The organism is Rhizobium ecuadorense (assembly GCF_001187535.1).
In the GTDB taxonomy this organism is placed as follows: Bacteria; Pseudomonadota; Alphaproteobacteria; order Rhizobiales; family Rhizobiaceae; genus Rhizobium; species Rhizobium ecuadorense.
This window is the reverse complement of sequence record NZ_LFIO01001467.1, coordinates 1-56,039: the sequence shown is the minus strand read 5'-3', so window position 1 is coordinate 56,039 and position 56,039 is coordinate 1. Positions and strand designations below refer to the sequence as shown.

Annotated in this window: 58 protein-coding genes and 1 riboswitch (1 of these 59 running past the window's edge); of the genes, 35 read left to right on the top strand and 23 right to left on the bottom strand. The window is 61.9% G+C overall.

Features of this window, described 5'->3' with window-relative positions; translation table 11 throughout:
• Both AF337_RS30570 and AF337_RS30565 read right to left on the bottom strand, forming a co-directional pair.
• A protein-coding gene (locus tag AF337_RS30570; protein WP_049735099.1) for a copper chaperone PCu(A)C domain-containing protein crosses the window boundary here: on the bottom strand, positions 1-478 show its start. It extends 548 nt beyond the left edge of the window; only the first 478 of its 1,026 coding nucleotides appear in the window; it begins with the start codon at positions 476-478; the stop codon falls past the left edge of the window.
• A 72-nt stretch (positions 479-550) separates the two neighbouring features.
• Positions 551-931, bottom strand: coding sequence for a hypothetical protein (locus tag AF337_RS30565; RefSeq protein ID WP_049735098.1), 381 nt, complete (start codon positions 929-931; stop codon positions 551-553).
• A gap of 158 nt (positions 932-1,089) precedes the next feature.
• Positions 1,090-1,183: riboswitch (glycine riboswitch) on the top strand.
• Positions 1,184-1,341: 158 nt separating this feature from the next.
• On the opposite strand from AF337_RS30565, the gene gcvT reads away from it, so the two are divergent.
• From gcvT to AF337_RS30540, 5 genes are all read left to right on the top strand, one after another.
• Entirely contained in the window at positions 1,342-2,478 is a 1,137-nt protein-coding gene (gene gcvT, locus AF337_RS30560; protein ID WP_049735097.1) for a glycine cleavage system aminomethyltransferase GcvT, read from the top strand.
• A 23-nt stretch (positions 2,479-2,501) separates the two neighbouring features.
• Positions 2,502-2,864, top strand: a complete 363-nt coding sequence (gcvH, locus tag AF337_RS30555; protein WP_049735096.1) for a glycine cleavage system protein GcvH — start codon at positions 2,502-2,504, stop codon at positions 2,862-2,864.
• On the top strand, positions 2,864-5,728 hold the full coding sequence (gene gcvP / locus AF337_RS30550; RefSeq protein ID WP_049735095.1) for an aminomethyl-transferring glycine dehydrogenase: 2,865 nt from the start codon (positions 2,864-2,866) through the stop codon (positions 5,726-5,728). Before gcvH ends, gcvP begins: the two co-directional genes overlap by 1 nt.
• A 342-nt stretch (positions 5,729-6,070) precedes the next feature.
• Positions 6,071-7,108: a glycoside hydrolase family 25 protein gene (locus AF337_RS30545; RefSeq protein ID WP_049735115.1), complete on the top strand. Its 1,038-nt coding sequence runs from the start codon at positions 6,071-6,073 to the stop codon at positions 7,106-7,108.
• A 137-nt stretch (positions 7,109-7,245) separates the two neighbouring features.
• Positions 7,246-7,551, top strand: coding sequence for a flagellar basal body rod protein FlgC (locus AF337_RS30540; protein ID WP_049735094.1), 306 nt, complete (start codon positions 7,246-7,248; stop codon positions 7,549-7,551).
• Between the two features lie 96 nt (positions 7,552-7,647).
• On the opposite strand, the gene AF337_RS45780 is transcribed toward AF337_RS30540, so the two are convergent.
• From AF337_RS45780 to AF337_RS30495, 9 genes are all read right to left on the bottom strand, one after another.
• Positions 7,648-8,265: a MafI2 family immunity protein gene (locus AF337_RS45780; protein WP_244471344.1), complete on the bottom strand. Its 618-nt coding sequence runs from the start codon at positions 8,263-8,265 to the stop codon at positions 7,648-7,650.
• Positions 8,266-8,325: 60 nt separating this feature from the next.
• On the bottom strand, positions 8,326-8,718 hold the full coding sequence (gene sufA, locus AF337_RS30530) for a Fe-S cluster assembly scaffold SufA (protein WP_049735093.1): 393 nt from the start codon (positions 8,716-8,718) through the stop codon (positions 8,326-8,328).
• Positions 8,719-8,814: 96 nt separating this feature from the next.
• Positions 8,815-9,195 carry an SUF system Fe-S cluster assembly protein gene (locus tag AF337_RS30525; RefSeq protein ID WP_049735092.1) on the bottom strand — a complete coding sequence of 127 codons (381 nt, stop codon included), beginning with the start codon at positions 9,193-9,195 and terminating at the stop codon, positions 8,815-8,817.
• 12 nt (positions 9,196-9,207) lie between these two features.
• Complete coding sequence (locus AF337_RS30520; protein ID WP_049735091.1) at positions 9,208-10,449, bottom strand: cysteine desulfurase; 1,242 nt, start codon at positions 10,447-10,449, stop codon at positions 9,208-9,210.
• Between the two features lie 12 nt (positions 10,450-10,461).
• Positions 10,462-11,736 (bottom strand): Fe-S cluster assembly protein SufD, encoded by a 1,275-nt coding sequence (gene sufD, locus AF337_RS30515; RefSeq protein ID WP_049735090.1) that lies wholly within the window; start codon positions 11,734-11,736, stop codon positions 10,462-10,464.
• A gap of 24 nt (positions 11,737-11,760) precedes the next feature.
• Positions 11,761-12,516, bottom strand: a complete 756-nt coding sequence (gene sufC, locus AF337_RS30510; RefSeq protein ID WP_037073856.1) for a Fe-S cluster assembly ATPase SufC — start codon at positions 12,514-12,516, stop codon at positions 11,761-11,763.
• A gap of 103 nt (positions 12,517-12,619) precedes the next feature.
• The gene (locus AF337_RS30505) at positions 12,620-12,961 is read right to left on the bottom strand and encodes a GIY-YIG nuclease family protein (RefSeq protein ID WP_049735114.1); all 342 of its coding nucleotides are present in this window, start codon (positions 12,959-12,961) and stop codon (positions 12,620-12,622) included.
• Between the two features lie 58 nt (positions 12,962-13,019).
• The gene (gene sufB, locus AF337_RS30500) at positions 13,020-14,489 is read right to left on the bottom strand and encodes a Fe-S cluster assembly protein SufB (RefSeq protein WP_003568892.1); all 1,470 of its coding nucleotides are present in this window, start codon (positions 14,487-14,489) and stop codon (positions 13,020-13,022) included.
• Between the two features lie 167 nt (positions 14,490-14,656).
• The gene (locus AF337_RS30495) at positions 14,657-15,823 is read right to left on the bottom strand and encodes a cysteine desulfurase family protein (RefSeq protein ID WP_049735089.1); all 1,167 of its coding nucleotides are present in this window, start codon (positions 15,821-15,823) and stop codon (positions 14,657-14,659) included.
• A gap of 216 nt (positions 15,824-16,039) precedes the next feature.
• Here AF337_RS30495 and AF337_RS30490 point away from each other — a divergent pair, with 216 nt between their 5' ends.
• Positions 16,040-16,717 (top strand): alpha/beta hydrolase, encoded by a 678-nt coding sequence (locus tag AF337_RS30490; protein WP_003568896.1) that lies wholly within the window; start codon positions 16,040-16,042, stop codon positions 16,715-16,717.
• 141 nt (positions 16,718-16,858) lie between these two features.
• Positions 16,859-18,025 (top strand): acyltransferase family protein, encoded by a 1,167-nt coding sequence (locus AF337_RS30485; RefSeq protein ID WP_049735088.1) that lies wholly within the window; start codon positions 16,859-16,861, stop codon positions 18,023-18,025.
• Here the strand turns inward: AF337_RS30485 and AF337_RS30480 are convergent.
• Positions 18,022-18,546 (bottom strand): GNAT family N-acetyltransferase, encoded by a 525-nt coding sequence (locus tag AF337_RS30480; protein WP_049735087.1) that lies wholly within the window; start codon positions 18,544-18,546, stop codon positions 18,022-18,024. The two genes, AF337_RS30485 and AF337_RS30480, sit on opposite strands and share 4 nt — an antisense overlap.
• Positions 18,543-19,661: an anhydro-N-acetylmuramic acid kinase gene (locus AF337_RS30475; protein ID WP_049735086.1), complete on the bottom strand. Its 1,119-nt coding sequence runs from the start codon at positions 19,659-19,661 to the stop codon at positions 18,543-18,545. The genes AF337_RS30480 and AF337_RS30475 overlap by 4 nt, the downstream gene beginning before the upstream one ends.
• Positions 19,662-19,790: 129 nt before the next feature.
• Between AF337_RS30475 and tyrS the strand changes: the two genes are divergently transcribed.
• A complete protein-coding gene (tyrS, locus tag AF337_RS30470; protein ID WP_049735085.1) occupies positions 19,791-21,047 on the top strand; it encodes a tyrosine--tRNA ligase in 1,257 nt (418 codons plus the stop codon).
• Positions 21,048-21,128: 81 nt separating this feature from the next.
• On the opposite strand, the gene AF337_RS30465 is transcribed toward tyrS, so the two are convergent.
• Both AF337_RS30465 and AF337_RS30460 read right to left on the bottom strand, forming a co-directional pair.
• A complete protein-coding gene (locus AF337_RS30465) occupies positions 21,129-21,413 on the bottom strand; it encodes a hypothetical protein (RefSeq protein WP_049735084.1) in 285 nt (94 codons plus the stop codon).
• Between the two features lie 127 nt (positions 21,414-21,540).
• Complete coding sequence (locus tag AF337_RS30460) at positions 21,541-24,942, bottom strand: YhdP family protein (RefSeq protein WP_049735083.1); 3,402 nt, start codon at positions 24,940-24,942, stop codon at positions 21,541-21,543.
• Positions 24,943-25,067: 125 nt separating this feature from the next.
• Here AF337_RS30460 and AF337_RS30455 point away from each other — a divergent pair, with 125 nt between their 5' ends.
• The 5 genes from AF337_RS30455 (at position 25,068) to AF337_RS30435 (ending at position 29,936) form a co-directional block, all read left to right on the top strand.
• Positions 25,068-25,541 (top strand): peroxiredoxin, encoded by a 474-nt coding sequence (locus AF337_RS30455; RefSeq protein ID WP_049735082.1) that lies wholly within the window; start codon positions 25,068-25,070, stop codon positions 25,539-25,541.
• Entirely contained in the window at positions 25,538-26,365 is an 828-nt protein-coding gene (locus AF337_RS30450) for a ferritin-like domain-containing protein (RefSeq protein WP_049735081.1), read from the top strand. The genes AF337_RS30455 and AF337_RS30450 overlap by 4 nt, the downstream gene beginning before the upstream one ends.
• 106 nt (positions 26,366-26,471) lie before the next feature.
• Positions 26,472-27,806 (top strand): peptidoglycan DD-metalloendopeptidase family protein, encoded by a 1,335-nt coding sequence (locus tag AF337_RS30445; RefSeq protein WP_049735080.1) that lies wholly within the window; start codon positions 26,472-26,474, stop codon positions 27,804-27,806.
• Positions 27,807-27,963: 157 nt separating this feature from the next.
• Positions 27,964-29,481 carry a DEAD/DEAH box helicase gene (locus AF337_RS30440; RefSeq protein WP_049735079.1) on the top strand — a complete coding sequence of 506 codons (1,518 nt, stop codon included), beginning with the start codon at positions 27,964-27,966 and terminating at the stop codon, positions 29,479-29,481.
• A 5-nt stretch (positions 29,482-29,486) separates the two neighbouring features.
• On the top strand, positions 29,487-29,936 hold the full coding sequence (locus AF337_RS30435) for an NUDIX domain-containing protein (protein ID WP_049735078.1): 450 nt from the start codon (positions 29,487-29,489) through the stop codon (positions 29,934-29,936).
• Here AF337_RS30435 and AF337_RS30430 read toward each other — a convergent pair.
• Positions 29,906-30,226, bottom strand: a complete 321-nt coding sequence (locus tag AF337_RS30430) for a TfoX/Sxy family protein (RefSeq protein ID WP_049735077.1) — start codon at positions 30,224-30,226, stop codon at positions 29,906-29,908. The two genes, AF337_RS30435 and AF337_RS30430, sit on opposite strands and share 31 nt — an antisense overlap.
• Positions 30,227-30,252: 26 nt before the next feature.
• Positions 30,253-30,747, bottom strand: coding sequence for a flavin reductase (locus tag AF337_RS30425; protein ID WP_049735076.1), 495 nt, complete (start codon positions 30,745-30,747; stop codon positions 30,253-30,255).
• A 179-nt stretch (positions 30,748-30,926) separates the two neighbouring features.
• On the opposite strand from AF337_RS30425, the gene AF337_RS30420 reads away from it, so the two are divergent.
• The 5 genes from AF337_RS30420 (at position 30,927) to purB (ending at position 35,442) form a co-directional block, all read left to right on the top strand.
• Entirely contained in the window at positions 30,927-32,009 is a 1,083-nt protein-coding gene (locus AF337_RS30420; protein ID WP_049735075.1) for an ABC transporter substrate-binding protein, read from the top strand.
• 63 nt (positions 32,010-32,072) lie between these two features.
• Entirely contained in the window at positions 32,073-32,750 is a 678-nt protein-coding gene (rpe, locus tag AF337_RS30415) for a ribulose-phosphate 3-epimerase (protein WP_049735074.1), read from the top strand.
• Positions 32,747-33,463, top strand: coding sequence for a DUF2259 domain-containing protein (locus tag AF337_RS30410; protein ID WP_049735073.1), 717 nt, complete (start codon positions 32,747-32,749; stop codon positions 33,461-33,463). The genes rpe and AF337_RS30410 overlap by 4 nt, the downstream gene beginning before the upstream one ends.
• A gap of 62 nt (positions 33,464-33,525) precedes the next feature.
• The gene (locus AF337_RS30405) at positions 33,526-34,011 is read left to right on the top strand and encodes a hypothetical protein (RefSeq protein WP_190238025.1); all 486 of its coding nucleotides are present in this window, start codon (positions 33,526-33,528) and stop codon (positions 34,009-34,011) included.
• Positions 34,012-34,134: 123 nt separating this feature from the next.
• The gene (purB, locus tag AF337_RS30400) at positions 34,135-35,442 is read left to right on the top strand and encodes an adenylosuccinate lyase (RefSeq protein ID WP_049735071.1); all 1,308 of its coding nucleotides are present in this window, start codon (positions 34,135-34,137) and stop codon (positions 35,440-35,442) included.
• 75 nt (positions 35,443-35,517) lie between these two features.
• Here the strand turns inward: purB and AF337_RS30395 are convergent, their stop codons facing one another.
• Positions 35,518-35,988: a low affinity iron permease family protein gene (locus AF337_RS30395; protein WP_049735070.1), complete on the bottom strand. Its 471-nt coding sequence runs from the start codon at positions 35,986-35,988 to the stop codon at positions 35,518-35,520.
• Positions 35,989-36,115: 127 nt separating this feature from the next.
• Positions 36,116-36,919 (bottom strand): DUF2189 domain-containing protein, encoded by an 804-nt coding sequence (locus AF337_RS30390; protein ID WP_049735069.1) that lies wholly within the window; start codon positions 36,917-36,919, stop codon positions 36,116-36,118.
• 177 nt (positions 36,920-37,096) lie between these two features.
• Between AF337_RS30390 and AF337_RS30385 the strand changes: the two genes are divergently transcribed.
• The 7 genes from AF337_RS30385 (at position 37,097) to AF337_RS30355 (ending at position 43,013) form a co-directional block, all read left to right on the top strand.
• Positions 37,097-37,651 carry an RBBP9/YdeN family alpha/beta hydrolase gene (locus AF337_RS30385; protein WP_049735068.1) on the top strand — a complete coding sequence of 185 codons (555 nt, stop codon included), beginning with the start codon at positions 37,097-37,099 and terminating at the stop codon, positions 37,649-37,651.
• A 96-nt stretch (positions 37,652-37,747) separates the two neighbouring features.
• Positions 37,748-40,033 (top strand): putative bifunctional diguanylate cyclase/phosphodiesterase, encoded by a 2,286-nt coding sequence (locus tag AF337_RS30380; protein WP_049735067.1) that lies wholly within the window; start codon positions 37,748-37,750, stop codon positions 40,031-40,033.
• A 271-nt stretch (positions 40,034-40,304) separates the two neighbouring features.
• Positions 40,305-41,069, top strand: coding sequence for a phosphoribosylaminoimidazolesuccinocarboxamide synthase (gene purC / locus AF337_RS30375; RefSeq protein WP_003568927.1), 765 nt, complete (start codon positions 40,305-40,307; stop codon positions 41,067-41,069).
• 15 nt (positions 41,070-41,084) lie between these two features.
• Complete coding sequence (purS, locus tag AF337_RS30370; protein WP_049735066.1) at positions 41,085-41,327, top strand: phosphoribosylformylglycinamidine synthase subunit PurS; 243 nt, start codon at positions 41,085-41,087, stop codon at positions 41,325-41,327.
• A 44-nt stretch (positions 41,328-41,371) separates the two neighbouring features.
• Entirely contained in the window at positions 41,372-41,926 is a 555-nt protein-coding gene (locus AF337_RS30365) for an RNA 2'-phosphotransferase (RefSeq protein WP_049735065.1), read from the top strand.
• The gene (gene purQ / locus AF337_RS30360; RefSeq protein ID WP_049735064.1) at positions 41,923-42,594 is read left to right on the top strand and encodes a phosphoribosylformylglycinamidine synthase subunit PurQ; all 672 of its coding nucleotides are present in this window, start codon (positions 41,923-41,925) and stop codon (positions 42,592-42,594) included. Before AF337_RS30365 ends, purQ begins: the two co-directional genes overlap by 4 nt.
• Before the next feature lie 20 nt (positions 42,595-42,614).
• The gene (locus tag AF337_RS30355) at positions 42,615-43,013 is read left to right on the top strand and encodes a hypothetical protein (RefSeq protein ID WP_049735063.1); all 399 of its coding nucleotides are present in this window, start codon (positions 42,615-42,617) and stop codon (positions 43,011-43,013) included.
• A gap of 24 nt (positions 43,014-43,037) precedes the next feature.
• Here the strand turns inward: AF337_RS30355 and AF337_RS30350 are convergent, their stop codons facing one another.
• A complete protein-coding gene (locus AF337_RS30350) occupies positions 43,038-43,295 on the bottom strand; it encodes a DUF1127 domain-containing protein (RefSeq protein WP_049735062.1) in 258 nt (85 codons plus the stop codon).
• An 81-nt stretch (positions 43,296-43,376) separates the two neighbouring features.
• On the opposite strand from AF337_RS30350, the gene AF337_RS30345 reads away from it, so the two are divergent.
• The 4 genes from AF337_RS30345 (at position 43,377) to AF337_RS30330 (ending at position 48,151) form a co-directional block, all read left to right on the top strand.
• A complete protein-coding gene (locus tag AF337_RS30345; RefSeq protein WP_049735061.1) occupies positions 43,377-44,795 on the top strand; it encodes an aminotransferase-like domain-containing protein in 1,419 nt (472 codons plus the stop codon).
• Between the two features lie 122 nt (positions 44,796-44,917).
• Positions 44,918-45,496 (top strand): acyloxyacyl hydrolase, encoded by a 579-nt coding sequence (locus AF337_RS30340; RefSeq protein ID WP_049735060.1) that lies wholly within the window; start codon positions 44,918-44,920, stop codon positions 45,494-45,496.
• 170 nt (positions 45,497-45,666) lie between these two features.
• Positions 45,667-47,898, top strand: coding sequence for a phosphoribosylformylglycinamidine synthase subunit PurL (purL, locus tag AF337_RS30335; RefSeq protein ID WP_049735059.1), 2,232 nt, complete (start codon positions 45,667-45,669; stop codon positions 47,896-47,898).
• A 19-nt stretch (positions 47,899-47,917) separates the two neighbouring features.
• A complete protein-coding gene (locus AF337_RS30330) occupies positions 47,918-48,151 on the top strand; it encodes a BolA/IbaG family iron-sulfur metabolism protein (RefSeq protein WP_003540079.1) in 234 nt (77 codons plus the stop codon).
• 203 nt (positions 48,152-48,354) lie between these two features.
• Here AF337_RS30330 and AF337_RS30325 read toward each other — a convergent pair whose 3' ends face one another.
• The 3 genes from AF337_RS30325 to AF337_RS30315 all read right to left on the bottom strand — a co-directional run bounded on the left by AF337_RS30325 (position 48,355) and on the right by AF337_RS30315 (position 50,540).
• The gene (locus AF337_RS30325) at positions 48,355-48,825 is read right to left on the bottom strand and encodes an SRPBCC domain-containing protein (RefSeq protein WP_049735058.1); all 471 of its coding nucleotides are present in this window, start codon (positions 48,823-48,825) and stop codon (positions 48,355-48,357) included.
• 1 nt (position 48,826) lies between these two features.
• Positions 48,827-49,153: an ArsR/SmtB family transcription factor gene (locus AF337_RS30320; RefSeq protein WP_049735113.1), complete on the bottom strand. Its 327-nt coding sequence runs from the start codon at positions 49,151-49,153 to the stop codon at positions 48,827-48,829.
• A 163-nt stretch (positions 49,154-49,316) separates the two neighbouring features.
• Entirely contained in the window at positions 49,317-50,540 is a 1,224-nt protein-coding gene (locus AF337_RS30315; protein WP_049735057.1) for a hypothetical protein, read from the bottom strand.
• A gap of 165 nt (positions 50,541-50,705) precedes the next feature.
• Here AF337_RS30315 and AF337_RS30310 point away from each other — a divergent pair, with 165 nt between their 5' ends.
• From AF337_RS30310 to AF337_RS30285, 6 genes are all read left to right on the top strand, one after another.
• Positions 50,706-50,957, top strand: a complete 252-nt coding sequence (locus AF337_RS30310; protein ID WP_049735056.1) for a hypothetical protein — start codon at positions 50,706-50,708, stop codon at positions 50,955-50,957.
• 163 nt (positions 50,958-51,120) lie between these two features.
• The gene (locus AF337_RS30305; protein ID WP_049735055.1) at positions 51,121-51,942 is read left to right on the top strand and encodes a c-type cytochrome; all 822 of its coding nucleotides are present in this window, start codon (positions 51,121-51,123) and stop codon (positions 51,940-51,942) included.
• 143 nt (positions 51,943-52,085) lie between these two features.
• A complete protein-coding gene (grxD, locus tag AF337_RS30300) occupies positions 52,086-52,421 on the top strand; it encodes a Grx4 family monothiol glutaredoxin (protein WP_003586231.1) in 336 nt (111 codons plus the stop codon).
• A 138-nt stretch (positions 52,422-52,559) separates the two neighbouring features.
• On the top strand, positions 52,560-53,765 hold the full coding sequence (locus AF337_RS30295; RefSeq protein WP_049735112.1) for a multidrug effflux MFS transporter: 1,206 nt from the start codon (positions 52,560-52,562) through the stop codon (positions 53,763-53,765).
• Positions 53,766-53,800: 35 nt separating this feature from the next.
• Positions 53,801-55,081, top strand: coding sequence for a multidrug effflux MFS transporter (locus AF337_RS30290; RefSeq protein WP_049735054.1), 1,281 nt, complete (start codon positions 53,801-53,803; stop codon positions 55,079-55,081).
• Positions 55,082-55,105: 24 nt separating this feature from the next.
• A complete protein-coding gene (locus AF337_RS30285; protein ID WP_049735053.1) occupies positions 55,106-55,945 on the top strand; it encodes an acyl-CoA thioester hydrolase/BAAT C-terminal domain-containing protein in 840 nt (279 codons plus the stop codon).
• Positions 55,946-56,039: the final 94 nt, after the last annotated feature.

Genomic DNA, 56,039 nt, shown 5'->3' with positions numbered 1-56,039 from the left:
CACCGCCCTCCTTCGCCACCTGATCCCAGGCCTCGACCGTGTCGCCGCATATCTGCGTCACCGGAAAGGCGAGCGAGGTGCCGGCCTCGACGCCCGATACCTTACCCTGGATGACGAAGGTGTCGTAGAAATCGTCGGAGAGATTGCCGTTCTTCCAGCGGATCTCGACCGCGCCCGTCTTCACCTTGTCGCCGTGATTGTCGTAGCTCTTCTGGTAGTCGCCCTTGATCACCTCGAGCTCCCAGCCGGCCTTCGGCTGCGGCTTGGCGAAGACGAAACCTTCCGGCAGCTTGACCCGCACCTCAGTGGTCGCCTTGCCGTCGCAACCATGCGGCAGCTGCAGCGTGGCGAGAATAGTGGCCTCTGCAGTCGCCTCCTTGTCCAGGAAGGTCACATGCGCCTCGGCGCCGGCAATGGCGGTCGCGGAAAGAAGGGCGGCAAGCGCGAACGTCTTGCCATATGTCTTGCTAATCTTCATCGGATATCTCCTCGCCGGCCGCAAACTTCTCTCTGGCGGACCGGCATGCTGCATCATCGGTGCGAAGGCAGATCAGGCGAGGATGGGCGGCGCGCGGGAGTTCGGCCGGCTGACGGCAGAGGCGCCGGCAACGGCCGACGTTTCGACCGGCGAGTTGACGAGCGAGGCAAACTTGCCTTGGAGCCAAGCGCCCGCATCGGGCGTTGACAGAACGATAGAGGCCGACAGCCGGCAGGCTTCGCAATTCGGCTTGAAGACGACGCTCTTGCCGTCGGCGTCCTTCACCGTGACGCAAAGCGAGGCGAAGGTGCCGTCGGGCAGCACATAGGCGCTCGCATCGTAACCTGCGGCGGCAACAGCCTGTGGCGGCTGATGGGCAAGGCCGAGCAAAGCCAAGCTCAAGGCGCAAAGCATGCGCAGGAAGAGCGTCGCTTTCAATCCGGTCCGCCGCATGAGATCCCCTTCAACAGCAAGCCGCGATAGCCGGTTTCGTCCCCGAATGCAAAAGCAGATTTGCCGCAGTTCAAGGCCTGATCGGAATAAGACGACAAAAATTTGCTCGCCGACGACATTTGCCGCTTGCCAAGTGCCGCTGCCGCCGGATAATTGCGCCAACCTTGTTGGGAGAATCCGGTGCTTGTCACCACCGGTGCCGAAGGAGCAACCGCCCCGGAAACTCTCAGGCCAAAGGACCAGCAAGGGGCAGACGGAACTCTGGAGAGAAGCGTTCTCGAAACGCTCGCCGAAGGGATAACAATCTCAGGCGTCAAGGACAGAGGGGGCTCAGGAGAGAAGTGCGCAGCCGCGCCTTCAGATTTGAGCCCGCGCCTTCGTGAAGAAGGCGCAAACCCCGGAGGCGTCTTTTGGACGATACTGCTACCCTGAAGAAAACCCCGCTGCATGCCCTGCATCTCCAGCTCGGTGCCCGAATGGTGCCGTTTGCGGGTTACGACATGCCGGTGCAATATCCGGCAGGCGTGATGAAGGAGCACCTTCATACTCGCACCGAAGCCGGCGTCTTCGATGTCTCCCATATGGGCCAGGTCATCGTGAAGGCGAAATCCGGCAGCTACGAGGATGCCGCTCTGGCGCTCGAAAGCCTGGTGCCGGTCGATATCCTGGGCCTTGCCGAAGGCCGCCAGCGCTATGGCTTCTTCACCGACGACAGCGGCTGCATCCTCGACGATCTGATGATCACCCATCTCGACGACCATCTTTTCGTCGTCGTCAACGCCTCCTGCAAGGAGGCCGACCTCGCCCATCTGCAGGCCCATATCGGCGACACGTGCGACATCACCCTTCTCAACCGCGCACTGATCGCGCTGCAGGGACCGCGTGCCGTCGAGGTTCTCGCCGAGCTCTGGGCCGATGTTGCGGCGATGAAATTCATGGATGTGCGCCACTGCCGGCTGCACGATGTTTCCTGTCTTGTCTCGCGTTCCGGCTATAGCGGCGAGGACGGTTTCGAAATCTCGATCCCGGCTGATAAGGCCGTGGATGTCACCATGCGGTTGCTCGAGCATCCCGATGTCCAGGCAATCGGCCTCGGCGCCCGCGATTCGCTGCGCCTGGAAGCCGGTCTCTGCCTCTACGGCAACGATATCGACACCACCACCTCGCCGGTCGAGGCGGCGCTGGAATGGGCGATGCAGAAGGCGCGGCGCACGGGCGGCGCCCGCGCCGGCGGCTTCCCGGGCTCCGGCCGCATCCTTTCCGAACTCGAAAACGGCGCCGCCCGCCGCCGCGTCGGCCTGAAGCCTGAGGGAAAGGCGCCGGTGCGCGGCCATGCCAAGCTCTATGCCGATGCCGAGGGCAAGGTTGAAATCGGCGAAGTCACCTCGGGCGGCTTCGGCCCCAGCGTCGAAGGCCCCGTCGCCATGGGCTATGTGCCGATCTCCCATGCTGCGGCCGGCACGCTCGTCTATGCCGAGGTGCGCGGCAAACATCTGCCGATCACCGTCAGCGCCCTGCCCTTCGTCACACCGACCTACAAACGCTAAATCTTTTCCAGAGAGGACGAACAATGCTGAAATTTACCGAAGAACACGAATGGCTGCAGATCGAAGGCGGCGTTGCGACGGTTGGCATCACCAACTATGCCGTCGATCAACTCGGCGACCTGGTTTTCGTCGAACTGCCGGAAGTCGGCGCGACCTTCTCCAGGAACGGCAATGCCGCGACCGTCGAATCCGTCAAGGCGGCGTCCGACGTCTATTGTCCGCTTGACGGCGAGATCACCGAGGTCAATCCGGCCATCGTCGCGGATCCGTCGCTGGTCAACTCCGATCCTCAAGGGTCGGGCTGGTTCTTCAAGCTGAAGCTTGCCAATCCCGCGGATGCCGACGGCCTGCTCGACGAGGCCGCCTATAAGGAGCTCACCGCGTAATGACGACGCCGACCGAATTCCAGTTCACCGACTATCAGCCTTACGATTTTGCCAATCGCCGTCACATCGGCCCGTCGCCGGCCGAGATGACCGACATGCTGAAGGTGATCGGCTATAACAGCCTCGACGGGCTGATCGACGCGACGCTGCCGCCCGCCATTCGCCAGAGGGCGCCGCTCGTCTGGGGCGCGCCGATGACCGAGCGCGAGGCGCTCGACAAGCTGCGCGACACCGCCAACAAGAACAAGGTGCTGGTCTCGCTGATCGGCCAGGGTTACTACGGCACGATCACGCCCCCCGTCATCCAGCGCAACATCCTGGAGAACCCCGCCTGGTATACGGCCTATACGCCCTACCAGCCGGAGATCAGCCAGGGCCGCCTGGAAGCGCTGCTCAACTACCAGACCATGGTCTGCGATCTCACCGGCCTCGATGTCGCCAACGCCTCGCTGCTCGACGAGGCGACCGCCGCCGCCGAAGCCATGGCGATGGCCGAGCGGGTCTCCAAGTCGAAGGCAAAGGCCTTCTTCGTCGACGCCGACTGCCATCCGCAGACCATTGCCCTGATCCGCACCCGCGCCGAGCCGCTCGGCTGGCAGGTCATCGTCGGCAATCCCTTCACCGATCTCGATCCGGTCGACGTCTTCGGGGCGATCTTCCAGTATCCCGGCACGCACGGTCATGTGCATGACTATACCGGCCTAATCTCCCGCCTGCACCAGACGGGCGCGATCGCCGTCGTTGCCGCCGATATTCTTTCTCTGACGCTTCTGAAGTCGCCGGGCGAAATGGGCGCCGATATCGCCGTCGGCTCCTCGCAGCGCTTCGGCGTTCCCGTCGGCTATGGCGGCCCGCATGCGGCCTATATGGCGGTCAAGGATGCCGTCAAGCGCTCGATGCCCGGTCGCCTTGTCGGCGTTTCCGTCGATGCCCGCGGCAACCGCGCCTATCGCCTGTCGCTGCAGACCCGCGAGCAGCATATCCGCCGCGAGAAAGCGACGTCGAACATCTGCACCGCCCAGGTGCTGCTCGCCGTGATGGCCTCGATGTATGCGGTCTTCCACGGTCCTGATGGCATCAAGGCGATCGCCCAGCAGGTGCATCAGAAAGCCGTGCTGATGGCCAAGGGCCTGGAAAAGCTCGGCTATAAGGTTGAACCCGAAAGCTTCTTCGACACCATCACCGTCGATGTCGGCCACATGCAGGGGCTCATCCTGCGCGCCGCCGTCGCCGAAGGCGTCAATCTGCGAAAGGTCGGCGAGACGAAGATCGGCATGAGCCTCGACGAGCGCACGCGGCCGGCAACACTCGAAGCCGTCTGGCGCGCCTTTGGCGGCAATTTCACCATCGCCGATTTCGAGCCGTCCTACCGGCTGCCGAAGGGCCTGCTTCGGACCAGCGATTACCTCAGCCATCCGATCTTCCACATGAACCGCGCCGAAAGCGAGATGACGCGTTACATCCGCCGGCTCTCCGACCGCGATCTGGCGCTCGACCGCTCGATGATCCCGCTCGGCTCCTGCACGATGAAGCTCAATGCGACGGCGGAAATGTTGCCGATCACCTGGCCGGAATTTTCCGACATCCATCCCTTCGTGCCATCAGACCAGGCGCTCGGCTACCGCGAGATGATCGACGACCTGATCGAAAAGCTCTGCGCCGTCACCGGCTACGACGCCTTTTCCATGCAGCCGAATTCCGGTGCGCAAGGCGAATATGCCGGCCTGCTGACGATCCGCAACTTTCATATCGCCAATGGCGAGGGTCATCGGGACGTCTGCCTGATCCCGACCTCGGCGCATGGCACCAATCCGGCCTCGGCCCAGATGGTCGGCATGAAGGTGGTGGTCGTCAAGGTGCGCGAGAACGGCGATATCGATCTCGACGATTTCCGCGCCAAGGCCGAGGAACATGCGGCAAACCTCTCCTGCTGCATGATCACCTACCCCTCGACGCACGGCGTCTTCGAGGAGACCGTCAAGGAAATCTGCGATCTCGTGCACGCCAATGGCGGCCAGGTCTATCTCGACGGCGCCAATATGAACGCCATGGTCGGCCTGTCCCGCCCCGGTGACATCGGCTCCGACGTGTCCCACCTCAACCTGCATAAGACCTTCTGCATCCCGCATGGCGGCGGCGGTCCCGGCATGGGACCGATCGGCGTCAAGGCGCATCTGGCGCCCCACCTGCCCGGCCATCCCGAGACCGACGGCCGTCCCGGCGCGGTTTCGGCCGCAGCCTTCGGCTCCGCCTCGATCCTGCCGATCTCGTGGAGCTACTGCCTGATGATGGGCGGCGAAGGCCTGACGCAGGCGACCAAGGTGGCGATCCTCAACGCCAACTATATCGCCACCCGGCTGAAGGGCGCCTATGACGTGCTCTACAAGTCGAAGACCGGCCGCGTCGCACATGAATGCATCATCGACACCCGCCCGTTGGTCGACAGCGCAGGCGTCACCGTCGACGACGTCGCCAAGCGACTGATCGACTGCGGCTTCCATGCGCCCACAATGAGCTGGCCGGTGGCCGGCACGCTGATGATCGAGCCGACCGAGTCTGAGACCAAGGCCGAACTCGACCGCTTCTGTGAAGCGATGCTGGCGATCCGCGAGGAAGCCCGCGCCATCGAAAACGGCAGCATGGACAAGGTCAACAACCCGCTGAAGAACGCTCCGCACACGGTGGAAGACCTCGTCGGCGAATGGGATCGTCCCTATTCGCGCGAACAGGCCTGCTTCCCGCCCGGCGCCTTCCGCGTCGACAAATACTGGTCCCCGGTCAATCGCGTCGACAATGTCTACGGCGACCGCAACCTGATCTGCACCTGCCCGCCTGTGGAAAGTTATGCCGAGGCGGCGGAGTAACGGCGCCGCCCGCTGTCCGGTTCGCACCCAGTATCTGCCCCTCAGCCTAACCCTCTCCCCGTTTTACGGGGAGAGGGGATGTGCCCTGCGAGAGGTGGATGAGGGCCGAGAGGTTGCGGCATATCCCCTTCGCCCCGCGTGCGGGGAGAAGGTGCAGGCAGGCGGATGAGGGGCCGACCTCGCCGATTGGAAGCGTTGCGATAGCCGATCTCAAATGCCACTTTCAGGACAATAGGTTCAAATTTAACCTTTCTTAGCAAGTCTCTGTTAGCAATTGAAAATGGGCGGTTTTTCTCCAGCGGGAATATGGCCGTCGACCTCTTGTTTTGCGTGCAGGTTCTCATGCGTCCATCGGCTTTGCCAGCAATCCTCCTTGCCGCCCTGGTCCTGTCGGGATGCGCCGCCAGTTCCGGCGCCGAAGATGTGCTCACGCCTGTGCCTTCGGCGGAAACGACCAATGCGATCACCAAGCCGAATGGCCCGATACCGGCCGCCGCCGTCGGCGACACGGCACAGACAGGCGCGCCGCAGGAAGCGTTGAGCTGGACCGGGCCGGTTCCCGAACCACAGGCGCTCGTCCCCGCGGACAGGCCGGTCGGCATGCCGATGCCGACGGAAAGACCTGTGGCGATGCTGATGCCCGCCAACCCGGAAGCCGATCCCGATGCCGGCAGGAAATCACCGTCACGCGGCCAGATCTACGGCCACCGCTTCCGCGACGCCAAGCCGATCAACTTCGGCTCCACCTCACCGAGAAAGCTTGCCGTGCACGGCGTCGACGTATCGCGCTGGCAGGGTGAAATCGACTGGGATACCTTGCGCCGGCAAGGCGCAAACTTCGTCTACATCAAGGCGACGGACGGCGGCGATCACCTCGATCCGATGTTCAGAAAGAACTGGCGCCGGGCCAAGGAAGCCGGCCTGAAACACGGCGCCTATCATTTCTTCTACTGGTGCCGGACGGCCGGCGAACAAGCCGACTGGTTTATCCGCAACGTGCCGAGAGAAGCAAACGCGCTTCCGCCCGTCATCGACGTCGAATGGAACGGCGAATCGAGCTGCAAGCGGCGCATTTCCCCCGCCCGCGTCCGGGAAAAGATGCAGGTGTTCATGGACAAGCTGGAGCGCCATTACGGCCAGCGCCCGATCATCTACACGGCGCCGGATTTCTACCGCGACAATTTGAAGGGCCAGATGCTCGACTATCCCTTCTGGCTGCGTTCGGTCGCAGCACACCCCTCCAAGGTCTATCCGGGCCGCAAGTGGCTGTTCTGGCAATATTCCGGCTCCGGCCTTTCCGACGGTGTCGACGGCAAGATCGATCTCAACGTCTTCAACGGCAACGAAAGCGATTGGCACGACTGGGTAGCGTCGCGCTAGCGATGGTCTTTCGTGCCAATCCGGAACAGCCGGCACGGCAGGACGCACTCCTGTAGGTCTTTGCTAAGGCAACGCCTTCAGCATTCTCTAAATCCTTGCGGGTAAAAGACGATCATCCAGTTCTGGGGAAACGGCTGATGAGCATATCCGGCATTACGAATACTGCTCTTTCGGGAATGCGGGCGCAGACGATGCGGATCGGCGCGATCGCCAACAACCTCGCAAACAGCAGCACACCTGACTACGCCAGGCTGAACACCAGCCTCACTTCAGATGCATCAGGCGGCGTCCAGGCAACCGTCAGCCCGACGGCGTCGGATGTGGATCCGGCCACCGAACTGACCGACTTGCTCGAAGCCGAACAGAGCTACAAGGCGAACGCCGTGGTCTTCGAGACCGGCGCCGACATGTGGGAAATGCTGATGAGCATTAAGCGCGACTGATGCACTCGTAACCTGACGCGCCGCGCGAACTTCTTTCGAAGCGTTCCTTTCCCTTGCCGCCACAAGAATCTGGCTGCCACCCCTCGCGGAACGCGTTTAGTTCACCTCCGGCTCTGCGATGGCAAAGCTTCCGCCGACTGATAAAACCAATGCGCTTGGTCCATGGATTTTGATGTGCTGTGCCGCATGCTTCTTGCATTCAGGATTGTGATTGATCCGATAATTGCACAGTCGTCGCCATCCATTATGGGAAAGCGCAATCTTCTCGGCCGTCAAAATATCCACCCCGGCTGCAACTCTTATTTGCTTGATGAGTTCTGGCCACGACGCTTTCTCTTGAAAGAGCCTGTCGACAAGCGCGAGTATCCGCACTACGGAGTGCCACTCCACTTTTCGCTCAACTGACTTTCCGTTTGGCTGAAATCGCTTGTAAACCCACCATCGCTTAGCGACTGTAACCTTCGGCCTGTCGGAAGGTAATGATGTGAAGACACTCGTTATCGTTTCATCGGCGAAATCCGCGACGACCTCAGATGCGACAATTTCCATACACTCTTGATCTTCATCGCTGAAGTCCGAGTCAACCATGAATTCGAGGACAATTTCGTTCTCATTCCATCCGCATGAAACAGCGGCTAACGCCGATGAGACTTGCCCAAGCAACGCGTTTTGCACACTAAGTCGAAGTCTTATTTCTCGATCAGGTGCGGACATCAAACCCTCCGTCGTGGAGCGATGTTATCGCACTATCACCACAGACTTTGTCAACAGGATCTAGGAATGCGCCGGCTCGCTTTGGCGCTGCGCGGCAAGGGCCGCGAGATCGGCGGGCTTCAGTTCGACGGATTCGCCGCAGCCGCAGGCCGATGTCTGGTTCGGGTTGGTGAAGGTAAACCCGGAGCGCAGCGTCGTCTGCTCGAAGCCCATTTCAGTGCCGAGCAGATAGAGCACGGCCGATGGTTCAACCCAGACCATGGCGCCGTCACGCTCGATCAGATCGTCCTTGGCATTGGGCTCGGTCACCAGATCGATGGTATATTCCATTCCGGCGCAGCCGCCCTTCTTGATGCCGACGCGCACGCCCTTGGCCTCCGGCCCGGAATTTTCGACGATCGCCTTGACGCGGGCCGCAGCCCCGTCCGTCATGCTCATCACTGCAAAGCCCATGGGCTCGATCTCCTTCCACAACCGGGGCCAAGATCCGGCGCTTCGTGATTCAAATGTAGTCGTCGCACGTAAACGGATCAATACCACGGTACTGTATCAGTACCAGCCGACCGCGACCTGCGCCTCTTCGGACATGCGATCAGGCGTCCACGGCGGATCGAACGTCATTGCCACTTCGACGCCGGACACGCCTTCGACGGCGCCGACGGCATTTTCAACCCAGCCCGGCATCTCGCCGGCAACCGGGCAGCCGGGGGCGGTGAGCGTCATCATGATCTTCACCATCCTGTTGTCCTCGATGTCGATCTTGTAGATCAGGCCGAGTTCGAAGATATCGGCAGGAATTTCCGGATCGTAGACGGTCTTCAGCGCGCTGATGACGTCGTCGCTGAGCCGCGCCAGTTCATCGGCCGGAATGCTGGAATGCACGATGCCTTCGCGCACGTCGATCTTCTGTTCGCTTTCGTCCAGGCTCATCACGGACACTCCTCAAGCAAAGAACTTGCGCGCATATTCAAGCGCATCGGCCAGGGCATCGACCTCGGCGCGGGTATTGTACATGCCGAAGGATGCACGGCATGTGGAGGTGACGCCGAAGCGTTTCAAGAGCGGCATGGCGCAATGCGTGCCGGCCCGCACCGCAACGCCCTGCCGATCGATCACCATCGAGACGTCGTGCGCATGAATGCCGGCAAGCTCGAAGGAAAAGATGCTGCCCTTGTCGGGCGCCGTCCCGAAGACGCGCAGCGAATTGACCGATTTCAGCCGCTCGACGGCGTAAGAGGCAAGATCGGCCTCATGGCGTGCGATCGCCTCGCGGCCGACCTTCTCCATATAGTCAAGCGCATAACCGAGCCCGATCGCCTGGACGATCGGCGGCGTGCCGGCCTCGAAGCGGTGCGGCGGGTCATTATAGGTGACCGCATCCTCGGCGACTTCGAAAATCATCTCGCCGCCGCCCTGGAACGGGCGCATCTGGGAAAGCCGCTCCTTCTTGCCGTAGAGCACGCCGATGCCCGACGGCCCATAGAGCTTGTGGCCGGTCATCACATACCAGTCGCAATCGATGTCCTGCACATCCACAGGCAGATGTACGGCACCCTGGCTGCCGTCGATCAAAACCGGAATGCCGCGCTCATGCGCGATCCGGCAGACTTCCTTGACCGGAACGATCGTGCCGAGCGCGTTCGACATATGGGTGATGGCGACGAGTTTGGTGCGCTCCGTCAGGCTCTTTTCGAAATCCTCGATATGGAAGGCGCCCTCGTCATCGACGGGCACCCAGACGAGCTTGGCGCCCTGCCGCTCGCGGATGAAGTGCCAGGGCACGATATTGGAATGGTGCTCCATGATCGTCAGGACGATCTCGTCGCCTTCGCCGATCTCAGGCATGCCCCAGCCATAGGCGACGGTATTAATCGCCTCCGTCGAATTCTTGGTGAAGACGATGTCGTTGACCGAAGGGGCATTGAGGAAACGGCGCACCTTCTCGCGCGCTGCCTCGTAGGCATCCGTGGCCGCATTGGAGAGATAATGCAGGCCGCGATGCACATTGGCGTATTCATGGGCGTAGGTGTGCGAGATGGCGTCGATCACCACCTGCGGCTTCTGGGCCGAGGCGCCGTTATCGAGATAGACCAGCGGCTTGCCGTGCACCTTCTCCGCCAGGATCGGAAAATCCCGGCGGATGGCTTCGACATCGTATGGCGTGGCCGGCACGATCTTGTCCATTGTTATATCCGATCAGGCGTGCTTTTCGAGCCAGGCCGAAATCACGCCTTCCAGCGCCTCGACCAGGGCCTCGTCTTCCAGTTCCTCGACGATCTCGGCGACGAAAGCGTTGACGAGCATCGCCCGCGCCTTGTTCTCCGGAATGCCGCGCGCCATCATATAATAGAGATGGTTCGCGTCGATATCGGTCACCGTCGCGCCATGGCCGCACTGCACGTCGTCGGCGAAGATCTCAAGCTCGGGCTTGACCGAGAATTCGGCATCGTCGGACATCAATAGCGTGTTGCAGGCCATCTTGGCGTCGGTCTTCTGCGCATCGGGCGCCACCCGGATCATGCCCTGGAAGACACCCTTGGCACGGTCGAAGACAACGTTGCGGATCACTTCGGTCGAGCCGGTGTGGGGCACGTCGTGACCGAGCACCATCGTTACGTCCGTATGGCTGTCAGCCCCGAGCAGGTTGATGCCGCGCAACGTCAGGTCCGCACCCTCGCCCGTTACCTTGATATGCAGCTCCTGGCGCACCAATTTGCCGCCGGCATTGATGACGAACAGGCGAAGCTTGGCGTCAGCACCGAGATCGATGCGGATCTGGCCGAGATGCGTATCCTCGGCCCCCTGCTGCTGCAGGATGATCCAGGTCAGCTCGGCGCCCTCGCCGACTGTGATGTCACTGACATGGGACACCAGTGCCGCATCGCCGGTCACCGCACGGTGACGTTCGATGACGGTTGCCTTGACACCGGCGCCAAAGGCAACGGGAAGACGTGTATGCGCCTGCCCGCCGGCATGGAGGAACTGGATTTCGAGCGGAGCATCAAGCTCGGTCTCGGCGGGCACGTCGACGACATAGCCGTCGCGGACGAAGCTGCCGTTGATGCGGCCGACCGCGTCGTCGCTGCCGAGCGCATCGAGCCCCTCTGCGGCCGAGCCGTCGAGCAGCCGCTCTGAATAGGCTGCAATGCCAAGACCGTCGGCGGCAGCCTTCTGGTCGGCATGGCCTTGGATCACCGCCAGCGCCGTCGAGCCGGCAACCAGCGGCTCAAGCGCGTCGGAGCCGGCGTCACCGGCCTGCGGCGGCAAGGCGCGCAGCAGATTTTTCAGATCGGTGTAGTGCCAGGCCTCGATGCGGCGCGTCGGCAGGCCGGCCTTCTTCAGATCGTCGAGAAGCCGGTCGCGCAGCGCCGTCACCGCGCCATTGCCCGGCAGATCGCCGATCTGATGGTTGAAGGCCTCGATCAGCGCCGTTTCGGCCGCAGTCAGGCGGCTCGTCGTCTGCATGTTCATGGACGTCGTCCTTTCCACCTGAACTCAGGCCGCCGCGCCGATGATGTCGGCATAGCCGTTGGCCTCGAGCTCATGCGCCAGCGTCTTGTCGCCCGACTTGATCACCTGGCCCTTGTAGAGCACGTGGACGGTATCCGGCACGATATAGTCGAGCAGACGCTGGTAGTGGGTGATGACGACGACGGCGCGATCAGGCGAACGCAGCGCGTTGACGCCGTCGGCGACGATCTTCAGCGCGTCGATGTCGAGGCCGGAATCGGTTTCGTCAAGCACGCAGAGCTTCGGCTCCAGCAGCGCCATTTGCAGGATTTCGGCGCGCTTCTTTTCGCCGCCGGAGAAGCCGACATTGAGCGGCCGCTTCAGCATCTCGGTGTTGATCTGCAGTTTGCCGGCAGCATCCTTGACCCGGCGCATGAAATCCGGCGTCGTCAACTCGTCCTCGCCGCGCGCCTTGCGCTGCTCGTTCATCGCCACCTTCAGGAACTGCATGGTGGCGACACCCGGAATTTCCACAGGATACTGGAAGGCGAGGAAGACGCCCTTGGCGGCGCGTTCGGCCGGATCGAGCTCGAGAATGCTCTCACCATTGTAAAGAATGTCGCCCTCAGTGACTTCGTAGTCGCTGCGGCCGGACAGCACGTAGGAGAGCGTCGACTTGCCGGAGCCGTTCGGTCCCATGATCGCGGCAACTTCGCCGGCCTTCACCGTCAGGTTCAGGCCACGGATGATCTCGGTGCCGTCTTCGGCAATGCGGGCATGGAGGTTTCTGATTTCAAGCATCTTTGTCTTTCCTGTTATCCGGCGGATTTCAAGGACCCGCCCAATTGACCGTTCGCACCGGTCTAGAGCGTCATCCTCGGGCTTGTCCCGAGGATCTAAGCCCTCAATTGTAATCGCTCCACTCCCGCGTATTCGGATGCGGCCGATAGACATTCTCAATTTCATCAATCCGCTCGTAGAGGTCCATCCAGGTCGGATTGAGTTCCTCTATGAGCTTGATTTTCCATTCACGCAGGTAGCGCTTCAGAGACTTCTCTCGCTGGATCGCCAACACGATATTCGGATGGTACTCAAACCAGACGAGATTTTTTGCTTTGTACCTCTGCGTGAAACCCTTCTGGATTTCGTTGCGGTGCTCCCATATGCGACCGTGCAAATCACTGGTGACGCCGGTGTAGATCACGCCACGAGGCTTATCGGACATCATATAGACGAAACCAGTCATCCTTGTCCTCTGGCCGCAGCAGATCCTCGGGACAAGCCCGAGGATGACGGAGGTTGTGTTAGCCGACACTCCCCTCAAGCGAAATGCTGATCAGCTTCTGCGCCTCGACCGCGAATTCCATCGGCAGTTCCTGCAACACTTCCTTGACGAAGCCGTTGACGATCAGCGCGATCGCCGCTTCTGTCGGGATACCGCGCTGCAGGCAGTAGAACAGCTGGTCCTCGGAGATCTTCGAGGTCGTCGCTTCATGCTCGAACTGCGCCGTCGAGTTCTTCGCCTCGATATAAGGCACCGTATGGGCGCCGCACTTGTCGCCGATCAACAGCGAATCGCACTGGGTGAAGTTGCGCGCATTCGAGGCCTTGCGGTGGGCCGAGACCTGGCCGCGATAGGTGTTGTTGGAAACGCCGGCGGCGATGCCCTTGGAGACGATGCGGCTCGACGTGTTCTTGCCGAGATGGATCATCTTGGTGCCGCTGTCGATCTGCTGATGGCCGTTGGAGACGGCGATCGAATAGAACTCGCCTCTGGAGTCGTCGCCGCGCAGAATGCAGGACGGATATTTCCAGGTGATCGCCGAGCCGGTTTCGACCTGCGTCCACGAGATCTTCGACCGGTCGCCGCGGCAATCGCCGCGCTTGGTGACGAAGTTGTAGATGCCGCCCTTGCCTTCCTTATCACCAGGATACCAGTTCTGGACGGTGGAATATTTGATCTCGGCATCGTCGAGAGCCACGAGCTCGACCACGGCGGCATGCAGCTGGTTTTCGTCGCGCTGCGGCGCCGTGCAGCCTTCGAGGTAGGAGACGTAGGCGCCCTCTTCCGCGATGATCAGCGTGCGTTCGAACTGGCCGGTGCCCTTCTCGTTGATGCGGAAATAGGTGGAAAGCTCCATCGGGCAGCGAACGCCCTTCGGCACGAAGACGAAGGAGCCGTCGGTGAAGACCGCCGAATTCAGCGTCGCGTAATAATTGTCCGAGGTCGGCACGACCGAGCCGAGATATTTCCGCACGAGATCGGGATATTCACGGATCGCTTCCGAGATCGACATGAAGATCACGCCGGCCTTCTTCAGCTCGGCCTTGAAGGTGGTGACGACCGAGACACTGTCGAAGACGGCGTCGACGGCAATCTTCGGCTTCTCGACGCCGGCCAGGATCTCCTGCTCACGCAGCGGAATGCCGAGCTTCTCATAGACCTTCAACAGCTCCGGATCGACCTCGTCGAGCGACTTCGGACCCGGCGTGCTCTTCGGTGCCGCGTAATAATAGATGTCGTTGAAATCGATCTTCGGATAGTCGACGCGCGCCCAGGTCGGCTCTTCCAGCGTCAGCCAGCGGCGATAGGCCTCGAGACGCCATTCCAGCATCCATTCCGGCTCCTGCTTCTTGGCCGAAATGAAGCGGATGATGTCCTCGGACAGGCCTTTCGGCGCCTTGTCCATTTCGATGACGGTCTCGAAACCGTATTTGTACTGGTCGACATCGATCAGGCGGACCTGGTCGATCGTTTCCTGCACGGCAGCCATTTCGTTCTCCAATCTCGCCGGATACAAGGTCCGGCAGCTTGTAACGTACGGGCAATTTCTTGCCCTTGATGTCGGGCAAGCTCTTGCCCTTGATGTAAGAGGCCAAAAGGGACTTTTCAGCCCGGTTGGCAAGCAGAAATTTGCGTTTCCGCAAGTTTATGAGGCGATCAGGCCGCCTCGCCCGCCGACCTGCGCCGGCAGGCGATCTTCGCAAAAGCGGCAATCGCCCGGTCGATATCTTCTTCCGTCGTCGAAAAGCCGAGCGAGATGCGCAAGCCCCCGAGCTTGGCGTCGCGGCCCATCGCCGTCAGCACATGGCTTTCGCCGAGCCGGCCGGATGAGCAGGCCGAGCCAGCCGAAAGCGCCACGCCTTCGAGATCGAAGGCGATCTGTCCGGTCTCGGCCTTCAGCCCCGGCAGAGTGAAGAAGATCGTATTGGCGACCCGCTCGCCGCCCTCGCCATGGATCACGACATCGGCTGCCGCCTGACGCATGCCGGCTTCCAGCCGCTCGCGCAGCACAGCGATCGCCGCATTGCGCGCCTCGACTACGTCGGCCGCGACTTCCGCCGCCGCGCCGAAGCCGATCAGCGCCAGTGAATTCTGTGTCCCCGAGCGGTGACCCCGCTCCTGCCCGCCACCCTGGATCAGCGGCCGCGGCATCAGCGCTTCGCCGCGGGCAATCAGCGCCCCGGCGCCCTTCGGTCCGCCGATCTTGTGCGAGGAAACGATCATGAAATCGGCGCCGATCCTGCCGATATCGAGCCCGATACGGCCGGCCGCCTGAACGGCATCGACGACGAAGAGCCCGCCATGGGCGTGGACGATCTTTGCCGCCGCCTCCACAGGCTGGACGATGCCGGTCTCGTTGTTGACGAGCATGATGGCGACCATCGGCAGGCCGGCGGCCTTGTCATGCGTATCAAGCAACGTGCCCAGCGCATCGAGATCGACGATGCCGGCCGAAGTGACCGGAATCTCCGTCATCTTCTCCCTGGCAAAACGGCCGCCTTCGCGCACCGCCGGATGCTCGATGGCTGAGAAGTAGAGGCGGCCGAGCTGAAGCCGCGTGCGGCCCATGCGGAAATCCGGCGTCAGCACCAGATTGGCGGCCTCGGTTGCGCCGCTGGTAAAGATCACATTGCCGGCGTCGGTGCCGACCAGCGCCGCCACTTTGCGCCGTGCACATTCGATTGCGGCGCGGGCGGCACGGCCTTCGCCGTGAACGGAATTCGGATTGCCGAAAATGTCGATGGCGCGCATGATCGCCTCGCGGGCTGCGGGGTGCAGCGGCGCTGTGGCATTCCAGTCGAGATAAAGGCGTGGCGGCGCCATGATCTTCAGTCCTGCGCTTGACGAGCTTGCTTCAGCACCCGCGGCTCATTTTTCTTGAAATTTCGGCCGGGCTTGCCTTATGACACATTCACGATGCGTGGATCGCCATGCAAGTTTCGAATTGTTCTAAACTGCGTTTTAGAAAAGCTGACAACACTAGTCAAGTCATGTTGTCGTCCGACGCAGCGCGAACGCGAAATAAAACCCGGAGTACCAATGCCCGAAGTTATTTTCAACGGCCCAGCCGGCCGTCTTGAAGGCCGCTACCAGCCCTCCAAGGAAAAAAGCGCGCCCATCGCCCTGATTCTGCATCCGCATCCGCAGTTCGGCGGCACGATGAACAATCAGATCGTCTACCAGCTCTTCTACATGTTCCAGAAGCGCGGGTTCACGACGCTGCGCTTCAATTTCCGGGGCATCGGCCGCAGCCAGGGCGAATTCGACCACGGCGCCGGCGAACTTTCGGATGCCGCCTCGGCGCTCGACTGGGTGCAGAGCCTGCATCCTGATTCGAAGACCTGTTGGGTCGCCGGCTATTCCTTCGGCTCCTGGATCGGCATGCAGCTTCTGATGCGCCGGCCGGAGATCGAAGGCTTCATGTCGATCGCCCCGCAGCCGAATACCTACGACTTTTCCTTCCTGGCGCCCTGCCCCTCCTCCGGCCTGATCATCAACGGCGAGGCCGACAAGGTGGCGCCGGAAAAGGATGTCAACGGCCTGGTGGAGAAGCTGAAGACCCAGAAGGGCATTCTCATTACCCATCGCACCGTTTCCAACGCCAACCACTTCTTCAACGGCCAGGTGGAAACGCTGATGGGCGAATGCGAGGATTATCTCGACCGCCGCCTGAACGGCGAACTGGTGCCGGAACCGGCCGCCAAGCGAATTCGCTGACGCCATAGCGCTCCCATCTATCTCATGCGGCGCGATCCGGGCCGCATGGGTCGATTGTCCCGAAACAGATCATCTACCGTGTTGCAATACATATTGCAGTGCGGTAGGTTCCTCGCGATCCTAACTAAAGCGAGGTCCGCAATGACCAAGTCGTTCGGGGAAGTCCTGGATAAGTATAGGGGTATTGGTCCGGGGTTCGACTTTCTTCGAATTGGGCTCGCCTTTTCTATCGTATTGACCCATTCCTTTTTGCTGACAAGGAATGATGCCTTCATCAGGGGCTCGGTATTCTGGTTCACCGAATACGCTCTTGTTCCGATGTTTTTCGCGTTGAGCGGATTTCTGATCGCCGGCAGCGCCCAGCGCCTGAGTCTACGAAATTTCCTGATCAATCGCGGCTTGCGCATCGTCCCGGCACTGGCCGTCGATATCGTCGTTTGCTCGCTGATCATCGGGCCGATCGTCACGATCGTCTATCACGCCGACTATTTTACCGATCCGCGATTTTTCAAATACTTCCTGAATATCGTCGGCTGGATCCATTACGAGCTGCCTGGTGTTTTCCAGGACAATCCCAGCCAGCGTGTCAACGGCGCTCTCTGGACGGTTCCCTGGGAAATCTTCTGCTACATCATCATGTCGTTCCTGATGATCACCGCCATCGTGAAGACGCGCTACAAGCTGCTCGCCGTAACGGCCGCCTATATCGTCCTCGGCCTGATCGTGCAGAAGATGCCCTATCTGTTCCCGGGCTCGATCAAGCCGATCGCGCGCTTCCTGTTCATGAGCCGGGGCTCGCAGCTGATAACGGCGTTCATGATGGGCATCGTCGCCTTTCAGTTCAAAGCGGTCATTCCGCATTCCCGCTGGCTATTTTCCGCCGCCTGCCTGGTCTGCATCACCGCCATTATCACCCTCGACAGCCGCGCGGTGGAGTCGGTGATTAACCGGCCGATCGTCATCACTTCCCTTGTTTATATCACCGTCTTCATCGGCCTGTCGGAGGTGCCGATCCCAGCCTTCTTCAGGAAAGGCGATTATTCCTACGGCGTCTATCTGTACCACGATCCGTTCCTGCAGATCTGGATCAGCGCGTTCCCCTCGGTCTTTCTCTTTCCGAAATATGGGGCGCTGGCGCTCTATCTCGTCGGCCTGCCCTCGGCTCTCGCCGTCGCGGTGCTGTCCTGGCACTTCATCGAGAAGCCGATCCTCGGCCTTCGCAAGAAGTTCTCGTTCATCGCCCAGGTCAGAGGCGTCGAGGACGGCAATCAAGGCGGGCGCGTTCGGCCGCTTGCCGTCAAAAGTTAGGGATTCTCTGGCCGCATTTCAGCGGTCATCTCGAAAGCCATGTCGAACTCTCCATCGACAAGGATCGGCGCGCGTTCGCGCATGCCGATCTTCCTGAGAATGCGCTGCGAGGCGAGGTTTTCGGGGTGCGTAAAGGCAATGAAACCGGGCGCAAGTCTCCTTTTGAAGAACCAGCCGGCCAGGGCGCTTGCCGCTTCTGTTGCCAGGCCCTTGCCCCACGCCGCCTCGAGCAGCGAATAACCGAGCTCGAACTGCTCGCTCCTGAACCGCGAAACGCCGGCGCGGCCGACGAAGCTGCCGTCTTCGGCAAGGAGCTTGTATTTTGTCGTGCCGTCGCGTGCCTGCTCCTCGAACCAGCCCCGCAGCCGCTCCTCGGCTTTCTCAAGGCTCCACGGCGCATTGCCGGGAAGGTAAAGGGTCGTCGCCATCGTCGAATGCAGTTGCTGCACCAGCGGCGCATCGTCTTCGTTCCACATGACGAAGCTGAGCCGCGGCGTCTTCAGGATCGCCCTCTCGCTCATGGCCTTGCGAGCATTCCCCCGCTGACAGGAGCGCCGACCCCCGTCGTGCCGGGAAACGTCAATGGAAGCCCGTCCAGCGAGCGGACAGCGAGATAGGCCCAGGCCTCGGCCTCCATCGCGTCGCCGTCGAAGCCAGCCTGCTCGGCGGTCAATACCTTCGATCCCAGCGCTTCGGCCATGGCCGAAAACTCCGCCATCAAAGTGACGTTCAGCCGCCCGCCACCGCAGACGATATAGGTCGACGGGCTCTCGGGCAGAAAACCGGCGCATTTGACGATCGAGGCGGCGGCGACATGCGCCAGCGTCCGGGCGCCGTCTTCAAGGCTCGCCTCGCCCCGATGAAGCGGCGCAAAATCGCCGCGATCGAGCGAGCGGCGGACATTTCCGCGGAAGAATGGGTTATCAAGATAGCGCTCAGCCAGCGCGACCACGACCTTGCCGCGTCCGGCGATCTCGCCGCCGGGATCATAGGTTCTGCCGGTCTGCATCTCCACCCACTGGTCGATCAGCGTATTGCCCGGGCCGCTGTCGAAGGCCGATATCCGCCCGTCCGTGCCGATGAAGGTCAGATTGGAGATGCCGCCGATATTGACGAAACAGACAGCCTCCCCGGCCTGCTGGAATTTTCCGGCAAGTGCAGCATGATAGGCCGGCACCAGCGGCGCGCCCTGGCCGCCGTGGACCATATCGTTGGCGCGCATATCATAGACCACCGATATGCCGGTTCGGCGCGCCAACTCCCCGCCGTCGCCGATCTGAATCGTCAGCCCCTCATCGGGTCGATGCAGCACCGTCTGGCCATGGAAGCCGAGAACATCGACGGCATCGGCAGCAAGCCCGAAACGCTCCAGGAATGCCGTAACGGCAATTGCATGCCGTTGGGTCAACTCAAGCTCGATGTCGCGAAGTTCGGCGGGGCGGCCGTTCCTGTCGGTCAGCGGCCGCGCCAGTTCCAGCGCCCGTTTGAGCCGCCCACGGAAATCGGCGTCATAGGGCACGCCCATGAAAGGCCCGCGCTCGATGAAGCCGCGGCCGTCGGTCCTGATCAGCGCCACATCGATTCCGTCCATCGACGTGCCGCTCATCAGGCCGATCGCGGTTCTGATGACATCCATGCGGCTTGCCTCCCATGCGATTCCCGGATGCACTTTTATAAAAACAGTGCTAAACGCGCCGCGACAGATCAACAACAACGAACTTGCGTGAGGCCACCGGTCAAGCGCAGACACCAAGAGACGAAAGCCATGTCCGAGTTCAAGTCCGATTTCCTCCGCACACTGAAAGAGCGCGGCTTCATTCATCAGGTCTCTGATGAACGTGGCCTCGACGATATGTTCGCCAAGGAAACCGTGACGGCCTATATCGGCTACGACCCGACGGCATCCAGCCTCCATGTCGGCCATCTCACCCAGATCATGATGCTGCACTGGCTGCAGGCGACGGGCCACCGCCCGATTTCGCTGATGGGCGGCGGCACCGGCATGGTCGGCGACCCCTCCTTCAAGGAGGAGGCCCGCCAGCTGATGACGATCGACACGATCGAGCAGAATATCGCCTCGATCAAGAACTGCTTCTCGAACTATCTCGATTACGACAAATCAGGCAACGCCGCGCTGATGATCAACAATGCCGAATGGCTGCGCTCGTTGAATTACCTTGAATTCCTGCGCGATGTCGGCCGTCATTTCTCGGTCAACCGCATGCTGTCCTTCGACAGCGTGAAGACACGCCTTGACCGCGAACAGTCGCTGTCCTTCCTGGAATTCAATTACATGATCCTCCAGGCCTACGACTTCGTCGAGCTTGCCAAGCGCTACGACTGCCGTCTGCAGATGGGCGGTTCGGACCAGTGGGGCAATATCGTCAACGGCATCGATCTCGGTCACCGTATGGGGACACAGCAGCTCTACGCGCTGACCTCGCCGCTGCTGACGACGTCGTCCGGCGCCAAAATGGGCAAGTCGGCATCCGGCGCGGTCTGGCTGAATGCCGACCTGCTCCCCGTCTATGACTTCTGGCAATATTGGCGCAACACCGAGGATGCCGACGTGCCGCGCTTCCTCAAGCTCTTCACGACGCTGCCGATGGATGAAATCGCACGGCTTTCGGCGATCGGCGGTGCGGAGCTGAACGAGGTCAAGAAGATCCTGGCGACCGAAGTCACCGCGATCCTGCACGGCCGCCCGGCCGCCGAGCAGGCCGCGGAAACGGCGCGCAAGACCTTCGAAGAAGGCGGGCTCTCGGAAAACCTGCCTTCGGTCGATATCCCCGCCACCGAACTCGACGGCGGCATCGGCCTGCTCTCGCTGATGGTCCGCGCCGGCCTTGCCGGCTCGAACGGCGAAGCTCGCCGCCATGTTCAGGGCGGTGCGGTGCGCATCAATGACGAGGCGGTCAGCGACGAACGCCGCCTGATCGGCAGCAACGAAATCACCGCCGACGGCGTCATCAAGCTCTCGCTCGGCAAGAAGAAGCACATCCTGATCCGCCGCGCTGCGTAAGCGGATTCAATCTGAACGGATATCAAAGCCGGCGTCCGCGCCGGCTTTTCCTTGCCCAACTCCTGAGTTGGCGCGCAATCCTCACTCTACTCCGGGCCGCGATGTCGCATCCGTTCGTTCGGCCTCCCGGAAGACATAGGGTGGCGGATTGACGCCGGGTGCGCGCGTCACGCGTGACCACCAGCTGATCGAGAAAGTCGGCGGTGTCACTGTCGCGTCGAGGGGAACGAGGAGGATGTGGCCGGAGCGGATGTTCTCGGGCTGCTTCAGACGCTGACCTTTCTCCGCGGAATACGAAGCCTGATGGCCGATCGTGACGACGATCATGGCGGCCGATGCAAGAGAGACTGTCCGGGAGCACTGCATGGCATTCTCCGCCGGCCATTGTTTCCGGGCCGAATGCGAATACTACATCAGAACTCACTAAAATACGTCATGCGTCGATGACAAAAATTGCCTGCCGGGCGCAACCTGCGCAATGGCCTTGCCCGCCTCACTGGAATTCGAAGATCTGCCGGAAGACACCCGGCGCGATAATCGACAGCGGATTGATCTGCAGGTTCGGATGGTCGAACTTGCCTGTCAGCTTGAAAGTGATGCCGATCAGGCCGCGGTCGCTGCCATTGCCGAGGATGATGCCAATCAGCGGCAGTTCGGCAAACAGCCGGTTGAGGCCATAGGCCGGCATGAAGGTGCCGGTCATGTCCATGTTGCCCTTGCCGTCCCGCACTATGCCCTGGAATGTCGCGCCGATCTGGTCGCCGCGCAGCACGCCGTTTTCGATGCCGATCATGCCACCCCGCGAAACGACCCGGGCAAAGCCACGCTGAAAGCGCTGCGACGAGGTGTCGATGTCGCGCTTGACGGCTTCGTTGAGGCTGCGCTGTTCATTTCCGACAGGCGTCGATACGATCGATTGCAGCCGTTGCTCGTTGACGATCGAGAAACGGCGCACGTCGAGCGAGCCGTCCCAGCCGCCCTGCGCCGAAAGCCGGATCGCCAGATTGAGCAGGCCGCCCTGCATGTGCTGGTAGAGGTCGGCGAAACGCGAGACTGCGCCGGCATCGCCGCTGGTAATGTTGATGACGCCGCCGTCCTTCATCTGGCTGACCACGGCCTCGCCACTGTCGGTCACGGCCGAAAAGTTCAGCGCCTGCAGTTTGTCGCCGCGCAGTGACACCTGCGCCTGGAAATTGCCGATCTTCTCATCGTTGAAGCCGATGACGTTTTTCAGCCTGGCGCGCACCGATACGCCGGTGTCGCCGCCATCCCCGTCATCATCCCCATCGCCCGAGCCCGATTTCAACCGCGCGATCACCGGCCGCGCATCGGCGCTGTCGCCGGAAACCGAAACGTCGAAATTCCCCTTGCTGCGTTTCACCGACAGGGCGAAATCGTCAAGCGAGGAGAGTTTGACACTGTCGAAATCGGCGGAGATCAGCCCGCCTTTGCCGATGTTCATCGAACCGTTGGCGCCGAAACCGTCGCCCTTCAGCCGGAAGTTCTTGATCTGGGTATTTTCGGCCGGGCCGGAGGTTTCGAATTCGGCCGAAGCTGCAATGCCGCTGCCCTTCGACCAGCCGATCCACGGCAGGTCGAGTTGCGAGCGGGTGAGGTCGAGCTGGACGTCCTGCCGGTCGTCGTCGATCCGCGTCAGCACCATCTTGACGCTGCCGCCGACGATACCGGAAAGGCCAGGTATCAGCTTGTTGCGCTGCTCCTCGGAAAGCGTCGCGGTGATCACCCGCTGCCGCTTCGCGCTGTCGGACGCCTCGACCGGCTCTGTAAGATCGATATCGGCTGGGACGCCGTCGATCTGGGCCTTGGCGTCGAGGGTGATCTGTTTCGGATTGCCGTTCAGCGTCCCGTCGAGATTGCTGATCGTGCGGCCCGAAAACGGCTTGGCAAGATCGATATCGCTGAGCTTCATCGCCGCCGTCCACTCGGCCGGCGGCGGGTTCTGCGAGGAGAGCAGGCCGAAATGCGCCTTCACATTCGCCTCGATCCGCCCCTTGAAATCGTCGGGCGTAAAGCCGGCGCGCTGCAGCACCCGGATCGGCCGGTAGGTCAGAAGCTCGCCGACGGCGTCCGCTGTCCCTGAGATCGCCAGATCGATATCGGCCATCAGCGGCTTGTCGTAGGTTGCCGGTATGGCGAAGGTTCCCTGCCCGAGACCGACAGACCGGCCGGAGGGGAAAAACGACGTGCCGCTCTTGATCGCGATCGTCGCAGTGGGGCCGGTCAGGTCGAAATGGGCCGCCATGTCGCGAACCGGCGGAATGTCGCCGGCGACGTTCATCCGCGCGTCCGCAATGTCGAAGCCGATGCGGATCTGGTTGGCGTCGAGCTTCAATCCCTTGCCGCCTGCCGCCTCGTCCAGCCTGCCGAAGGGAATGAAGACGGAGATGGAGGCGTTGGTGACAGTGCCGCCGAAGAGGTTGCCGTGCACCCAGGTGCGCACCTTGGGCGCCATCCAGAATGGCCACAGCTGCTTGATCGCCGTTGTCTGCATCTGTGCCGACTGGCCGGCAAAGCTGATCTCCGGCGATTTGCCCCCGAGCTTGACGTGCAGTGCTCCGTAAAGCGCGCCGAGCGGGCTGGAGACGGTCATGTTGGGAAACAGGAACTCTCGCCCGGCAACCAGGTAGCGCCCGGTCGCCTGGATGTCGAAGGCGACCGGCTGCTCGCCGGAGCCGCCGGGGGCTGCCGTGCCGCCGCTGACCAGCAGGTCGATGCCGAAGCCCTTTCCGGCCTGCGGATCGAGCTTGTCGAGATCGATCAGCGCGCCGTTGATCGGAACGGTGGTGGCGCCGAACCGGGCGTTCGACCGGGCGATTTCGAGCGTCTGTTTGGCGAAATCATAGACGAGGTTGATCTGTCCGCCCGACAGTTCCTGCGGATCGCCGTCCGCATAGATCAGGCCGGGATCGATGTCGACGGTCGCCGCAAGCGCCGGCTGCACGCCATCGCGCGCCCTGGTGGCCGATACCGTCAGGTCGGCAAAGGCGCTGAGCCCCTGCCGGATCGCCCCCTGATCATTGCGTTTCAGCGCAAAGGGCGTGAGATCGGCATGCTTGAGCGTCGCCACGACCTTCGACACGTGGCCATCTTCCTTCTCGGCCAGCACCTCGAGCTCGGCCACCTCGCCGTTCAGCGCCACCTCGCCGGTCAATTGCAGCGAGGATGGGCCAGCATGGGCAAAGACGAGGTTGTCGATGACCAGCGACAGCGGGCCGTTGGCGGTGTCGGCAAGCTTGATGTTTAAGCCGGAGATGCGCACCGAACTGGTCGATCCGCGCGTCACAATACTGTCGAACATGTCCAACTGCGAAAAGATCTTCTCCATCGCCGGCGGCATGGCGTCGATGCGCAGATCGTCGAGCGTCACGGGATTGCCGGAGGGCAGAAGCGCGGTATCGAGCGCGATATCGTCGGCTTCGATGTCGCTGACGGCGATGCGTCCGCGGAAAAGCTGCAGCGGATCGAGCCCCAGGCGCACCGAACCCGTCGTAGACAGGTGCTGGCCGCTCTGCTCATCGATCATATTGACGTTGCGCGCTTCCAGCGCCAGCCGGAAATCCGAGGTGAAGCGGATGACGGTGGAGCCGACCTGGGCGCGGTAGCGCGGTCCAGCCACGCCGTTCAACGCCGCCTGCGCCTGCTGCGACAGCGGCTTGTCGAACATGCCGCTCTCGACGGTGAAGACGATCGCGGCGAGCACAAGGAGAATTACGCCCAGAAATCCTGCGGTCAGCTTCGCCGTACGCCGCACCGGCGAACGCGGCGGCGGGCAATGGACGATGATCGGATCCTCGGCCTGGGCGGACGGCAAGCGGTCCAGCGCAACGATATCCTTCTTGCGAAACGTGACCTTTTCGCCGCGGATGGCTGACATGCGCCTTCGGGCTCTCCCTTTAAGTGAAGAATTGAACCCGGCCATGCTGGACGGGTTACCGTCCACTATATAATTCGGGGAGAGAAAGTGTCATCCACAAACCCGGCAAAAGAAAGGTTTTCCCAATGGCGGTTCCCGGCATCGGCGCCACGGCTCCTGATTTCAACCTTCCCCGCGACGGCGGCGGCCGCGTCTCGCTGGCCGAATTCCAGGGCAGGCCGCTCGTGCTGTTCTTCTATCCCAAGGACGATACGACAGGCTGCACCGCCGAATCATTGGCTTTCACCGCGCTGGCAAGCGAGTTCGAGGCAGCGGGTGCGGCCGTCATCGGCATGTCGCCCGATTCGGCCGCCTGCCATGACAAGTTCATCAGGAAACACCGTCTCTCGGTGGCGCTGGCCTCGGACGAGGAAAAGACGACGCTGCAGGCCTACGGCGTCTGGAAGGAAAAGAGCATGTACGGCCGCAACTTCATGGGCGTCGAGCGCACCACCTTCCTGATCCGCCAGGACGGCACGATCGCCACCATCTGGCAGAAGGTGAAGGTGCAGGGCCATGCCGAAACCGTGCTCGAGGCCGTGCGGAATCTGGCCGCGTGACCGGCGACCTCGCGATAACTTCGCTGCGCGGCGGCGCCATCGATGCCATCTGCTCCGCCGATCTCGACCGCAAGACGGCGCTTGCGCAGGAAAGCGCCACCCGCTGGTTCGCCCGCCGGGTGTCGCTGCGCTCGCCGCTCGACGCGGCCCTGCCGGAGAGGCCCGGCCGCCCCGACAGGCCGGTGCTGACGCCGCCGACCCAGGTGGAAAAGCGCTCGCTGCATACGCTGAAAGGCCGGATCGCCCTGCTCCATGCCATCGCCCATATCGAACTCAATGCCGTCGATCTGGCGCTTGATATCGTTGCTCGATTCGCCACCGAACAGGTGCCGAATTCCTTTTTCGACGGCTGGATGCAGGTTGCCTTCGAGGAGGCGAAGCATTTCCGCATGGTGCGCGCCCGCCTCAACGATCTCGGCGCCGATTACGGCGATCTTCCCGCCCATGACGGGCTCTGGCAGGCGGCCCATTCGACGCGCAACGACCTGACGGCAAGGCTCGCCGTCGTGCCGCTGATTCTCGAGGCCCGCGGCCTCGACGTCACGCCGTCGCTGCAGGCAAAGATGCGCCAGACCGGCGATCTCGAAAGTGCCGCGGTCCTCGACGTCATCTACAACGACGAGAAAGGCCATGTCGCCGTCGGCGCCAAGTGGTTCCGCTTCCTCTGCGCGCGGGAGAAGCGCGACCCGGCAAAAGCCTTCCAGGAGCTGGTGCGCGCCAATTTCCGCGGGCCACTGAAGCCGCCCTTCAACGATCTCGCCCGTGCCGAGGCGGGGCTGACTCCGTCTTTCTACCGCACGCTCGCATCGATCAGCCATGCCTGAAATCGCTGGTATTTTCTACACGGACAGCGACAAAGAAAGCATTCGTTAACCATAAACGTGTCTAATTTTCCGAAAGAGGCGTAGTGCATCAATCGGGAGAGCCTGCGTGAACAGCGGACATCAGCACCGGGTATTCGGCAGGCGAGCGCAGGAACACATCCTGATCCTGGCAAGCGGCGACAAGGTCCGCCACATGACGGTGCGGCCGTGGATGGCAGCCGTTGCCTTCTGCTTCGTCGGCGTCTTCTCGATCGGCTATCTCCTCGCCACCTCTTATCTCGTCCTGCGCGACGACCTGATCGGCGCCACCATGGCGCGCCAGGCCCGCATGCAGCACGACTATGAAGACCGCATCGCCGCGCTTCGCGCCCAGGTCGACCGCATCACCTCCCGCCAGTTGCTCGACCAGCAGGTGGTCGAGGACAAGGTCGACAAGCTGATGGAGCAGCAGATGGCGCTGACCTCGCGCCATGGCAAGCTCGACAATCTGCTCGACCGGGCCGAAAGCTCTGGCCTGACCGATAAGGACGGCGCCCTGCCCGCCCCGTCTTCACCCGCCCTGTCTTCGCCTGTCCAGTCCTATGCCCCTGATATCAAGGACAAGCGCGCTGCGCTGACCGGCGGCGGCATCGAGGCGATCGAGAAACAGCTGGCGAGCGGCGCGCCCGCCGATGCAACGCCCGACAATTCCACGCTCGCCTATGTGCCGTCCGCCGAGACTGTCGGCGACCGCGCCGACCGGATCTTCTCCAACGTGACGCTGTCGCTGAAGGGTGTCGAACAGGATCAGCGCAACCGCGTCGAGCAGTTGACGAGCGACGCCGGCAATGCCGCCAATGCCATTGGCAATGTGCTGACCCGCTTCAAGATTCCGGTGCCCGAGGAGACTGCGGCGAGGCAGGACGACGATGCCGTCGGCGGCCCCTATATCGAACCTGAAAGCAACGACGATTTCAACAATTCGCTGGCAGCGCTCGACGGCGCGCTGACCCGGCTGGAGGCCGTGCGCAGCACCGCCGAATCCCTGCCCTTCCGCAATCCCGCCATCGGCAGGGACGTGACCAGCCCGTTCGGCAATCGCCGCGACCCTTTCCTCGGCCGCCTCGCGCTGCATTCCGGCATCGACTTCCGCTTCTCGCCGGGTGAAAAGATCCGCCCGTCGGCGCCGGGCAAAGTTATCTCCGCCGGCTGGACCGGCGGTTACGGCAATATGGTCGAGGTCGATCACGGCAACGGCATCTCGACGCGCTACGGCCATATGTCGCAAGTGCTGGTCAAGCTCGGCGACACGGTCGGCCGCAACGACGTCATCGGCCTTGCCGGCAGCACCGGCCGCTCGACGGGGACGCATCTGCACTATGAAGTGCGCCAGGATGGCCACGCGGTCGATCCAGTATATTTCATGAATGCCGGCCTTAAACTCGCCACCTATATCAAGTAACAGCCGTCAGGTAACCATCGCTTCACTCTGTACGGGGTGCGGCCTCTCTATTTCTTGACTTGCCGGCCATTCGGGGCTATGTCGCGCTGCATTGCGGCATGCAATCCCGCCGACTCGTTCAGAGCTCGGCCGAACCGGAACGGAAACAGTTTTCCCTTTGACGACATTCGCTGACCTTGGCTTGAGCCAAAAAGTGCTATCCGCTGTTACCGACGCGGGCTACACGATACCCACGCCTATTCAGGCGGGAGCCATCCCCTTTGCGCTCGAGCGTCGCGATATTTGCGGCATCGCGCAGACGGGCACCGGCAAGACGGCATCCTTCGTTCTGCCGATGCTGTCGCTTCTGGAAAAGGGCCGCGCCCGCGCCCGCATGCCCCGTACGCTGATTCTCGAGCCGACGCGCGAACTCGCCGCCCAGGTCGCCGAGAATTTCGAAAAATACGGCAAGAACCATCGCCTCAACGTCGCCCTTTTGATCGGCGGCGTTTCCTTCGAGGACCAGGACCGCAAGCTCGAGCGCGGCGCCGATGTACTGATCTGCACGCCCGGCCGCCTGCTCGACCATTTCGAGCGCGGCAAGCTGTTGATGAGCGGCGTCGAGATCCTCGTCATCGACGAGGCCGACCGCATGCTCGATATGGGTTTCATCCCCGATATCGAACGCATCGCCAAGATGATCCCGTTCACCCGCCAGACGCTGTTCTTCTCGGCAACCATGCCGCCGGAGATCCAGAAGCTCGCCGACCGCTTCCTGCAGAATCCCGAGCGCATCGAAGTGGCCAAGCCCGCTTCGGCCGCAAAGACCGTGACGCAGCGCTTCGTCGCCTCGCACAGCAAGGATTACGAGAAGCGCGCGGTTCTGCGTGAACTCGTCCGCGCCCAGACTGAACTGAAGAACGCCATCATCTTCTGCAACCGCAAGAAGGATGTTGCCGATCTTTTCCGGTCGCTGGAACGCCACGGCTTCTCCGTCGGCGCGCTGCATGGCGACATGGACCAGCGCTCCCGCACGATGACGCTGCAGAGCTTCCGTGACGGCAATCTCCAGCTGCTGGTTGCCTCAGACGTCGCCGCCCGCGGCCTCGACATTCCCGATGTCAGCCACGTCTTCAATTTCGACGTGCCGATCCATTCCGAAGATTACGTCCACCGCATCGGCCGCACCGGCCGTGCCGGCCGCTCGGGCGCCGCCTTCACGCTGGTCACCAAGCGCGACAGCAAATTCGTCGATGCGATCGAAAAGCTGATCGGCGAGAAAGTCGAATGGCTGAGCGGCGATGTGAATTCCCTGCCGCCGGCAGAAGAAAGCGCCGACAGCGAACGCCCGCGGCGCAACAGCCGCGAGCGTGGCGCAAAGGGTGAGCGCGGCGAGAGGGATCGTGGTCGCGGACGCGGCAATCGCAGCGCCACAGGTCATAAATCTGATATCGACATCCAGGATAATGACGTCCAAGTGATCCAGGCAGCACCAGTAAAGGCCGACATCGTGAAGAACGAGCGCAGAGCAGAGCAGAAGCCGCAAAACAATGCGCGTAACACCCGGCCCTATCCGGCAAATGATGACAGCCGCGACCGCCGCCGCCATCGTGACCACGACGACGGCCCGACCCCGGTCGGCTTCGGCGACGATATCCCTGCCTTCATGCTGATCGCCGGCAGCGCCAAGATCTGATCGCGATGGCGAAGCCCGGTCTCGATTTTCCGGGCTTCGGCGTCGGTCTGGTCATTCTGCGCGACGCCAAGGTTCTGCTCTATAAACGCATGCGCCCACCGGAAGCCGGCTATTGGAATATCGTCGGCGGCAAGGTCGATCATATGGAGCCGGCCGAGCAAGCCGCGCGCCGCGAGGCCGAGGAAGAAACCGGCCTCAGGATCGGCCGGATCGAGCGGATCGGCATGACCGAACAGATCATCGACACCGACCGCCAGCACTGGATTTCCCTTCTCTATCTCGCCCGCGACGTCGAAGGCGAGCCGCAATTGACCGAACCGGACAAGCTTTCCGATTTCGGCTGGTTTGCGCTGACGGATTTGCCGGAACCGCTCTCGGCCTTCACCAAGGCGGCGATAGCGGCTTTGCCGATTGCCGAAGAGAGTCAGCTATCGGCGCGCAGCGACGCCTCATAGGCAAGCCGTACCCATTTCGCCATCAGATCGGGATCGTCATAGGCCTCGTCGGGGATCGTCCAATAGGGCATCTTCACCGGCTTGCCCTTCTTGCCCTCGTAGCTCCACTGCGTGGCGCCGGCGGCGGCAAATTCCGGAGCGCTCGTTTCATCCGCCTTCAGCAGCATCTCGTCGCGCACTTCGAGCGCGACGATGCGGCCGAGGTGATAGATGCCCTTGCCGCCGAACATGCGCTTGACCGTGACCGGGCCAAGCCCCTGAAACATTTCCTCGATGCCGGCATTGTCCATTCGCTATTCCCTTGAGATCCTGAAAATCACAGCGCGTGATAATCCCGGTTCATATAGATGAGCGCCGGGTGCTTTTCACTGAAACGCACGGCCGCGACCTCGCCGAAGATGACATTATGCGTCGGCATTTCCTTGATGTCTGTCACCCGGCAATCGAAAGCGGCGAGCGCATCGGCAAGCACCGGCGCACCGGTGACCAGCGTCTCGAAACGGGCGCTGGCGAAACGCTCGCCATCGCCAAGCGATGTCCGTCCGGAAAAGGCGTCGGCAACGCCTTGATGATGGGCGCCGAGCGTGTTCAGCACAAAGACGCCGCTGCGGAAAAAGATTTCGTTCTTCGGATTGGTGTTGTTGAGGCAGATCAGCACCGAGGCCGGATTATCCGAGACCGAGCAGGCGGCGGTGATGGTGACACCGCGGCGCAAGCCTTCCATCGCCGTCGTTACGAGCTGCACATGGCCGGCATAGCGGCTCATGGCGTCTCGATAAAGACCGGGATCGATATGCTGCCTGTTCAACACCTGCTTCTCCCGTGCTTTTCTGCATGGATCATCTTGTTATCGCGCCAATATGGCGAGCATCGGTTACCTTTTCTACAATAGGACCGGTGAAAAGCACTGCTTCACGCTTGTTTTTCTTTGACGATCGCGGCCTTGCGGATAAAAGGGCATGGACGATGGCTAGGGGATCTCCGCCTTTCATGATCAACCTGCGTGGCATAGCAGCCTTTCTTGCGCTGCTGGGAGCGGCGGCGCAAGGCCATGCGGCCGGCGTGACGATCGGCGTCGTCGCCCCTCAGAACGGTTCACTCGCTTTGCTCGGTGCCCAGATTGCCAGCGGGGCCGGTTTCGAGATCCAGCAATCCGGAAATACCCTCGTCGCCATCAACGAGACCTGCGAGGACAATAGCGGTGCTGCGGTTGCCGATGCGCTGGTTGCGGCCAAGGCGCAGGTCGCGATCGGCTTTCTCTGCAGCGAGACGCTGGAAGGCGCGCTGCCGAAGCTGAAGGACGCCGGCATTGCCGCAATCACCGTCTCGGTTCGCTCCCGCATCCTGATGGAGGATGCGCTGAAAAACGGCTGGCCGCTCTTCCGCCTGGCGCCCGCCGATGGCACCGAGGCGGCAAAGATCAACGAAGTGATCCTGAAGGACTGGGCCGCCGATCCGATTGCGCTGATCGAGGACGGCACCATACATGGCCGTGAACTGACGGAAGCGGTGCGCAATGCGCTGGAGCAGAACGGCCTGAAGCCGGTCTTTACCGATACCTATCGCCCGGGACAGGAGCAGCAGGTTGCCCTTGTCCGCCGGCTGAAACGCGCCGGCGCCACTAGGGTCTTCATCGGCGGCGACCGCAACGATGTCGCCGTCATCGCCCGTGACGCCAAGGCGGAAAACATCCCGCTCTCCATTCTCGGCGGCGATGCCATGCGCGCCGCCGACCAGCCGCTGCCGCTTGCCCCCGGCGTACGCGCCGTCGCCCTGCCGGAATATGCCCTTCTGCCGGAAGGCACAACGGCGGCCGACGCGCTGCGCGCCAAAGGCATCGAGCCGGAAGGCTATGTCCTGCCGTCGCTCGCCGCGGCACTGATTGCCGGCAAGGCAGGGGAAGCCGCCGCAGCGGCCGGCAAGCCTCTCCAGGACGCACTTCTCGGCACGACGTTCCAGACACCGGTCGGCCCCATCGCCTTCACCGCCGCGCACGAACTTGCGCAAAACGCCTACCGCCTGCTCGAATGGCGGGGCAACGGGTTTTTTCCACCTGCCGCGCCGACGGAGTGAGCGGCCGCCAGTCTTGAAATCGGAGACCGCGCTCAAATGGCGGCCCACAGGGAGTAAAACTTGATGACGCTGCCCATTCGCATTGCCCCTTCGATCCTCGCAGCGGATTTCGCCCGGCTCGGCGAGGAGGTGCGCAACGTCACGGCCGCCGGCGCCGACTGGATCCATCTCGACGTCATGGACGGACATTTCGTGCCGAACATCTCCTTCGGCCCCGATGTCATCAAGTCGCTGCGCTCCTATACCTCGGCCACTTTCGACTGCCACCTGATGATCTCGCCGGTCGACGACTATCTCGAAGCCTTCGCCAAGGCCGGCTGCGACCGCATCACCGTCCATGCCGAAGCCGGGCCGCATCTGCACCGCTCGCTGCAGACCATCCGCAATCTCGGCAAGAAGGTCGGGGTGACGCTCAATCCTGCCACCCCGCTCAGCGCCATCGAAAACGTGCTCGACGATGTCGACCTCATCCTCATCATGTCGGTCAATCCCGGCTTCGGCGGACAGAAATTTATTCCGGCAATGGCAGCCAAGATCGCAGCGGCAAAGTCACTGATCGGTGACCGTCCGATCGAACTCGAGGTCGACGGCGGCGTGACGGTGGAAACGGCGCCGGCAATCGCGCGCGCCGGCGCCAACGTCTTGGTCGCCGGTTCGGCAATTTTCAAGGGCGCGACGGTCGAGGATTATCGCCGGACCGTCACCGATCTGCGTCAGGCAGCCGAAGGGGCACGAGGATGATGAAGCGTCTACTCATCGGCGGCATGCTTGCCGCTGCATTGCCCGGCCTGTCACTGGCTGGCGACATCGCAAATATCCAGCCGATCGGCTTTTCCGCCGATGGCAAGGTGTTCGGATTTCAGGAATTCGGCATCAAGGAGGAAGGCGGCGCCCCCTACTCCAACACCTATTTCGTCGATACCGAAAACGGCCAGTATCTCCAGGGTACGCCCTTCCGCACCGAGATGACCGAGAAGGACGCCAATCTTTCCAAGGCGCGGCGGCAGAACCTGACGGCGGCGCGCAGCCAGATGGACAAGTACGATCTCTTGACCAATCCCGGCCTGATCGCCGCTTTCAATCCGCCGACCGAACTCGGCTCCCCCTCGAAGACCATCCGCTACACCACGCTTGCGACCGATGGCCCGCCGAAATCGCCCTATACGCTGTCGCTCAGCGAGATGCCGGTGGCAACGCCGAAGGATTGCGCCGCCGTCGACAAGCGGGTCCTCGGCTTCAGCCTGCAGATGATCGAGAAACAAGGCGCTCCGAACCGCCAGGCGGCGCGGCAGGCGACGGCGGTTCCGACCGAGCGCGCCTGTTCTGTGGAATACCGGATCGGCGGAGCGGTGGTCTATCAGCCGGAAACGGGAGACCAGGTTCACATCGCCCTGGTCCTGGCTTTCGACGCCGACAGGAACGGACGCTGGATCGCCGTTCCGGTTCGGCCCTGAACCCGGCTCGCCCAAGGATGGATGGCCCGAGCCCGGATCGCCCCGAGACGGATCGCCCGAGGATGGATCGTCTCAGAGCCGCGCGGCCGCCCTACCCCGATCTGATTGCCGGCGCATTGTTCTGGGGCACGCAGATGCTCGCCTCCGCCATGCTAGGCCTTTACCTCCGCAACGGCCTGCAGACGAGCCGGCTTGCAGAAGTCGCGGTGCTCTATTTCGCCGGCGGCCTGTTCGCCTGGCCCTTCGCCCTGCCGGTCGCCCGCTTCTTTGCCTATGACAGGCCGCCGGAAGCGCGTTTTGCCGCCTTCTTCGTGACGCTGACGGCGGCGACGATCGCAATGACCGCCTTTCTCTTCGCCATGGAATACCGGCTCTTCTATTCGCGCTGGCACGCGCCCTTCGGCAGTTTCGTCTGGGCTTTTCAGTTCGTCTTCACCAGCATCAGCGCCGTCTACCAGTTTCTGGTGATCGGCCTGCGCCTTTTCCTGCCGCTCGGCCTCGTCTGCCTTGTCGTCAGCAGCTATCATCTTGCCAAACGCATGCGTTGAGATTGCCGCCCGTCTTTGCTACAGGGGCACTGAAGCAATTCCAGGAGAAGTGCCCCGCGGTTTTCCGTCCGGAATTGCGCAAAAACGAAACGCTTAAACCTCTTGAAGTGAAGGCAGCCGCCCATGATCCCGCGTTACTCCCGGCCCGAAATGGTCGCCATCTGGTCTCCCGAAACCAAGTTCCGCATCTGGTTCGAGATCGAGGCGCATGCCTGCGACGCGCTGGCCGAGCTCGGCGTCATCCCGAAATCGGCGGCAAAGACGATCTGGGAAAAGGGCGGTGCGGCCACCTTCGACGTCGCCCGCATCGACGAGATCGAGGCCGTCACCAAGCATGACGTCATCGCCTTTCTCACCCATCTCGCCGAGATCGTCGGCCCGGATGCACGTTTCGTCCACCAGGGCATGACCTCATCTGATGTGCTCGACACCTGCTTCAACGTCCAGCTGGTGCGCGCCACCGACATCCTGATTGCCGATATCGACCGCCTGCTCGCGGCGCTCAAAACCCGCGCCTTCGAACACAAGGACACCGTCACCATCGGCCGCTCGCACGGCATTCACGCCGAGCCCACCACCTTCGGCGTCAAGCTGGCGCTTGCCTATGCCGAATTCGAGCGCTGCCGCCAGCGCCTCGTCGCTGCCCGCGAGGAAATCGCAACCTGCGCCATCTCGGGCGCCGTCGGCACCTTCGCCAATATCGATCCGCGCGTAGAGGAACACGTCGCCGCGGCGCTTGGCCTGAAGGCCGAGCCGGTCTCGACACAGGTCATCCCGCGCGACCGCCACGCCATGTATTTCGCCACCCTCGGCGTCGTCGCCTCGTCGATCGAGCGCCTGGCGACCGAAATCCGCCACCTGCAGCGCACCGAAGTGCTGGAAGCCGAGGAATATTTCTCCCCCGGCCAGAAGGGCTCCTCGGCCATGCCGCACAAGCGCAACCCGGTGCTGACCGAGAACCTCACCGGCCTTGCCCGCATGGTCCGCTCCTACGCCCTGCCGGCAATGGAAAACGTCGCCCTCTGGCACGAGCGCGACATCTCCCATTCCTCGGTCGAGCGCATGATCGGCCCCGACGCCACCGTCACCCTCGACTTCGCCCTCTCCCGTCTCGCCGGCGTCATCGAAAAGCTGCTGGTCTACCCTGAGAACATGGAGAAAAACCTCAACAAATTCCGCGGCCTCGTCCACTCCCAGCGCGTTCTTCTGGCGCTCACCCAGGCCGGCACCTCCCGCGAAGACGCCTACCGCCTGGTCCAGCGCAACGCCATGAAGGTTTGGGAACAGGGCAAGGACTTTCTGGAAGAGCTGCTTGCGGATGCTGAGGTTCGCGCTGCGTTGTCCGAAGAGGATATTCGGGAGAAGTTCGACCTCGGCTATCACACCAAGCATGTCGATACGATCTTCCGGCGGGTGTTTGGGAACGCGTAAGCGATTAACATCAACGATACGGCGGCGTCCTTGCTGGCGCCGTCCTCGGACTTCTGAAAGACGTGCATTGCAGTGTTAAAGCGACCGCTGCTTTTGTTTCGCCGGCTTCGCTGATGCCCGTCGCTTACGCAGCTCTTCCTTTTTTGGCACCACCGCTTTCAGATCCTCCGATACCCGGCAAGCCTCCGTCTCACCCCTGCCCTTCGCGGCCTTGGCGACCAGTTCGTCGAGGCGCTTCAGTTCTTCCTCGTCGAGGTTTTCGATGCCGATGAAGCGGTTTTCGGCGTGGCTCGTCAGGATGATTTCGTTGAGTTTGGCCTGGATCGCCCTGGTGTCTCGTGTCTGGGCGTTCTGCAGCACGAAGACCATCAGGAAGGTAATGATCGTCGTGCCGGTGTTGATGACCAGCTGCCAGGTTTCCGAATAGTCGAAGACGGGGCCGAGTGCCGCCCAGATGATCACGGCGGTCAGCGCCAGAATGAAGATAACGGGTTTGCCCGCCCATTCCGAGATCTTGGTTGCGAAGCGGGCGAACAGATGCTTCATCGTCACCTCTGAAATCCTCCCCAAAAGCCGGTCACAAATAACGCGGCGGGAGGTCTGAGGTTCCGGGAACCGGGGAAGGTTTGAATTCCGGGGATCGCGAGAATTCGAGATCCCCGGAAACTTTCGACTACGCGGCTTCCCGCGCAATCAGCTTGCGATAAAGATGCCAGGTCGCATGGCCGAGGATCGGAATGACAAGCGCAAGCCCGGCAAAGACCGGGATCGTGCCGATGACGAGCAGTGCAGCGACGATCAGGCCCCAGAGCAGCACCGGCACCGGATTGGCGATCGTCGCGCGGATCGAGGCGACGACGGCGGCCACCGCGCCGACATCGCGATCAAGCAAGAGCGGAAAGGTGATGACGGTCGTCGCCAGCACGACGAGCGCGAAGACGAAGCCGATCAGATTGCCCCAGATGATCAGCTGCATGCCCTCGGGCGTGCCGAAGACCTGGCGGAAGAAATCCGCCATGCTGCGGGGAAATACTTCGCCGAGCAGATTGCTGTAGAGCGTCTGCGCCGTCACCAGCCAGACGACGAAAATGCCACAAAGCATCAAGCCGACTGCGACGATCGACGGCAAGGCTGGCGAATGGCGTACCTCAAGCGCATGCGTCCATGACGTGTCGAGACCGGCCTCGCGCCGGCGGCTGATCTCGTAGAGGCCGATTGCTGCGATCGGGCCGATCAGCACGAAACCTGCCATCAGCGGAAAGACCATCGGCAAAAGATTGGCGCCCGACGTCCACAACGTCAGGAAGACGCCGGCGATCGGGTACATCAGGCACAGGAACACGTAGTGGGACGGTTTCTCCATGAAATCGTCGTAGCCGCTTTTCAGCGCGTCGAAGACGTCGGCGATACTGATGCGATTGACAACGGGCCGTGCGAAGTTTTCGCCTGCACCCGTCATGACATGAAATGCCGCCATGGCTTTCTCCTCCTCAGCCGAGACCTGGTCGGCGGCGGACACGCAATCGGCGGGCAAGCCGACACGAAATCCGCAACCGGCACTGGAGCAATATAGCAAACCAAAACGCCCGTGTCGCTCTCTCCCTTCACGTCCCCTCTTGACATCTTGGCCACGCCTTCTCACATCGGCGGCACTATGAAAGCCTCAGACGCAGATATCCTCATCATCCCCGGCTACACCAACTCAGGCCCTGGCCACTGGCAGAGCCGCTGGGAGACAAAGCTCAGCACGGCGCGGCGCGTCGAACAAGCCGAATGGACAAAGCCGGTCCGCGAGGATTGGATTGCCCGTATCGCCGAGGAGGTGAACGCCTCCACCCGTCCGGTCGTGCTCGTCGCCCATTCGCTCGGCGTGGCCTCGGCAATCCACGCCATCCCGCATTTCCGCAAGCCTGTGGCCGGCGCCTTCTTCGTCGCCCCGCCCGATGTCGCCAATCCCGACATCCGCCCGAAGCACCTGATGACCTTCGGGCCCTATCCGCGCGATCCGCTGCCTTTCCCGTCGATCACCGTGGCGAGCCGCAACGATCCGTTCGGCAGCTACGAACATGCCGATGATATCGCCAGCAGCTGGGGCTCCTTCCTCGTCGATGCCGGCGAGGCTGGACATATCAATGCCGATTCCGGTCACGGTCCCTGGCCCGAGGGCACGATGGTCTTCGCCCAGTTCCTCAGCCGGCTCTCCGCCTGAGCAGGGAAAACCGGCCTTCTCGTTAATTAAGCCAGTGCTTTCTAAGTCTTTCTTAATCGAATGACAGCAGACTGCACCGAGGTGAATTAAGCGAGAATGCCCGTGAAGAAAGCCCATCCACAGGCCGATGATCCCGCAGCGGCCGAGGCAGGCGTCGGCAACGAGGCGAACGACGATTCCGACCTGGCGGAGCGCGAGAGCCGGTGGAACCATGCGCTCGTCGGCTCCGGCCTTGGCGTCTGGGATCACAATTACCGTCTCGACCGGAAATACTATTCTGAGACGTGGAAGACCATGCGCGGCATGGCGCCCGACGAGGAGGCCGCCGGCGATTACGACACCTGGCTGGCCCTCGTCCATCCCGACGATCGCGATTTCGTCGTCCATGCCATCGACAGGCAGAATGCCGGCGATCCGGATTACCAGATCTTCGAATATCGCGAGCGCCACAGGGACGGCCACTGGATGTGGATCGACTGCCGCGGCGCCTGCGTGGAATGGGACGAGAGCGGCGTGCCGACCCGCATCGTCGGCACGGATACCGATATCACCGCCCGCAAGGAAGCCGATGAGACGCTGTCGCGCCTGTCGCGCCGGCTCGATCTGGCGCTGGAGATTTCCCGCATCGGCGTCTTCGAGGCGGATATCGAAAATGACACCGTCGAATGGGACGACCGCCTCATCGCCATTTACGGGCTGAAGGGCGTCTCGCGTCAGATCGCCGGCGACGTCTGGGCGAAAAGCCTGCATCCCGACGACCGCGAGCGCGTGCTGGGCCTGTCCGACCGCAGCGTCGAAAGCGGCAGCGATTTCCAGCAGGAATACCGCATCATCCGCGGCGACGGCGCCGAACGCGTCATCCGCGCCCGCTCGGCCTTCTTCATCGATGGCAACGGTCACCGCAAGCTGATCGGCGCCAATTGGGACGTCACCGAGGAGGTCGCGCTCCGCAACGAGCTTCAGCGCGCCAAGGATCTGGCCGAGGCCCGCAATCGCGAACTCGAAGCCGCCAAGGAGAGCATCGAGCGCCTGGCGCTGCACGATTATCTCACCAGCCTGCCGAACCGCCGCTATCTCGACAAGATGCTGGACGAGCGCTCGGCCGAATGCCGGGCCAAGGGCCTGGGGCTGGCGATCCTGCATATCGATCTCGACCGTTTCAAGCAGATCAATGACACGCTCGGCCACCGGGCCGGCGACGCCATGCTGCAGCATGCCGCAAGCGTGCTCAGAAATTCCGTCCGCGCCGCCGATTTCGTCGCCCGCATCGGCGGCGACGAATTCGTCATCCTCTGCACTGTCGATCCCGCCTCGAAGAAGATCGCCGGCCTTGCCGAACGTATCATTCGCGAGTTGCGCAAACCTGTGCGATATGAGGGGCACGACTGCCGTTTCGGGGCCAGCATCGGCATCGCCGTCGGCAGCGGATCGACGCTCGACGCCAAGCAGACGCTGCTCGATGCCGATATCGCGCTCTATCGCGCCAAGGGCCTCGGTCGCAACCGCTTCGAATTTTTCTCGGCTTCTGCTCGACGCGACGTCATCTCGGCCAAACATCTCGCCGACCAGATCCTGATTGGCCTCGAGCGCAATGAATTCGTGCCCTTCTATCAACTGCAGTTCGATGCCCGCACGCTCGATGTCGTCGGCGTCGAAACACTCGCCCGCTGGCAGCACCCGGTGCATGGGCTGCTGACACCCGACCGTTTCCTCGATATCGCCGAGGATCTCGACGTCGTCTCGACCATCGACGCCCTGATCCTGGAGCGCGCCATCGCCGATCGCCGCGCCTGGATCAAGGACGGGCTGCCGGTCCCGAAGATATCGGTCAATGTTTCCGCCAGGCGGCTTGCCGATCCCGATCTCGGCAAGAAGCTCCGCGCCCTGAAAATCGAGCCCGGCACCTTCGCCTTCGAATTGCTGGAATCGATCTCGCTCGACGATTGCGACGAGGCGGTGGCCGCCAACCTGAAAAAGCTGCGCAAGCTCGGCATCGACATCCAGATCGATGATTTCGGCACCGGCCATGCCTCGATCGTCAGCCTGTTGCGCTTGAGCCCGAAGACGCTGAAGATCGACCGCGAGCTGATCCGTATGCTGCCGCAATCGGCCGAGCAGCGCAAACTCGTCGGCTCGATCATCGATATCGGCCGCTCGCTTGATATCCTCGTCATCGCCGAGGGTGTCGAAACCGCCGATCATATCCGCATTCTCGAAGAGCTCGACTGCGACACGCTGCAGGGCTACGCACTCGCCCGGCCGATGCCGGCCATGCAGATCCCCTCCTTCATCCGAGCCGGAAGCTGGCGCCACGGGCAGATCGCCGCGCGCGCCCTGCAGACACAGCTTCGTCGCACGCTGCGAAGCAGAGCCGCCAAATAAAGACCTGCACAAGCTGCCTGCCATTTCGCCGTCATTTCACCCTACAGGAAAAAGGCGCTAGACTCGTCTTGCGAATTCATTCGATTCTCTTGGCGGTATTCCGTAAAATCCGGAAACCGGGCCAGAAATCCGGAGACGGGGGCCAGAAATCCCGAAACCGGGGAAGGAGCGACAGGCGGATTGTGAAACTTACTCTTTTCCTTTAAGGGGACGCCACGAGATCGATCCACTCGCGCTATCCCAAGAGCGCCAACAATAGAGAATGACCACGATGAACCGTCGCCGCCGTATCTACGAGGGCAAGGCAAAGATTCTGTATGAGGGTCCGGAACCGGGCACTTTGATCCAGTTCTTCAAGGACGATGCCACCGCCTTCAACAAGAAGAAACACGAAGTCATCGACGGCAAGGGCGTCCTCAACAACCGCATTTCCGAATATATCTTCAGCCATCTGAACAAGATCGGCATCCCCACCCACTTCATCCGCCGCCTCAACATGCGCGAGCAGCTGATCAAGGAAGTGGAGATGATTCCGCTGGAGATCGTCGTGCGCAACGTCGCCGCCGGCTCTCTCGCCAAGCGCCTCGGTATCGACGAAGGTGTGGTGCTGCCGCGCTCGATCATCGAATTCTATTACAAATCCGACGCGCTCGACGATCCGATGGTCTCCGAAGAGCACATCACCGCCTTCGGCTGGGCCAACCCCGCCGAGCTCGACGACATCATGGCGCTTGCCATCCGCGTCAACGACTTCATGACCGGCCTCTTCCTCGGCGTCGGCATCCAGCTCGTCGACTTCAAGATCGAATGCGGCCGCCTCTTCGAAGGCGATCTGATGCGCATCATCCTCGCCGACGAGATCTCACCGGACAGCTGCCGGCTCTGGGATATCGAGACCCACGAGAAGATGGACAAGGACCGCTTCCGCCGGGATCTCGGCGGCTTGCTCGAAGCCTATTCCGAAGTCGCGCGCCGTCTCGGCATCATCAATGAAAACGAGCCTGTGCGCGGCACCGGCCCGGTTCTGGTCAAGTAAGGCAGGAAAGACAAAGTGATCAAGGCTCGTGTCACCGTCACGCTGAAAAACGGCGTTCTCGATCCGCAGGGCAAGGCTATCGAAGGTGCGCTCGGCGCCCTCGGCTTCTCGGGCGTCGGCCACATAAGACAGGGAAAGGTCTTCGACCTTGAGCTGGAGAGCACCGACAAGGTCAAGGCCGAGGCCGACCTCAAGGCCATGTGCGAGAAGCTCCTCGCCAACACGGTGATCGAGAACTACGCGATCTCAATCGATTGACGATCACCGACCCGTCGTCCGGCGGACTTTGAGGATTTGGCGTCATGACGCAAGCAAAGCTGGAGACGGAAGTCTCGAAATATATGAGCTATGTTTTGCGTCATGCGCCTGAAGCCGCGAGTCTGACGCTGGATGCCGAGGGCTGGGTGTCGTTCGATGAACTCGAAAAAGCGCTGACGTCGAAATACGACGTTTCCCGCGCCGATATTATCGAGATCATCGAAAACAATCCGAAGAAGCGCTTCACCCTTGCCGACAACAGAATTCGCGCCAATCAGGGTCATAGCGTCGACGTCGATCTCGCATTGAACCCGGTGGAACCGCCTGCCGCTCTTTTTCAAGGCACGTCTTTGGCGAACTGGCAGTCGATCGAGCGCGAAGGCTTGCAGAAGATGCAGCGCCACCACGTTCACCTCTCGGCGGATGTCGAAACCGCGAAAATCGTCGCAACGCGCCGCAAGGGTGAATATGTCATCCTGCGCGTGGATGCGGCCCGCATGTTTTCAGAGGGTCATTCTTTCTTTGTCTCCGACAATGGAGTATGGCTCGCCGAAAGCGTTCCAGTTCAATATCTTTCGCCAGACGCGGGGACCCCATGAAATCAGCCGTCGTTCAACTTCCGGGCCTCAACCGCGACCGCGACATGATCGCCGCCTTGACCAAGATCTCCGGAAAACCGCCGGTGACGATCTGGCAAACGGAAACAGAGATCCCCGATGTCGACCTGATCGTCATACCCGGCGGCTTCTCCTACGGCGATTACCTGCGCTGCGGCGCGATTGCCGCCCGCATGCCGGTCATGCAGGCGATCATCGACAAGGCAGCAAAGGGCGTGAAAGTGCTTGGCGTCTGCAACGGCTTCCAGATCCTCGTCGAGGCCGGCCTGCTGCCCGGCGCGCTGATGCGCAATGCCTCGTTGAAATTCGTCTGCCGCGAGATCAAGCTTGAAGTCGTCAATGCCGAGACGGATTTCACCCGCGCTTATGCGCAGGGCCAGGTTATCCGCAGCCCGGTCGCCCATCACGACGGCAATTATTTCGCCGACGAAGCGACGCTGGCCAAGATCGAAGGCAATGGCCAGATCGTCTTCCGTTATGCCGAGGGCACCAACCCGAACGGCTCGATCAACGACATCGCCGGCGTGATGAACGAAAAGGGCAACGTGCTCGGCATGATGCCGCATCCGGAGAACCTGATCGAAGCCGCCCATGGCGGGTCGGACGGCCGCGGCCTGTTCGCCTCGGCGCTCGACGTCGTCGCTGCCTGAGCTTGGCTGGAGCAAGATCGATGCGCGCTTATGTCACCATCGCCAACGCCGCCCTGCTTGCCGCTCTCGCAGCCATGGTCGCAGCCTGCCAGTCCACGCCGGCGCCGTCAGGTCCGAACCGCGCCGCACTGCCGACGATGGAGCGCGTGGCGCTCGCCGCCAATGCCTGCTGGTTCAAGTCGGGCGATCCGGCCTTTGCTGCCTACAAGCTTGCGCCGGAGCTCAATTCCTTCTCCGGCCGCCCGCGCATCCTGCTCGTCCATAAGGGCAGCCCGGAAAGCCGGCCGCTGCTCGTCGTCCAGGCCGAAGGAAGCCCGGCGCGTCTCCAGGCCTTCGGTCCGGTGATGTCGGAACCGGTCGCCGGCCGCATCGCCGCCGACGTCAATCGCTGGTCGGCAGGCAACAAGGCCTGCAGCTGATCGCTGCGGCCAATCCTCGCGGGATCAGTCCCAGAAGAACGACTTGCTGATTTCGCGCGCGGCATCGGACTGCGACACGCCGATATCCTTGAGTTCGCTCGCCGTCAGGCCTCTCAGCGCCCGGCGGCCTTCCCGCTTCTGATGCCAGAGAAGCACCGCCGCCCAGATCCGCCCCAAGCGAGTCGTCGCCCCTGCAGGCACATCGGGAAGGACGATCTGCCTCCTATCTTCGTAGGAGACAATTGGTACAATCGGCATTTTAATCTCAGGCAAGGCAGACATTCCAGGAATCCTCTCGGTTGTCCGTTGGAATTGACTCTTAATCTTGACAGATACAATGTGACAATATAGGTAATTGTCACCATGACAAATTGGCTTCCTGATCTTTCCCGCGGCTCCGGGCCGGTTTATCTCCGGCTTGCTGACAGCATCGAATCCGCTATATCAACCGGCGCCCTGCCCGCCGGCAGCAAATTGCCGCCGCAACGCAACCTCGCCTATGATATCGGGGTGACAATCGGCACGATCGGCCGTGCTTATGCGCTGGTGCACGAACGTGGCCTGGTCGCCGGCGAGGTCGGGCGCGGCACATATGTGCTCAACCGCTCGGAGACGCCGCCCGGCGAACAGGCCGACCCGTTGACGGTTTCGCTCGGCAGCACCCGCCTCCGGGATGCACCGGCAAACAAGATCCGTTTCGACACCACCGCCGCCCCCGATCTCGGCCAGGGCAAGATCATAGCCGGCATCCTTTCCGAGATCGGCGAGCAGCATCTTGCCGAAATCTCCTCCTATTCCCGGAGTTTTCCGGGCAACTGGTTCGAGGCCGGCCGCCGCTGGCTTGCCCGCAGCGGCTGGACACCGGAAGCCGAAAACATCGTGCCGACGCTCGGCGCCCATGCGGCAGCGGTCGCCGTCATCGCCGCCGTCTCGGCGCCGGGCGACAAGATCGTTTTCGAGGACCTCACCTACACCCAGGTCAGCCGCAGCGCCCGCCTTCTAGGGCGCCGCACGCTGACGGTCGATTCCGATGAACACGGCGTGATTCCGGAGGATTTCGAGCGGCTCTGCCAGCAACAGCATCCGAAGCTCGCCTTCCTCATGCCGACCATCCACAATCCCACCGTGACGATCATGCCCTATGAACGGCGTGCGGCAATTGCTGCAATCGCCAGGAAGCACGGCGTCTGGCTGATCGAGGACGACCTCTACGGCGGCATGGCCGACGACGACACGCCGCTTATCGCCTCGCTTGCGCCCGATCGCACCTTCCTCGTCAGCGGCCTATCGAAATCCGTCGCCGCGGGCGTGCGCGGCGGCTGGGTCGCCTGCCCGCCGCATTTTGCCCAGCGCATCAGGGTAACGCACAGGATGATCACCGGTGGCTTGCCCTTCATCCTGGCGGAAACCTGTGCGCGTCTCGTCGAAAGCGGCACGGCGCACGCGATCCGCAAGCAGAGTGTCGAAGAACTCTCCCGACGCGTCCGGCTTGCCCGCGAGCAATTGCAGGGCTTCGATTTCCAATCGCACCCGCACGCGCCTTTCCTCTGGCTGAAACTGCCGGAGCCATGGATGTCCGGCACGTTCAAGAACGCCGCCTACCGCGATGGCGTCCTGGTCGATGACGAGGATGAGTTCAAGGCAGCGCGCGGCGAGAAAATCTATCACCGCGTTCGCATCGGCTTCTCCTCGCCGAAGTCGGAACAGGAGCTGGCCTCCGGCCTGATGATCCTGCGCCGGCTGCTCGAAAATGGCGGCTCCGCCTATGACGGTGAAATATGACGTGTTGCAGATACACGTCATAATTTAGAAAAACGGCTGCGCCTGTCCGGAGCGCCTGTACCGACTCAACCGCCATGCTACCTCTTTGTTATTCCCGTCTGACGCGAATCAAAGGGCAGCAAATGAGGATCGACTTCGGAAAGATCGCGTTGCGTTGTTTGAGTAAGGCGTCGTTGGCAGTCGTCGCCGGCAGCTTGTTGGCAGGCTCGGCGAATGCCGGCGAGCAGATATTCGATGAACTGCGTTTCGGCCTCTCGACCTCGGTGCAATCCGGCCATTCCAGGGAAGACGGCGTCTTCCCCGAGGTCACCGCTTTTTTCGATCCTTTCGGCTACGAGTCCTCAGTCGGCTGGCAGCAGCAGTTGCTGCATCCCCGCGTCCATCTCGGCACCTCGATCGGCACATCAGGCGAGGCCACCCAATTCTTCACGGGCTTCACCTGGACGGTCGATTTCAACGAAAAGCTTTTTGCCGAAGCCGGCTTCGGCGGGGTCATCCATACCGGCGATCTCGAGGGCAATAGTGATGGCCCGGAACTCGGCTGCCGCGTTCTCTTCCACGAATATGCCGGCGCCGGCTATCGTTTCACTCCGCATTGGAACGTGATGGCCCAGATCGCCCATTCCTCGCATGCCAATCTCTGCGACGGACCGAACGACGGCATGACGCGTGCCGGCCTGCAGATCGGCTACAAGTTCTGAGCGATTGCGGCTTTGAGAAAAGAGTCTGCCCGCCCCGGTGAACTGACCCCCAAGTTGGGTGTCCAACTTTCGGGAGTCAGTTCACTGTGTTGACGGCGGGCTTTTTTCTGTCGCGCATCGCCGCGACATAAGCTAAAGACAGCGCAAAACGCGCCAGGGACTTTCCGCTCATGACCATTCCAAACACCATCGCGATCACGCCGGAACTCATTGCGGGCCATGGCCTGAAGCCGGACGAGTACCAGCGCATTCTGGATCTGATCGGCCGCGAACCGACCTTCACCGAGCTCGGCATCTTCTCGGCCATGTGGAACGAGCACTGCTCCTACAAATCCTCGAAGAAATGGCTGCGCACGCTGCCGACCAAGGGGCCGCGCGTTATCCAGGGCCCGGGCGAAAATGCCGGCGTGGTCGATATCGACGACGGCGACTGTGTCGTCTTCAAGATGGAGAGCCACAACCACCCCTCCTATATCGAGCCGTACCAGGGTGCTGCGACCGGCGTCGGCGGCATCCTGCGCGACGTCTTCACCATGGGCGCGCGCCCGATCGCCGCGATGAACGCCTTGCGCTTCGGCGAGCCGGATCACCCGAAAACCCGCCACCTCGTCTCCGGCGTCGTCTCCGGCGTCGGCGGTTACGGCAATTCCTTCGGCGTGCCGACGGTCGGCGGCGAAGTCGAGTTCGATGCCCGCTACAACGGCAACATCCTCGTCAACGCCTTTGCCGCCGGCATCGCCAAATCCAACGCCATCTTCCTGTCCGAAGCCAAGGGCGTCGGCCTTCCGGTCGTCTATCTCGGCGCCAAGACCGGCCGCGACGGCGTCGGCGGCGCGACGATGGCCTCGGCCGAATTCGACGAATCGATCGAGGAGAAGCGCCCAACCGTTCAGGTCGGCGACCCCTTCACCGAAAAATGCCTGCTCGAAGCCTGCCTCGAACTGATGCAGACCGGCGCCGTCATCGCCATCCAGGACATGGGTGCGGCCGGCCTCACCTGCTCGGCCGTCGAAATGGGCGCCAAGGGCGATCTCGGCATCCTGCTCGAACTCGACAAGGTGCCGGTGCGTGAAGAACAGATGACGGCCTACGAGATGATGCTGTCGGAAAGCCAGGAGCGCATGCTCATGGTGCTGCAGCCGGAAAAGGAAGCGCAAGCCAAGGCGATCTTCGTCAAATGGGGCCTCGACTTCGCCATTGTCGGCAAGACGACCGATGATCTGCGCTTCCGCGTCATGCATCAGGGCGAGGAAGTTGCCAACCTGCCGATCAAGGATCTCGGCGACCAGGCGCCGGAATATGATCGCCCTTGGCGCGAATCCGGCAAACACGCCCCCCTGCCCGCCAATCTCGTCGCAGCCCCTAAGGATTACGGCCAGGCGCTGCTGCAACTCGTCGGCTCCGCCAACCAGTCGAGCCGCCGTTGGGTCTACGAGCAGTATGACACGCTGATCCAGGGCAATTCGCTGCAGCTTCCCGGCGGTGACGCCGGCGTCGTGCGTGTCGATGGCCACCCGAGCAAGGCGCTCGCCTTCTCCTCCGACGTGACGCCGCGTTATGTCGAGGCCGATCCCTTCGAAGGCGGCAAGCAGGCGGTCGCCGAATGCTGGCGCAACATCACCGCCACCGGCGCCGAGCCGCTCGCCGCCACCGACAATCTCAACTTCGGCAATCCCGAAAAGCCCGAAATCATGGGCCAGTTCGTCGAGGCGGTGAAGGGCATCGGCGAGGCCTGCCGCGCCCTCGATTTCCCGATCGTCTCAGGCAACGTCTCGCTCTACAACGAGACCAACGGCGTCGCCATCCTGCCGACCCCGACGATCGCAGGCGTCGGCCTGCTGCCGGATTGGCGCAACATGGCCCGCATCGGCGCCGCCAATAACGGCGACAAGGTGGTCATGATCGGCGTCGACGGCAGCCATCTCGGCCAGTCCGTCTATCTCAGAGACGTGCTCGCCAGCCGCGAAGGTCCGGCCCCCGAGGTGGATCTGTTTGCCGAGCGCCGCAACGGCGATTTCGTCCGTTCCGTCATCCGCAACGGCCAGGCGACCGCCTGCCACGACATTTCCTCGGGCGGCCTTGCCGTAGCACTCGCGGAAATGGCGATGGCCTCGGACAAGGGCCTGACGATCGAGCTCGGCGAAGGCAAGGGAGCGCCGCATGCGCTGCTCTTCGGCGAAGACCAGGCCCGCTACATCTTGACGATCCCGGCCGATGTCGCCGATTTCGTCTGCGCCAATGCCGAAGGTGCAGGCGTTCCTTTCCGTCGTCTCGGCACGGTCGGAGGCACGGCGCTTGTCGTCGGCGATCTCATCTCGCTGCCGATTCAGCAATTGCGCGATGCCCATGAATCGTGGTTCCCTGATTTCATGGAAGGCCGCGGCGAACTGGCTGCGGAATGATGCGCAAGGAGTAACGATCATGGCCATGAAACCCGGCGATATCGAAGACATGATCAAGGCTGGGATTCCCGGTGCCAAGGTGACGATCCGCGATCTGGCGGGCGACGGCGACCACTACGCCGCCGAAGTCGTCGCCGAAGCCTTCCGCGGCAAGAGCCGCGTGCAGCAGCACCAGATGGTCTACGAGGCGCTGAAGGGCAATATGGGCGGCGTGTTGCATGCGCTGGCGCTGCAGACCTCCGCGCCGGAATAAAAGGCCTCGTCCTGGACAACGACGCCTGCCGCTTGGGCCTAGCCCCTAACCTAATGTGGCATCGAAGTAGATATGCCGAATCCCGTGCGGTAGGACGTTTCGCGTGGTTGCTGGAAAAATCTGCATGAAGCACTCTGCGCACTCACCTGTCGCGGAATGCTTGTTTTCGCGACGTCGCAAAATCCAATCGTAAAACTGCCGCCTTAATTGGGAGTTTTGCTACGTCTGTCTTGAATATCACCGGCTAAATAGCTCTCCAGCCCATCCAGCAGCGCTCTCCAGCCGTGTTCCCGCCCTTCAGCCCCGTCGCTCGGCGGGATGATGCACAACTGTTCCACATAAGTCAGCTTCGTCCCGCCGCCATGTTCGGAGAACAGTACGGTCGCCAGCGACACCGTATGGATACGACCATTGAGGGCCATCGAATAGGCAAACACGATCCTCTTGGGCTCCTTGATCTCGAAATAGTGCGTCTGGTTGGTGTGGGTTCCCATGTCCGTGACGAAGTTGCTGCGCTCGGCTCCTCCCTCGCGAAAGTCGAATTCCGCCAGCCCTTCACCGAACCATTCTTTCTTCTTTTCGGGAATCGCCCACGCCGCCCAGACGTGATCCACGCAATTGGAAAAAACGCGCTCGATGGTAATCGATCTGTGCTCTTGTTCCGTTTTTGTCACTTTACTGCTCCTGATCTAGGAAGTTGCCAAGCCGGTCGAAACGTTCCTCGAGCCGGGCGCGGTGTTGCCGGACCCAATGCTCCACCCGCTTCAGCGTGTCTGAAACGAGGCTAACCGTTCTGACCCGCCCGGATTTGCTTGACGAGATGATGCCTGCATTTTCGAGTACGCGGAGATGCTTCAGGAACGAGGGGCCTGCCATATCGAACGGCCGCGATAGATCGGTCACCGAGGCAGGTCCATCCAAGAGCCTTTCGACGACTGCAAGTCGGGTTGGGTCGGACAAAGCCCCGAAAATCTTCGGGAAGCTCACTTCATAGGTATCCATACGGCTATCTTTACGGGAAGCAGATGGATCGGTCAACATAGATATCCATACGGCTACCTTTTTTGACTGGCACGCTTTGAGCAAGGAATATGAAGCTTGTTCGCACTTTGTTTGTCGCAAGATTTCTAACTTCCACGACAAACCGCCGACACGGCTGGGGCCCTCAGCCGGGCATTCTCTTCGCGTCAGGGCTAGCAAAGACCGAGGCCGGCATCGGACCCGATGTCATCAGCGTAAAGTCGAAAGGCGCCTGCAGATCGGGCCCCAGCACATATTGCCGGTGGACGCGGAGCTGGTCCTTGCGGATCCTGCGATAGCGCTCGCGCGTCAGCATCTGCTTGACGCGGATCAGGATCATCTTTGCTGGCGGTGCATCGGCATGGCCGGAAACGGCGACGATCGGCACCTTGTAGAAATTGATCGAATCCGTCAGGCACTGCACGTCGAGCCAGGAAATCTCCGGACAGCGGGCGATCAGCCCGACGCGGGCGCGAAGCCGCGCCGCCGATGACAGCAGCGCGCATTGCAGAATGGCGCTGCCGAGGGTGGCAAACACCACACGCTTGCCCGCAAAAATCTCCGGCTCCCTTTCCAGCAATATGCCGATGACATGGGCGGCCACATTCGATCCCATGCTGTGCGAGGAGATCACATACTCGTCTGCTTCTTCGTTGAGGGCCTCGCGCACGGCAGTTGCCCGGTCTTCCAGCCAGCCGTTGAAATCGGCCCGATCCATCCGGCCGAGCGCCACCGCCATTTTCCAATCAGCAAAGAGATGCAGCGTGTGGAAGCGTTCGGAAAACGGCAGGAAGGCGAAGATGAAGAAGCAGAGCCCCAGCGGCCCGCTCCAGAGCATGTGCCAGGGAGAAAAGCCGAGACTATAGGGCATGACGGCAATCTGCGCCGTCAGCGCGATCGCCAGTGCCGTCAGCAGGAACGGAAAGAGAAAGAACAGGCCGAAGCGCCAGGCATGACGGAAATATCCCCGCATACCGCCTTCGAGCATGATCTGAGCGCAGCTGCGAAAGCCTGCAATGATCTGGCTCAAAGTGTTGCCGCTGCGCAATTTGCGCACGAACATATCGTGATCGATCATGTGGATCCGGCTCTTCGTCAGCCAACCGCGCGAACCGGTTTCTCCGGGCGCCGCATCCCCGGCTGCCCCGGGCGCCGCATCCCCGGCTGCCCCGGGCGCCGCATCGCCGCCGCCCGTGGTGACCTCGAAACTGAGCGGATCGCTTCCTGCCGCAGGTCCGATCGCAACCGAATAGCCCCAGACAGCAGCGCTCTGCCTGGCAGAACGCTCGTAGCGCGCCCTGTGGGCGGCGCCATCGAGCGGCTCGAAGCCGGGAAAATGCAGGACGACCCGCTTCTCGATCAGTTTCATTCCACCTTCCGGCCCCGGCGAATGGCCGGCATGTTGCTGCGGTCTGGCTGCTCTGCCGCTAACACCCGCAAAAAAGCAGCTTTGGTCTCGAAGCCGCCTTGCTAACCGAACTCATCCGGAATTCAATAGCAGGCATGTCGTTTCCACCACGAACGGAGGGGTTTTGTGGCCGATCTTGTCAAAGAATTGATATCGGGCGTCGTCGACAGCGTGCTGAAGGAAATCCTGAAGAAAACCACCGGCCGCGCCACGACGAAGCGCAAGAAACGTAAAACGCGCAGCGCATCGACGACGGCCGTAGCGCGCAAGCCAGCCTCGGCCGCCCGCAAGACCGCGGCGGCGGCACGCAAGCCCGCCCGCAAACAGGTCAGCAAGCGCCGCACCGCCGCCGGCCGCAGCCGCCAACGCCGCAGCTAGCAGTTGGTGCCTTGGCCGGCGCCGATCTTGCAGATTTCCATATCCCGCGCCGGCTCGATGCCGCGGCAACAAAAGCCGGCGCCTGCCAATACCGATGTCAAACGGATTGTCACGATGGAGTGCGGCACATCTGCCTCCACAAGGTCTTTGGGGGCCCGGACCGATGAAACGCATTCTAAAAATCGTCCTCGCGTCGCTGGTCGCGATCTGTCTTATCGCCGTTGTCGGCATTTACGCCTTGTCGGAGATGCGCCTTTCCAGGACCTATGACGTCGCGGCCGCCGATTTTGCCGTCAAGACGACGCTGCCCGCTGAGGAAGCCAAACGCCGCGCCCGCACGCTGATGTGCGGCGGCTGTCATCACGATGCCGGCAACATCCTGCTCGACGAGCCGGGCGTCGGCCGCATCGTCGCACCGAACCTGACCCGCCTGGTGCCCATGTACAGCGATGCAGAGCTGGTGCGTCTCATCCGCCACGGCGTCAAGAAGGACGGCACCGGCGTCTTCATCATGCCGGCTGGCAATTTCGCCAATATCACCGATGACGATATGGCAGCACTCGTCGTCTGGCTGCGCAGCCTGAAGCAGCTTCCCGACGCCGTGGCGGGAGGAACCCACTGGGGACCGCTCGGCCGAGTGGGCCTGGCGCTCGACAAGATCCCCTTTGAGGCCGACCTGGTGCCCGCCGTTGTCACCCCCGCCGCCACACGCCCGGCCGATATCGGTGAATATGCCTTCAAGACCGATTGCAGCCACTGCCACAATCTCGATACGGCAAAGCAATCCGAAGCCTTTCTCGCCCCGGCGCTGAAGCCCTTGGCGCAATCCTATTCGGCCGCCGATTTCAAGACGCTGCTGCGAACCGGCAAGGGTGTCGGAGGCCGCGATCTCGGCGTGATGACGCAGGTTTCGCAATGGGATTTCCGCTATTTCACCGATATTGAAATCGAACAGATTCAGGCTTACCTCACCCGCCAACCGTAACGCGACGGCAACAATCCGGAGTGGTCTGACCAGATTGGTCTTTTTTTGGTTTGGGCGGGTGGAATTCCTGCCGCCACATGCTATCTAAAGACAACGATTGAAACGGCGGGCCTTTAACCCGCCTGTTGAAAGGATCAGGTTCTATGAGCGGCATTCACGAATTCATCGACAACGAAATCAAGAGCAACGACGTCGTCCTCTTCATGAAGGGCACGCCGCAGTTTCCGCAGTGCGGTTTCTCCGGGCAGGTCGTGCAGATTCTCGATTACATCGGCGTCGATTACAAGGGCGTCAACGTGCTCGCCGATTCGGAGATCCGCCAAGGGATCAAGGAATATTCCAACTGGCCGACGATCCCGCAGCTTTACATCAAGGGTGAGTTCGTCGGCGGCTGTGATATCGTCCGGGAAATGTTCCAGGCCGGTGAGTTGCAGCAGCATCTCCAGGAAAACGGCATCACCGTGCGCGGCGCCGCCTGACCGGTCACCGGACGTCCGCCCGGTTTCCAAATCTGTAATCTTGAGTCCGAGGCGCTGCGGCTAGCAGCGCCTTAGCCTGTTTATGGGAATTTCATTGTGACAGATTCATCACAAGCCGTGTCCGCGGGCCGCCTGCCCATGGGCAAGCGAGAATTTATCGCGCTCGCCGCCTTCCTGATGGCCGTCAACTCCCTGGCGATCGATATCATGCTGCCGGCCTTGCAGCAGATCGGCGCGAGCCTCGGTGTCGAGAGTGAAAATCATCGCCAGTTCGTTGTCTCAACCTATCTGCTCGGCTTCGGCTGTGCCCAATTGTTCTACGGGCCGCTGTCTGACCGTTTCGGCCGCCGCACGCCGCTGTTGATCGGTCTCGTCGTCTACATTCTCTCCGCCATCAGTATCGTCTTCGTCCCCTCCTTCGCAGGCTTGCTCGCCCTGCGCTTCGTCCAGGGCGTCGGTTCGGCGGCAACCCGCGTCATCACCGTCTCCATTGTCCGCGATATCTATGGCGGCCGGCAGATGGCCGAAGTCATGTCGCTGATCATGATGGTCTTCATGATCGTGCCGGTGATTGCACCCGGCACCGGCCAGATCGTCATGTTCTTCGGCAACTGGCACCTGATCTTCCTCTTCATCGCCGCCATGGCGACAGCAATTGCCGTCTGGGCCTATCTCCGCCTGCCGGAAACCCTGCATCCCGCCAATGTCCGCCCCTTCACCGCCCGCTCGATCTTCGGCGCCTTCAAGCTGGTGCTGACCAATCGCATCGCGCTCTGCTACACCATCGCCAGCACCTTCATCTTCGGCGCGCTGTTCGGCTTCATCAATTCGGCCCAGCAGGTCTATGTCGGCATTTACGATCTCGGCGTCTATTTCCCCTTCGCCTTTGCCGGCGTGGCTATCTTCATGTCGCTGTCGTCCTTCTTCAACTCGCGCTTCGTCGGCAAGCTCGGCATGCGCCGACTGTCGCACGGCTCGCTCATCGGCTTCATCACCATCAACACCATCTGGCTGATCGTTCAGATGGCGAGTTCCGAGCCAATGCCGTTTGCTCTGTTCATCTCCTTCTTCGGCCTGGCCATGTTCCAGTTCGGCTGGATCGGCTCGAACTTCAATTCGCTCGCCATGGAGCCACTCGGTCACGTCGCCGGCACCGCTTCCTCGGTCCTCGGCTTCATGAGCACGGTCGGCGGCGCCCTCATCGGCGCCGGCATCGGCCAGGCCTTCGACGGCACCGCGCTGCCGATGGTCGCCGGTTATTTCATCGTGTCGATTATCGGGCTCGTCTTCGTGCTGATCGCCGAGAAGGGCCGCCTCTTCCAACAGCAGAACCCCGCCGTCTGAACGGCCGGCCAGCTCCGCATCCGGGATTTCACCACATGACGCCGCCGCATAAACCGCACCAGGAAAACCAGGGCTCCCGCCGCATCGGCATGGGTTTCGGCGAGTTCGTCGTCACCATCGCCATCATGACCGCCAGCATCGCCATGGCCATCGACAGCATGCTGCCGGCATTGCCCAATATCGGCCATTCCCTTGGCGTCACCAACACCAACGACGCGCAGCTTATTATCGGCGTGTTCTTCTTGGGCTTCGGCGTCTCGCAGATATTCTTCGGCAGCCTTTCGGATACGTTCGGGCGGCGCAACATCCTGCTCGGCGGCATGGCCTGCTACGTGGTTGGAATGTTTGCCGCCGCCGCGACCGGCAGTTTCGAAATGCTGCTCCTCATGCGCTTCGTCCAGGGTGTCGGCGGTGCCGCCGTGCGCATCACCACCATGGCCATCGTCCGCGACTGCTTCGGCGGCCGCGAAATGGCCCGTGTCATGTCCTACGTCATGATCGTCTTCATGATCGTGCCGATCGTCGCCCCTTCCATCGGCCAGCTCATCATCCTCTATGCCAACTGGCACTGGATCTTCATCCTGCTCGGCATCACCGCCACCATTCTGTTCGTCTGGGCATTTCTGCGCCTGAAGGAATCCCTGCCGCCGGAAGAGCGGCTGCCGCTGTCGGTCGGTTCCGTCGTCGACGGCTTCAAGACCGTGCTCACCAACCGCATCACCTGCGGCTACATGGTCGGCCTCACCATGTTCACCGGCGTCATCAGCGCCTATGTGATCTCGGTGCAGCAGGTTTTCGGCGAGGTCTACGGCCTCGGCGACTGGCTGCCGATCGCCTTTGCGGCGACCGCCGGCGGCATCGCAGTCGCCAATTTCGCCAACGGGTTCTTCGTGCGCAAATTCGGCATGCGCCGCATCTCGCACGCCGCCCTGCTGATCTTTACGGCGCTGTCGACCGCTGGCTTCTTCACTTCGCTGGCCGCCAAGCCGGATTTCGCCATCGCCTATGGCATCTTCACCATCGTGCTGATGATGTTTGCCGTCATCGCCACCAATTTTACCGCCATCAGCCTGGAGCCGATGGGTAATCTTGCCGGCACGGCGACCGCCGTCACCGGCTTCGTCTCAACAACATTCGGAGCCATTCTCGGCGGCCTGGTCGGCCAGATGTTCAACGGCACGGTCCAGCCTCTCTTCGGCGGCTTCGCGCTCTTCGGCCTAGTGACGATCGCCGCCACGCTCTGGGCGGAGAACGGCAAGCTCTTTACACACCCCGGCGACAGCCCGCAGTTGGATCCGGGTGCGGCCCATTTCTGAAGCAAGCCCTTGGAGGACCGGGTTTTGGATACAGGACGTGACCTTTTCCCTCCGGGACCGCAGGGCGAGATCTTTCGCCCCGAACGGGATATTGGCACTGGCGTCTTAGTGCTCGCCGGCTCCAGCGGCCGAGTGGATTCGGATCGCGCCAAGTTGTTTGCAAGCCAAGGGGCAACGGCCATCGCGCTTCGCTGGTTCGGCAGCGAAGGCCAGGTGCCGGGCATCTGCGAAGTGCCGCTGGAAACTTTTTTTAGTGCCGTAGACTATATAGTGGAGCTCGGCTGCAAACGTATTGTCCTCGTGGGAACATCGAAAGGCGCCGAAGCTGCGCTGCTCACAGCGGTTTACGACCCGCGCGTTAGCGCCGTTGTCGCGATGAGCCCTTCTTCAGTCGTATGGGGAAATATCGGTCCGGGTCTTGACGGGATCAGTTGGCCGGAACGCTCGTCGTGGACGTTGCAAGGCGCGCCGCTTCCCTTCGTACCCACGGATCCTGCATGGGTGCGGGAGTACAGAGATGGGCTTGTTGCCTACAGGAGCCTGTTCGAACGATGCCTTGATGTGCACGAGTCGGAGGTCGAAGCAGCCTCGATTCCTTTGGAGAGAACACGCGCCGACATTCTGCTCATAGCAGGATCCGACGACGCGCTTTGGCCATCGAACAGATTCGCGGCGTCTATCGTTCGCCGACGTGCGGCTGCAGCCTTGCCCACGCAGCTTTTCTTGAGAGAGGACGCGGGCCACCGCATTCTGCTGCCGGGCGAAACGACGTCACGGTCATCGCTGCATGCTCACGGTGGAAGTGATGACGCCGACGCCGAATTGGGGCGACGGGCGTGGGAACACATTGTCACTATGCTCTAGCTGTGGAGCCTCAACAGGTTGTCCTCGATCAGGCCGAGTCTGCTGATAGGCGGTTTGGATTGTAGGCTGCCATGCGGCCGATGCCAATTGTAAC

Excerpts from the sequence above, each read along its gene's own strand:
- AF337_RS30455 (WP_049735082.1), top strand. The coding sequence starts at position 25,068 with ATGGCGGTTCCCGGCATCGGCGCCACGGCTCCTGATTTCAACCTTCCC.
- sufA (WP_049735093.1), bottom strand. The coding sequence starts at position 8,718 with ATGGGCTTTGCAGTGATGAGCATGACGGACGGGGCTGCGGCCCGCGTC.
- AF337_RS30390 (WP_049735069.1), bottom strand. The coding sequence starts at position 36,919 with ATGGCGGCATTTCATGTCATGACGGGTGCAGGCGAAAACTTCGCACGG.
- AF337_RS30365 (WP_049735065.1), top strand. The coding sequence starts at position 41,372 with ATGACGCAAGCAAAGCTGGAGACGGAAGTCTCGAAATATATGAGCTAT.
- gcvH (WP_049735096.1), top strand. The coding sequence starts at position 2,502 with ATGCTGAAATTTACCGAAGAACACGAATGGCTGCAGATCGAAGGCGGC.
- AF337_RS30405 (WP_190238025.1), top strand. The coding sequence starts at position 33,526 with ATGGATCGTCTCAGAGCCGCGCGGCCGCCCTACCCCGATCTGATTGCC.
- purQ (WP_049735064.1), top strand. The coding sequence starts at position 41,923 with ATGAAATCAGCCGTCGTTCAACTTCCGGGCCTCAACCGCGACCGCGAC.
- AF337_RS30315 (WP_049735057.1), bottom strand. The coding sequence starts at position 50,540 with ATGAAACTGATCGAGAAGCGGGTCGTCCTGCATTTTCCCGGCTTCGAG.
- AF337_RS30305 (WP_049735055.1), top strand. The coding sequence starts at position 51,121 with ATGAAACGCATTCTAAAAATCGTCCTCGCGTCGCTGGTCGCGATCTGT.
- AF337_RS30320 (WP_049735113.1), bottom strand. The coding sequence starts at position 49,153 with ATGGATACCTATGAAGTGAGCTTCCCGAAGATTTTCGGGGCTTTGTCC.
- AF337_RS30350 (WP_049735062.1), bottom strand. The coding sequence starts at position 43,295 with ATGTCTGCCTTGCCTGAGATTAAAATGCCGATTGTACCAATTGTCTCC.
- AF337_RS30340 (WP_049735060.1), top strand. The coding sequence starts at position 44,918 with ATGAGGATCGACTTCGGAAAGATCGCGTTGCGTTGTTTGAGTAAGGCG.
- sufC (WP_037073856.1), bottom strand. The coding sequence starts at position 12,516 with ATGCTTGAAATCAGAAACCTCCATGCCCGCATTGCCGAAGACGGCACC.
- AF337_RS30355 (WP_049735063.1), top strand. The coding sequence starts at position 42,615 with ATGCGCGCTTATGTCACCATCGCCAACGCCGCCCTGCTTGCCGCTCTC.
- AF337_RS30505 (WP_049735114.1), bottom strand. The coding sequence starts at position 12,961 with ATGACTGGTTTCGTCTATATGATGTCCGATAAGCCTCGTGGCGTGATC.
- AF337_RS30410 (WP_049735073.1), top strand. The coding sequence starts at position 32,747 with ATGATGAAGCGTCTACTCATCGGCGGCATGCTTGCCGCTGCATTGCCC.
- AF337_RS30295 (WP_049735112.1), top strand. The coding sequence starts at position 52,560 with ATGGGCAAGCGAGAATTTATCGCGCTCGCCGCCTTCCTGATGGCCGTC.
- rpe (WP_049735074.1), top strand. The coding sequence starts at position 32,073 with ATGACGCTGCCCATTCGCATTGCCCCTTCGATCCTCGCAGCGGATTTC.
- gcvP (WP_049735095.1), top strand. The coding sequence starts at position 2,864 with ATGACGACGCCGACCGAATTCCAGTTCACCGACTATCAGCCTTACGAT.
- AF337_RS30330 (WP_003540079.1), top strand. The coding sequence starts at position 47,918 with ATGGCCATGAAACCCGGCGATATCGAAGACATGATCAAGGCTGGGATT.
- AF337_RS30525 (WP_049735092.1), bottom strand. The coding sequence starts at position 9,195 with ATGAGCCTGGACGAAAGCGAACAGAAGATCGACGTGCGCGAAGGCATC.
- sufB (WP_003568892.1), bottom strand. The coding sequence starts at position 14,489 with ATGGCTGCCGTGCAGGAAACGATCGACCAGGTCCGCCTGATCGATGTC.
- AF337_RS30480 (WP_049735087.1), bottom strand. The coding sequence starts at position 18,546 with ATGAGCGAGAGGGCGATCCTGAAGACGCCGCGGCTCAGCTTCGTCATG.
- AF337_RS30290 (WP_049735054.1), top strand. The coding sequence starts at position 53,801 with ATGACGCCGCCGCATAAACCGCACCAGGAAAACCAGGGCTCCCGCCGC.
- AF337_RS30475 (WP_049735086.1), bottom strand. The coding sequence starts at position 19,661 with ATGGATGTCATCAGAACCGCGATCGGCCTGATGAGCGGCACGTCGATG.
- AF337_RS30495 (WP_049735089.1), bottom strand. The coding sequence starts at position 15,823 with ATGGCGCCGCCACGCCTTTATCTCGACTGGAATGCCACAGCGCCGCTG.
- AF337_RS30520 (WP_049735091.1), bottom strand. The coding sequence starts at position 10,449 with ATGGACAAGATCGTGCCGGCCACGCCATACGATGTCGAAGCCATCCGC.
- AF337_RS30465 (WP_049735084.1), bottom strand. The coding sequence starts at position 21,413 with ATGCAGTGCTCCCGGACAGTCTCTCTTGCATCGGCCGCCATGATCGTC.
- grxD (WP_003586231.1), top strand. The coding sequence starts at position 52,086 with ATGAGCGGCATTCACGAATTCATCGACAACGAAATCAAGAGCAACGAC.
- AF337_RS30565 (WP_049735098.1), bottom strand. The coding sequence starts at position 931 with ATGCGGCGGACCGGATTGAAAGCGACGCTCTTCCTGCGCATGCTTTGC.
- purC (WP_003568927.1), top strand. The coding sequence starts at position 40,305 with ATGAACCGTCGCCGCCGTATCTACGAGGGCAAGGCAAAGATTCTGTAT.
- AF337_RS30490 (WP_003568896.1), top strand. The coding sequence starts at position 16,040 with ATGCCCGAAGTTATTTTCAACGGCCCAGCCGGCCGTCTTGAAGGCCGC.
- AF337_RS30485 (WP_049735088.1), top strand. The coding sequence starts at position 16,859 with ATGACCAAGTCGTTCGGGGAAGTCCTGGATAAGTATAGGGGTATTGGT.
- AF337_RS30460 (WP_049735083.1), bottom strand. The coding sequence starts at position 24,942 with ATGTCAGCCATCCGCGGCGAAAAGGTCACGTTTCGCAAGAAGGATATC.
- tyrS (WP_049735085.1), top strand. The coding sequence starts at position 19,791 with ATGTCCGAGTTCAAGTCCGATTTCCTCCGCACACTGAAAGAGCGCGGC.
- purL (WP_049735059.1), top strand. The coding sequence starts at position 45,667 with ATGACCATTCCAAACACCATCGCGATCACGCCGGAACTCATTGCGGGC.
- AF337_RS30545 (WP_049735115.1), top strand. The coding sequence starts at position 6,071 with ATGCGTCCATCGGCTTTGCCAGCAATCCTCCTTGCCGCCCTGGTCCTG.
- AF337_RS30435 (WP_049735078.1), top strand. The coding sequence starts at position 29,487 with ATGGCGAAGCCCGGTCTCGATTTTCCGGGCTTCGGCGTCGGTCTGGTC.
- sufD (WP_049735090.1), bottom strand. The coding sequence starts at position 11,736 with ATGAACATGCAGACGACGAGCCGCCTGACTGCGGCCGAAACGGCGCTG.
- AF337_RS30345 (WP_049735061.1), top strand. The coding sequence starts at position 43,377 with ATGACAAATTGGCTTCCTGATCTTTCCCGCGGCTCCGGGCCGGTTTAT.
- AF337_RS30380 (WP_049735067.1), top strand. The coding sequence starts at position 37,748 with ATGCCCGTGAAGAAAGCCCATCCACAGGCCGATGATCCCGCAGCGGCC.
- AF337_RS30395 (WP_049735070.1), bottom strand. The coding sequence starts at position 35,988 with ATGAAGCATCTGTTCGCCCGCTTCGCAACCAAGATCTCGGAATGGGCG.
- AF337_RS30420 (WP_049735075.1), top strand. The coding sequence starts at position 30,927 with ATGATCAACCTGCGTGGCATAGCAGCCTTTCTTGCGCTGCTGGGAGCG.
- AF337_RS30385 (WP_049735068.1), top strand. The coding sequence starts at position 37,097 with ATGAAAGCCTCAGACGCAGATATCCTCATCATCCCCGGCTACACCAAC.
- purB (WP_049735071.1), top strand. The coding sequence starts at position 34,135 with ATGATCCCGCGTTACTCCCGGCCCGAAATGGTCGCCATCTGGTCTCCC.
- AF337_RS45780 (WP_244471344.1), bottom strand. The coding sequence starts at position 8,265 with ATGTCCGCACCTGATCGAGAAATAAGACTTCGACTTAGTGTGCAAAAC.
- AF337_RS30430 (WP_049735077.1), bottom strand. The coding sequence starts at position 30,226 with ATGGACAATGCCGGCATCGAGGAAATGTTTCAGGGGCTTGGCCCGGTC.
- AF337_RS30540 (WP_049735094.1), top strand. The coding sequence starts at position 7,246 with ATGAGCATATCCGGCATTACGAATACTGCTCTTTCGGGAATGCGGGCG.